Genomic DNA, 56823 nt, shown 5'->3' on the forward strand with positions numbered 1-56823 from the left:
CCGCCCAGCAGCAGCGCGCGGCCGTCGCCGAGCTGGCCGGCCCAGACGCCGAACTGGTGGCCGCTGTAGACGGTGGCGAGCGGTTTCATGCCGGCCAGGCGCGCGTTGCCGCTGAAGGCATCGAGCAGCCCGGGCCGGGTCCACCAGTCCCGCGGCCAGCCGAGCAGGGCGGCGCAGTCCGCACTGGTGGCGACCCAGTGCGGGTCGGGCAGTCCGGTGCCGGGGAGTTCGGTGAAGAAGTCGGGACCGAGGCTCGCGTAGCGATGGGTCCAGCGGGCCGGCTCGGCGCCCGCGAAGGGCTCCGGCGCGGAGAGGGGCGCATTCATCCGGCCAGTTTAGCGACCGTCCCATGGCCCTGCGGCGCCTGGGGTCCGGCCGCGCGCGCGTCCTCGGAGCTCAGGGCCGCAGGTCCAGGCTCATCAGGTCCTTGGCGTGGTAGCTGCCGTTGGCCAGGCGGATCGCGCGCGGCAGGTGGCCGTAGCGCGTGAAGCCGGCCCGCCGGTAGAGCGCGATCGCCGCGCGGTTGCCCGCGGTGACGCTCAGCGTCACGGTCTCCAGCAGCGGCTCGCGGCGCAGCAGCGCCAGCGCCTGTTGCAGCAGATGACGGCCGATGCCGCGGCCGCTGAACTCGTCGTCGACCATCATCCCGATGAGATGCGCGATGTGGCGCACCTTCTGGCGGTTCTCGTTCTCGCAGGTGAGCGCGCCCACGAGCCGCTGCTCCTGCCAGGCACCCAAGGTGAACAGCGACTTGCCGCCCGCCTGCGGATGCAGCCGGACGCGGTAGCTCGAGGCCTCGCGCGCGCGCTCGGTGGCGGCGTCGGAGGTGAAGGCCTGCTCGTGGCGCGACAGCATGGCGTCGCGCAGCGCCTTGTAGGCGTCGAGGTCGCGCTCGGTCAGCAGGCGCAGCGTGATCGCCGGCGTGGCCGCGGCGCTATCGGAGACGTTCGAGTCGCTCAAGCTCGCTCCTGTCGTTGATGTTGGCGAAGGCGCGGTCGTCCTCGGGACGGTCGAAGGCGACCCGCGCCAGCGGCAGCGTCCGCAGCCAGCCCTCGACGCGCCGCTCGCCCGATTGCAAGGCCGCTGCCAGCGCGTCGCGGTGCGAGGCATGGATCAGGCACGCGAGCGGCTGACTGCGCAGCGGCTCGCCGGGCCCCTCCCTGCCGAGCGCCATCGCCGCCGTCTGGCCGGGTGCCAGGCCAGCGGCGAGGCGGGCCAGCAGATCGGGCGGAAGCCAGGGGCTGTCGCCGCTCGCGACGAGCAGCCACGCGTCACCGTCGTCCGGGGCGGCGGGCCCGTCGGCGGGTCCGTCGGCGAGCGCGGCGAGCGCGGTGAGGCCCGCGAGCATGCCCGCCAGCGGGCCGGGGAAGTCCGGGAGCGTGTCCGGCAGGACGGGGAAGCCGAGGCGGCGGTAGTCGTCGAGGTGCCGGTTGGCACTGATCAGCACGCGGCCGCCGGTCTGCGGGGCGATCCGGTCGATGACGTGCGCGGCGAGCGGGCGGCCGAGGAAGGGCTGGAGCGGCTTGTCGACGCCGCCCATGCGGGTGGCGCGGCCGCCGCAGAGGATCAGCGCGGTGGCGCGCATCAGCCGCCGATGTAGTGCATCTCGACGCGGCGCGCCGGGCCGGATTCGGAGGCCGGCAGGCTGGCGCGCAGTTCGGAGTAGCGGTCGCCCCGCAGCGTCCAGAGCGCGCCGAGCGCGGCGGAGATCTCGCCGTCGGTGCGCGGACCGTGGCCGGCGTCGCCGCGCAGCAGCGCGCGCAGGTCGTGGCCGTCGCCGGCGAACAGGCAGGTGTAGAGCCGGCCCTCGGTGGACAGCCGCGCGCGGTTGCAATCGCCGCAGAAGGCCTGGGTGACGCTGGAGATCAGGCCGATCTCGCCGCTGCCGTCGGCATAGGCCCAGCGGGTGGCGGTCTCGCCGTCGGCGCCGGGGGCGAGCGGGATCAGATCGGCGTGCTCGCGCAGCCGCGCCAGCACCTGGGCCGAGGGCAGGACCTCGTCCATGCGCCAGCCGTTGCTCATGCCGACGTCCATGTACTCGATGAAGCGCAGCACGACGCCGGTGCCGCGGAAGTGGCGCGCCATCGGGACGATCTGGTCGTCGTTGGTGCCACGCTTGACGACCATGTTGACCTTGATCGGCGCCAGGCCCGCGGCCTGGGCGGCCTCGATGCCGCGCAGCACCTCGGCGACCGGGAAGTCGACGTCGTTCATGCGCCGGAAGATGGCGTCGTCGAGCGCGTCCAGGCTGACGGTGACGCGCCGCAGGCCGGCGTCCTTGAGCGCGCGGGCCTTGCGGGCGAGCAGCGAGCCGTTGGTGGTGAGCGTGAGGTCGAGCGGCTGGCCCCGCGGCGTGCGCAGTTCGGCGAGCTGGGCGATCAGCGACTCGAGGTTGCGCCGCAGCAGCGGTTCGCCGCCGGTAAGGCGGAGCTTCTGGACGCCGAGGCCGGCGAAGACGCGGGCGAGGCGGGCGATCTCCTCGAACGAGAGCAGGTCGCGGTGGGGGAGGAAGGGGTAGTCCTTGTCGAAGACGTCCTTGGGCATGCAGTAGCTGCAGCGGAAGTTGCAGCGGTCGGTGACCGAGATGCGCAGGTCGCGCAGGGGCCGGCCGCGCGCGTCCAGCCACGGGCCGGTGCGTGGCGGCGGCAGCGGATGCGGCACGGGGGGCGTCCGTCCGGGCTGGCGCAGGTCGAGCAGCGGAATCACACCATCGGTCATGGGGAGCGATTGTGCCGCTGGCCGCATCGCCTCACCCGAGGATGGTCAAGGGCGCCGCCGGGTCTCGTGAATCGGACACGGCCAGCCGGTCGTCACCCTGTAGGACTTGTCACTTGCGGCGCCGGGCGGGGGGCGTTCTCATCGCGGGATGAGCTTGATCCCCTCGACCGTGGTCCATGCGGACCTGGCCAGCTTCGTCTCCTTCGGCGAGGCCCTCACCGACATGATCCGTGTCGGCCCCGAGACCTGGCACAGCCGCAGCGGCGGCTCGCCGTGGAACGTGGCCATCGCGATGTCGCGCCTGGGTCAGCTCAGCGCCTTCGCCGGCGGCCTCAGCAAGGACCCGTTCGGTCAGGCGATCTGGCAGGCCAGCGTCGATGCCAGCCTCGACCTGCGCTTCATCCAGCAGGTCGCCAAGGCGCCGCTGATGGCCTACGTCCATCGCGCCGATCCCCCCGAATACGCCTTCGTCGGCGACGACAGCGCCGACCTGCACTTCCGCCCCCACGCGCTGCCGGCCGGCTGGCGCCGGGCGCTGCGCTGGGCCCATTTCGGCTCCATCAGCCTGACCCGCGAGCCGCTCGCCGCGCGGCTGATCGCGCTCGCCGAGTCGCTCAAGGACGAGGGCGTGCGCCTGAGCTACGACCCCAACTACCGCATCACGATGGACTCGCGCTACGACCGCACGCTCGAGCGCATGTGCCGCCTGGCCGACGTGATCAAGGTCTCCGACGAGGACCTGCGCGGCCTGTTCCGCAGCCGCGACCACCACGTCGGCCTGGCACAGATCTCGGCCTGGAACCCGCGCGCGATCGTGATGCTGACGCTGGGCGCGCGCGGCGCTCAGCTGTTCCATCCGAAGGCCGACCTCAGCGCCTCGCCGCCGGAGCTGGAGGGCGTCGCCGACACGATCGGGGCCGGCGACGCGGCCATGGCCGGCCTGCTCTACAGCCTGATGAACGGCCCGGCCCAGGACCCCGAGGAGCATCTGCGCTGGGCCGTCGCCGCCGGCGCGGCGGCCTGCTCGGGCGCGGGCGTGAACGGACTGTCGCCTGGACTGGTGACGTCGCTGATCGACCGCGTGCAGATCCGCAGGGCCGAACTGGCCTGAGCGACGCGCGGCGGTGCCGGCGAACGCTCAGGCCAGGCCGTCGCGCTTCGCCGCCACCAGCGTCCTGGGCCCGCCGACCGGCAGGCGAGGGCGGCCGGGCTCTTCCTCGCTCAAGGGCTGCACCTCGACCAGGCTCGCGTGGCAGCGCCTGGCCAGCGCCTGATAGGTGCCGGTGCCTTCGCGCTTCCAGCGGATCTCGTCCTCCGTCAGCGGCCGCATCACCTTGGCGGGCAGCCCGGCGATCAGCGAGCGCTCCGGCAGCTTCAGCCCCGCCCGCACGAACGCGCAGGCCGCGACGATGCTGTAGGCGCCGACCTCCGCTTCGTCCATGACGACCGCGTTCATGCCCACCAGCGCGTCGTGCCGCACCACGCAGCCGTGCAGCACCGCGCCGTGGCCGATGTGGCCGTTGGTCTCGACGACGGTCTCCGACTCCGGAAAGCCGTGGATCACGCACGTGTCCTGCACGTTTGCGCCGGCCATCAGCCGGATCCGGCCGAAGTCCCCGCGCAGCGAGGCGCACGGCCCCACATAGCAGTCCGGTCCGACGATCACGTCGCCGATCAGCACCGCCGTCGGATGCACATGGGCGCTCGGATGAACCACCGGCGACACGCCGTCAATCGCATAGCTGGGCATGGATTCCTCTCCGGATAGGTGGTAACCCCAGGTTTCTGGCCTTGTGTTGGGATCGGTTGGCTCTTAGTATCTACCGACCGGTCGGTAAATAGAAGCCGGTCAAAAAAAGCTGAAACAGCTGAATCCCCCTCAGGCCGAGGAGACAAACCGAATGAGCACCGCCCCCACGACCCCGTCCGCCGCCGCGGAAGAGGCCCCGCTGCTGATCGGCAGCGAAGGCGCCGTCCGTGTCCTGACGCTGAACCGGCCGCAGGCGCTGAACGCGTTCACGACCGGGCTGCTCGGCCAGTTGCGCATCGCGCTGGACGAGGCCGCGCACGACGCCAGCGTGCGGGCGGTGCTCATCACCGGTGCCGGCCGCGCCTTCTGCGCCGGCCAGGACCTGTCCGACCCGCACATCAAGCCCGAGTTCGACGAGCACGCGGGCGACGCCGATCCGCAGCGCAAGCCCAAGGCCAAGGACATCGGCAACCTGCTCGATCACTACTACATCCCGCTGGCGCTGCGCCTGCGCAGCATGCCGGTGCCGACCGTCTGCGCGGTCAATGGCGTCGCCGCGGGCGCCGGCGCGAACTTCGCGCTCGGCTGCGACCTCGTCCTGGCGGGCCAGTCGGCCTCGTTCATCCAGGCCTTCTCCAAGATCGGCCTGGTGCCCGACTGCGGCGGCACCTGGCTGCTGACGCGCCTGGTGGGCCGGGCCCGCGCGATGCAGCTGGCGCTGCTCGGTGACAAGCTCCCTGCGGCCGAGGCGCAGGCCTGGGGCCTGATCGGCCGCTGCGTGCCCGACGCCGAGCTGCAGAGCGAAGCCATGGCCACCGCGCAGAAGCTGGCCCGGATGCCGACCCGCGCGCTGGTGCAGACGCGCGAGGCGCTGGATGCGTCGATGGACCTGGAGTTCGAGGACGCGCTCAAGCTCGAGGCCAGGCTGCAGAGCCAGCTCGGCTACGCCCATGACTACCTGGAAGGCGCGGCCGCCTTCCTGTCCAAGCGCGCGCCGGTGTTCAAGGACCGCTGATGCGCGAGGCCCCCGATCCCCAGCGCGTCGCCGAGGCGGTGCGCGACACCCTGTTCGCCAACGACCGCGCGTCCCAGGGCCTGGGTCTGCGCATCGACGCGATCGGTCCCGGCACCGCGACGCTGTCGATGACGGTGCGCGAAGACATGCTCAACGGCTTCGACCTCTGCCACGGCGGCTTCGTGACGACGCTGGCCGATTCCTGTTTCGCCTTCGCCTGCAACTCGCACAACGAGATGACGGTGGCGTCGGGCTTCGCGATCGACATCGTCGCGCCGTCCCGGCTGGGGGACGTCCTGACCGCGCGCGCGAGCGAGACCTCGCTGGCCGGCCGCACCGGCGTCTACGACATCCGCATCACCAATCAGCGCGACGACCTGGTCGCGGTCTTCCGCGGGCGGTCCTACCGCATGAAGGGCCGGCCCGTGGTGGCGGACCTGCCGCTGCCGGGCTGAGCCGGCCCACGCCCGCGGCGACAAGGAGACGAGACCCATGACGGTCAAGACCTTCCGGCCCGAGGACCTCGAGCCCATCGAGCGCGCCAGCCAGGACGAGCTGCGCGCGCTGCAGCTGCAGCGCCTGAAGTGGACGCTCCGGCATGCCTACGAGAACGTCCCGCATTACCGGGCCGCCTTCGACGCCCGGGGCGTGCATCCGCAGGACCTGAAGGACCTGGCCGACCTGCGCCTGTTCCCGTTCACGACGAAGAAGGACCTGCGCGACAACTATCCGTTCGGGCTCTTCGCGGTGCCGCGCGAGCAGGTCGTGCGCGTGCATGCGTCGTCGGGCACGACCGGCAAGCCGACGGTGGTCGGCTACACGCGGCGCGACATCGACACCTGGGCCGACCTGGTCGCGCGCTCGCTGCGCGCCGCCGGCACGCGCGCGGGCGACATCGTCCACGTCGCCTACGGCTACGGCCTGTTCACCGGCGGCCTGGGCGCGCATTACGGCGCCGAGCGGCTGGGCTGCACCGTGATCCCGATGTCGGGCGGCCAGACCGAGAAGCAGGTCCAGCTGATCCAGGACTTCAAGCCCGACGTGATCATGGTCACGCCGAGCTACATGCAGGTGATCGTCGAGGAGTTCGCGCGCCAGGGCCTGGACCCGCGCGCGAGTTCGCTCAAGACCGGCGTCTTCGGCGCCGAGCCCTGGACCGAGGCGATGCGCCGCGAGATCGAGCTCAAGGCCGGCATCGACGCGGTCGACATCTACGGCCTGTCCGAGGTGATGGGGCCGGGCGTCGCGTCCGAGTGCATCGAGACCAAGGACGGTCCGGTGATCTGGGAGGACCACTTCTATCCCGAGATCATCGACCCCGAGACCGGCGAGGTGCTGCCCGAGGGCTCGGAGGGCGAGCTCGTCTTCACCTCGCTGAGCAAGGAGGCGCTGCCGGTGATCCGCTACCGCACGCGCGACCTCACGCGGCTGCTGCCGCCGACGGCGCGCAGCATGCGCCGCATGGGCAAGATCGTCGGCCGCAGCGACGACATGCTGATCATCCGCGGCGTCAACCTGTTCCCGACGCAGATCGAGGAACTGGTGCTCGCCGAGCCCGGCCTGTCGGGCCAGTACCAGATCGTCGTCAGCCGCGACGGCCACCTCGACGCGGTCGAGGTGCGCTGCGAGCTGTCGGCCGCGGGCGGCGACGCGCAGGCGGCAGCGAAGTCGCTGCAGCACCGCATCAAGACCTTGATCGGCGTGTCGACCCGCGTGACGGTCGGCGCGCCCGATTCGATCGAACGGACGCTGGTGGGCAAGGCCCGCCGCGTCGTGGACCAGCGTCCGAAGAACCCGTAAGGAGTCCCCATGTACACGCAAGCCATGAGCGTCGGTCCGCAGGACCAGGCCGCCACGCTGCAGACCGCCGAGGAGCAGCAGCGCAACGAGGCCTTCGAGGCCCGCATCGACGCCGGCGATTTCATCGAGGCCAAGGACTGGATGCCGGAGCACTACCGCAAGACGCTGGTGCGCCAGATCAGCCAGCACGCGCATTCCGAGATCGTCGGCATGCTGCCCGAGGGCAACTGGATCACGCGCGCGCCGACGCTCAAGCGCAAGGCCATCCTGCTGGCGAAGGTGCAGGACGAGGGCGGCCACGGGCTCTACCTGTACTCGGCCGCGGAGACGCTGGGCACCAGCCGCGACCAGATGCTGGACGCGCTGCACACCGGCAAGGCCAAGTACAGCTCGATCTTCAACTACCCGACGCTGACCTGGGCCGACATCGGCGTGATCGGCTGGCTGGTCGACGGCGCGGCCATCATGAACCAGGTGCCGCTGTGCCGCTGCTCCTACGGCCCGTACGCCCGCGCGATGATCCGCATCTGCCGCGAGGAGTCCTTCCACCAGCGCCAGGGCTACGAGAGCCTGCTGGTCATGATGCGCGAGGGCACGGACGCGCAGAAGGCGATGGTCCAGGACGCGGTGAACCGCTGGTGGTGGCCGTCGCTGATGATGTTCGGCCCGGCGGACAAGGACTCGCCCAACTCCGAGCAGTCGATGCGCTGGGGCATCAAGCGCCTGACCAACGACGAGCTGCGCCAGAAGTTCGTCGACGCGACCGTGCCGCAGGCCGAAATCCTGGGCGTCACGCTGCCCGATCCGGACCTGAAGTGGAACGCCGGGCGCGATCACCACGACTTCGGCGCGATCGACTGGACCGAGTTCTGGCGCGTGGTCGGCGGCAACGGCCCCTGCAACACCGAGCGCCTGGCCACCCGCGTCACGGCCTGGGAGGAGGGCGCCTGGGTGCGCGACGCCGCGCTGGCCCATGCGAAGAAGCGCGCCACCGCCGCCAAGGCGGCCTGATCCGCGCGGCCAGGCCCCTCCGCCACGACGTTCCGAGCACACGAATCATGAGCATCAATCAAACGACCGGCGCCAACGAATGGCCCCTGTGGGAAGTCTTCGTCCGCAACAAGGCGGGCCTGGACCACAAGCATTGCGGCAGCCTGCACGCGCCCGACGCCGCGATGGCGATCCAGATGGCGCGCGACGTCTACACGCGGCGTCAGGAAGGCGTGAGCCTCTGGGTGGTGCCGTCGTCGGCCATCGTCGCGTCCGATCCGGGCGAGAAGTCGATGTACTTCGACCCGATGGAGGACAAGGTCTACCGCCATCCCACGTTCTACGAGCTGCCCGAGCAGCTCGACCACATGTGAGGCCGCGGCGATGAGCACATCCGTTCAACCCGGCCCGCGCGCGGAGGTCCAGTACCTGCTGCGCATCGGCGACGCCTGCCTGGTGCTGTCGCACCGGATCTCGGAGTGGATCGGCCATTCGCCGGTCCTGGAGGAGGACCTGGCGCTGGGCAACATCGCGCTGGACCTGCTGGGCCAGGCGCGCGCGCTGCTGACTCGCGCCGGCCAGCTGAACGAGCAGCCGCTGGACGAGGACCAGCTCGCCTACCTGCGCGAGGAGCGTCACTACCTGAACCCGGTGCTGATGGAGCTGCCGCGCGGCGACTTCGCGTTCACGCAGGCCCGCAACCTGATCGCCGCCTGCTGGCTGCTGCCGCTGTGGACGCGGCTGCAGGATTCCAGCGACGCGGAGGTCGCCGCCATCGCCGCCAAGGCGGTGAAGGAGGTGCGCTATCACCAGCAGCACGCGGCCGAATGGGTCGTGCGCCTGGGCGACGGCAGCGAGGAGTCGACCCGCCGCATGACGGCCGCGCTGGCCGCGCTGTGGCCCTACGTGAACGAGCTGTTCGCGTCGGACGCGATCGACGCCGCCGCGGCGCAGGGCGGCCTCGGCCCGGCCTGGGCGTCGCTGAAGGGCGACTGGGACGCGGCGATGGATGAGGTCCTCGCCGAGGCTCGGCTGGCGCGGCCCAAGGACACGCCGCATGTCTACGCCGGCGTGCGCGGCGTGCACAGCGAGCACATGGGCCACATGCTGGCGACGATGCAGTCGCTGCAGCGCGCCTACCCCGGCGGGGTGTGGTGAGCGGAGCGGCGGCGATAGCGATGGCGATGGAAACGGCGATGGACACGGCGATGGACACGGCGATGAACGGCGCGGCGACCGATCTGGGCTGCGGACGGCTGTCCGCGGCGTGGGAAGTGCTGTCGCAGGTGCTGGATCCCGAGGTGCCGGCGGTGTCGCTGGTCGAGCTCGGCATCGTGCGCGACCTGCTGGAGACCGCCGGCGGCCTGGAGGTCGTGCTGACGCCGACCTACTCCGGCTGCCCCGCGACCGAGGCGATCGAGCAGAGCGTGCGCGAGGCGCTGGCCCGCTTCGGCGAGATCACCGTCACGATGCGCCGCGCGCCCGCCTGGACCACCGACTGGATCACCGCGGAAGGCCGCGAGAAGCTGCGCCGCTACGGCATCGCGCCGCCGGGGCCGGTGGCCGCGGAGCAGGGCGTGCCGGTGCGCATCGTGCGCCGCCGCGAGGCCATCGCCTGCCCGCGCTGCGGCAGCGCGCACACCGAGCAGCTCTCCGCCTTCGGATCGACCGCCTGCAAGTCGCTGTACCGCTGCCTCGCCTGCCGCGAGCCCTTCGAACACTTCAAGCCGATCTGAGCCACCGCCCGGTCGCGCCGTCCCCTCACGATTCACTAGCCATCGCCATGAGCCTGCACTTCCACCCGCTGCGCCTGCGCGCCAAGCACCAGGACACCGACGACGCCGTCGTGCTGTGCTTCGACGTGCCCGAGGCGCTGCGCGAGACCTTCCGCTTCACGCAGGGCCAGTACCTGACGCTGCGTGGCGATGTCGGCGGCCAGGACCTGCGCCGTTCGTACTCGATCTGCGCCGGCGTCGACGACGGCGAACTGCGCGTGGGCGTGCGCCATGTCGACGGCGGCGCCTTCTCGACCTGGGTCCACCAGCAGCTCAAGGCCGGCGACGAGGTCCAGGTCTTCCCGCCGCAGGGCCGCTTCCACGTGCCCATCGATCCGGCGTCGGCGCGGCATCACGTGGGCATCGCGGCCGGCTCGGGCATCACGCCCATCCTGTCGATCATGAAGACGGTGCTGGCGCGCGAGCCGATGAGCCGCTTCACGCTGATCTACGGCAACCGCCGGCCGGCCTCGGCGATGTTCAAGGAAGAGCTCGAGGACCTGAAGAACCGCTACATGACGCGGCTGACGCTGCATCACGTGTTCTCGCGCGAGCATGTCGATGCGCCGCTGATGGCGGGCCGGCTGGACCAGGCGAAGCTGGGCCGGTTCCTGGCCGGGCCGGTGCCGGCGGGCGGCATCGACCAGGTCTTCGTCTGCGGCCCGTTCGAGATGAACGAGCAGGCCGAGGCCGCGCTGCGCGCCGCCGGCGTGCCCGAGGACCGCATCCACATCGAGCGCTTCGGCACGCCCGAGATGCAGACCGGCCGCCCGGCGCCGCACGAGATCCACGACGAGGATGCCGAGGCGGCCCGGGTCGTGGTGATCCGCGACGGCGTGTCGCGCGAGATCGAGTTCCGCAAGAGCGATCCCAGCCTGCTGGACGCCGCCGCGCGGGCCGGCATGGACGTGCCGTTCTCCTGCAAGTCGGGGGTCTGCTCGACCTGCCGCTGCAAGCTGATCGAGGGCGAGGTCCGGATGGATAAGAATTTCGCCCTCGAGAAGCACGAGGTGGCGGCCGGATTCATCCTCAGCTGTCAGGCCCACGCCCTGACGCCGCGCGTCGTGATCTCGTTCGACGAACGCTGACGCACAAGGACAAGAACGACCCATGGCCCGAGGTAGAGCTCCCGGATTCGATGCCACCCGCGAGGAGATCCTCGCCCAGGCGGCGCGCCTGTTCGCCAACCAGGGCTACCCGGCGACCTCGATGAACCAGGTCGCCGAGGCCTGCTCGGTCAGCAAGCCCACGCTGTACCACTACGTGCGCGACAAGCATGAGCTGCTGGCGCAGATCTGCCAGAACCACCTGCAGCACCTGGTCGACCTGGTCGACGAGGTGACGGCGCAAGGCCTGGCGCCGCGGGAGCACCTGCGCGGGCTGATCCACCGCTTCGTGCGGGCCTATGGCGAGGCGCAGAACGAGCACCGCGTGCTGACCGAGGACCTGAAGTTCCTCGACGAGGCGCACCACGCGCGCATGGTCGAGGTGGAGCGCCAGGTGGTGGAGCGCTTCGCCGAGGCGGTGGCCGCGGTGCGGCCGGAGCTGCGCGGCGCGCAACTGCACAAGCCGCTGACCATGCTGCTGTTCGGCATGATCAACTGGACCTTCACCTGGCTGCGGCCGGACGGCGCGCTCACCTACGACGCGGTCGCGCCGATGGTGGCGGACCTGTTCTTCGGCGGGCTGGGCGCCGTCCGGACCGAAGCCGCCGATCCGGCGCCGCGCGCTCCCGCGCCGCAAGTCTCATGAAGGTTTCGCGCGGGAGCATCGACCCCTTGCAGTCGCAGTAGCAGTAGCAGTACCTCCATCCCCTTGCGTTCCTGAACAACGACATTCCGAGGAGACGACATGACACGCATCGAGAAGACCCTGCTGGCCGTGGCCGGCGCCGCGCTGATGGCCATGGGCGGCACGGCCCGCGCCGACATCAACGTCGGCGTGACGGTGTCGGCGACGGGGCCGGCGGCCTCGCTGGGCATTCCGGAGAAGAACACCTTCGCGCTGATGCCCAAGACCATCGCCGGGCAGAAGGTCAACTACATCGTCCTGGACGACGCCTCGGACACGACCACCGCGGTGGCCAACACCCGCAAGCTGATCACCGAGCACAAGGTCGACGTGGTGGTGGGATCGACGGTCACGCCGAACTCGCTGGCGATGATCGACGCGGTGTCGGAGGCGCAGGTGCCGATGATCTCGATGGCGGCGTCGGCGCGCATCGTCGAGCCGATGGACGCGAAGAAGAAGTGGGTCTTCAAGACGCCGCAGAACGACATCATGATGGCGCTGGCGATCGCCAGCCACATGCAGGCGCAGGGCGTGAAGACGGTGGCCTACATCGGTTTCGCCGATGCCTACGGCGAGGGCTGGTATGGCGAGTTCAACAAGGTCGCCGCCAGCAAGGGCCTGAGCATCGTCGCCAACGAGCGCTACAACCGCACCGACACCTCGGTGACCGGCCAGGTGCTGAAGATCATGGCCGCCAAGCCCGATGCGGTGCTGGTGGGCGGCAGCGGCACGCCGGCGGCGCTGCCGCAGAAGACGCTCAAGGAGCGCGGCTACGCGGGCAAGTACTACCAGACCCACGGCGTGGCCAACAACGACTTCCTGCGCGTCGGCGGCAAGGATGTCGAGGGCACCTTCCTGCCCTCGGGCCCGGTGCTGGTCGTGGACCAGCTGCCGGCCGAACATCCGGCCAAGAAGAGCGCCAAGGCCTACGTGACCGAGTACGAGAAGGCCTACGGCAAGGGCAGCGTGTCGACCTTCGGCGGCCATGCGTGGGACGCGGGCCTGCTGCTGCAGGCGGCGATCCCGAACGCGATCAAGAAGGGCCAGCCCGGCACGCCGCAGTTCCGCGCGGCGCTGCGCGACGCGCTCGAGAACGTCAAGGAGCTGCCGGCCGCGCACGGCGTGTTCACGATGTCGCCGAATGACCATCTGGGCCTGGACCAGCGCGCCCGCGTGATGGTCAAGATCGAAAACGGAACCTGGAAATATCAGCCATGAGTCTCAGCGCCACCCCCGTCCTCCAAAGCCTGATCGCCGGTCGCTGGATCGGCTCGACCGCCGCGCGCGGCCTGCACAGCGCCGTCAACGGACGGCTGGTGGCGCAGACCCATGCCGAGGAGATCGACTTCGGCGAGAGCCTGCATTTCGCGCGCCGCCAGGCGCTGCCTTCGCTGCTCGCGCTGGACTTCCAGCAGCGCGCGGCGATCCTGAAGGCGCTGGCGGCCTACCTGCAGGATCGCAAGGAGCAGCTCTACGCGATCTCCGCGCACACCGGCGCCACGCGGCCCGATTCGTGGATCGACATCGAGGGCGGCTTCGGCACGCTCTTCGCCTACGCGTCGATGGGGCGGCGCGAACTGCCGTCGAGCAACGTCGTCCATGAGGGGCCCGCGCAGCAACTCGGCAAGGCGGGCCAGTTCATGGGCACGCACGTGCTGGTGCCCAAGCGCGGCATCGCGGTCCACATCAACGCGTTCAACTTCCCGATGTGGGGGATGCTGGAGAAGTTCGCGCCCAGCTTCCTCGCCGGCATGCCCTGCATCGTCAAGCCGGCCACCGCGACCAGCTATGTCGCCGAGGCCTGCGTACGCCTGATCGAGGAGTCGGGCCTGCTGCCGGCCGGCGCGTTACAGCTGGTCATCGGGGGTTCCGGCGATCTGCTGGACCGGCTGGAGGAGACCGATGTCGTGACCTTCACCGGCTCGGCCGACACGGCGGCGCAGCTGCGCGTCAACGCGAACCTGATCCGCCGCTCGGTGCCGTTCAACGCCGAGGCCGACAGCCTGAACTGCTCGATCCTGGCGCCGGACGTGCAGCCGGGCGATCCGGAATTCGACCTCTTCGTGAAGGAGGTGATGCGCGAGATGAGCGCCAAGGCCGGCCAGAAGTGCACGGCGATCCGGCGCGCGATCGTGCCGGCGGCGCAGGCCGACGCGGTGGCCGCGGCGCTGCGCGAGCGGCTGGCGAAGATCAAGGTCGGCGACCCGGCCATCGAGGGCGTGCGCATGGGCGCGCTGGCGTCGAAGGCGCAGCAGGCCGACGTGGCCGAGCGCCTGGCGCAGCTCGCGCAGGGCAACGAGATCGTCTTCGGCGAGCGCGACGGCTTCGCGCCGGTGGGCGAGGGCGTCGGCGATGGCGCGTTCTTCGCGCCGACGCTGCTGCTGTGCCGCGACGCGATGCGCAACGAGGCGGTGCACAGCGTCGAGGCCTTCGGGCCGGTGTCGACGCTGATGACCTATGGCGACTTCGACGAGGCGCTGGCGCTGGCGGCCAAGGGGCGGGGCAGCCTGGTGGGCTCGGTGATCACGAAGACGCCGGCGCTGGCGGCGCAGGCCGTGTATCACGCGGCCGCCTTCCACGGCCGGCTGCTGGTGCTGGATCGCGACGCGGCCGGCGAGTCGACGGGCCATGGTTCTCCGCTGCCGATGCTCAAGCACGGCGGCCCGGGCCGCGCGGGCGGCGGCGAGGAGCTCGGCGGCATCCGTGCCGTCAAGCACTACCTGCAGCGCTGCGCGGTGCAGGCTTCGCCGACGATGCTCACGGCGATCACTGGCGAGTACGTGCGCGGCGGCAAGGTGACGGAGGACGCGATCCATCCGTTCCGCAAGCACTTCGAGGAGATCCAGGTCGGGGATTCGCTGCTGACGCATCGGCGCACGGTGTCGGAGGCGGACATCGTCAACTTCGGCGGCATCAGCGGCGATTTCTTCTACATGCACTTCGACGAGGTGGCGGCGAAGGACACGCAGTTCGGGCAACGCATCGCGCACGGCTACTTCGTGCTGTCGGCGGCGGCGGGGCTGTTCGTGTCGCCGGCGCCGGGGCCGGTGCTGGCCAATTACGGGCTGGACACGCTGCGTTTCGTGAATCCGGTGGCGATCGGCGACACCATCCAGGCGCGGCTGACCTGCAAGCGGCGCATCGACCGCGGCAACCGCCCGGACCAGCCGCCGCAGGGCGTGGTGGCGTGGGACGTGCAGGTGACCAACCAGCGCGGCGAGCTGGTGGCGAGCTACGACATCCTGACGCTGGTGGCGAAGAAGGCGGCGTGAGCGGGCGGCCTTGCCTGCGGGCAAGGCCTGGCCCCGTGAGGGCGTGGTGATGCCTGCAAGGGGCAGGGGAGATCCCCTGCGCGTCATCTCCGTCCGGCAGAATCGCGCCCGTTCAATCAGGGAGAGAGGCTGATCCGAGGCCGAGCGCGATAGACGCTCGCCCGGGGCGGACCAATGCGATGCGGCCGAGGTGGTCGCATGGCTCCCTGATGCCTTTCGGGAGTCCTCGCGTGATGTCCAGCCTTCCTCTCTCTTGTCGTTCCCATGACGGACCGCTTCGGCGCGTCCATTCCGGTCTAAGGCGCGCCGTGTGCATCGTGGGCGCGATGCTTTCGGTGCTCGCCGGTCTGCCCGCGCACGCCCAGGGCTACACGCCATGGATCACCACGAATCCGTGGCTTGACGCCTCTGGTCGGCTGACTCCCTCGCGTTGCGACGGCGCTGGCGTGGACTCTCAGTTCATTCGATTCCAACCAGGCACCGATCGCGGCTATGACTTTCCCGAGCGGATGCGCGATCAACTGCTCGCGCTGGCGAACGGGGCGTGTGTGGGCAAGGGCAACGGTATTGGCGCCTGTCAGGAGTTGAGCAACTGGCGATCTACCGGGGCCTGCGTGGTTACGGGAGGCGGCACGACGTCGGGAAGCGTTGCATGTCCCTACGCAGTCACGATGAAGACCTGGGAGTCCGTCGGAGACTCGTGTGGAGCTCTCCAGCAATCTGCCGACCTGACGGACTATCTCCTCTCAACTGGCAAGCACTGCCAGGCCATCGACTCTTACGGTCAGTTCGATGCCGTGGCCCGTCGGTGCAACTGCAGCGGCAATCGCTTGTTCGTCCCGGAGGAGGGGCGATGCGTGGAATCGCAGGACGTGCTCTGGACGCCGCATTGCGACACCTGCTACGGCAACCCCATCTACCCGTCCACGGGTGCCAAGCAGCAGCGCTTCACGCTGGGCTGGCAGCCTTGGTATGGCTTGCTGGCGACTTTCAACTCGATCCGCAAGATCCCTTATGACCCATCGCTTGAAAAGCGGGCAGTGCGGGACGTGCCGACAACCTTGAGCGGAGCCTGGGTCTTCAGCCTCGACAAGATGGTGATACCCAGTGATCCCGCGAACCTGCGCGAGCGCCTGTCCATCGCCCGAGGGGACGGATTCACGACGGCCTTTGCCTGGACTGGCAATGGTTTCACGCCGTTCCAGGCGCAATCGACCGAGTCGATCCAGGAGAACGCCTTCGGGGGCTGGCTCTATCGGGATGCGGCGGCTGGCGTGATGGAGGTCTATGGATCCGACGGCATCCTGAATGCACAGGTGCACATGAGCGGCAAGAGCCTGACCATTGTCCGAAGCGATGCCAACACGGCGCCGGCGATCGCACCTCAGCCCGGTCTGCCGATTCAGTTGACGGACCAGGACGGCCGGGCGGTGAATCTGCAGTTCATGCGTCCCACCCCGGACGCCGGTCCGGTCCTGTCGCAAGTCATCGATCCGGCAGGGCGTATCACGAGCCTCAAGTACACCGATGGGCTGCCGTCGGAGATCGTCAACAGCGATTCCACGTCGGTCAAGCTTCTCTCTCAGAGCGGAAGCGACCCCGCGACCAGCGGCCTGCTGATCGGCTATGAGAACGAGAACGGCGTTCGCGCGGGTATCTATGCCTATGACAGCAAGGGACGTGCGATCTCGACAGCGAGAGCGAACGGACTCGATGCCTACAGTGTTGAGTGGACCGGGACGGCACCAATCTGGACCTGGAAGGATGAGTATGACAAGAGGACGGACCGGGTGCTTCACGTCCATCGCCTGCAGCCGGGCGGCGGTGCGCGGGTGACGTATCCCAATGGAACGACCGAACTGATCGACGCCACATCCACGCTGGACGCGGTTCAATGGTCCCGCAAGACGCGTCCGGCGACCCCGGGGTCTCCGGCTGCCACGACCAGCCGCCAATTCGATGAGCGGGGCAACGTCAGGCAGCTCGACGACTACAACGGCAATCGCAGCTGCATGAGCTACGAGGCGGATCGCAATCTGGAATCGACGCGCGTCGAAGGGCTCTCCGCCGCGACGGATTGCGCCAGCACGGTATCTGGCGCTTTGCCGGCGGGCGCTCGCAAGGTGAGCACGCAGTGGCATCCCGCTTGGCGTCTGGCGACCAGGATTGCCGAGCCGGGCCGGATCACGACCTTGGTCTACAACGGCCAGCCCGATCCATTCAATGGCAACGCGCAGGCGAGGTGCGAAGCCTCGGGCGCGACGCTGCCGGATGGCAGCGCGCTCGTCTTGCTGTGCAAGCGAGTCGAGCAGGCCACGGCCGATGCGACGGGCGAGCAGGGCTTCAGCGCCGTGCCGCTGTCCACGGTTGCTGCCCGGGCGTGGAGCTGGACCTATACCGCGACCGGCCAGGTGCTCACCGAGACGAATCCGCGCGGCAAGACCACGGTGACCAACGAGTACTACGCGACGACGACGGCGGACTACACCAAGGGCGACCTGAAGACGACGGTGAACGCCTTGGGTCAGACGACGAGCTTCCCGCGCTACAACGCGTATGGGCAGCCGCTGGAGATGATCGATGCGAACGCGGTCAGCACGGCCTATGCCTACGACGAGCGTCAACGCCTCAAGTCGGTGACGACGCTGGGCGGGGTCACCACCTATGCGTACTGGCCGACGGGGGACCTGAAGCAGACGGTGATGCCGGACACCAGTGCGGTGAACTACGAGTACGACGATGCGCGGCGGTTGACCGCGGTGATGGATTCGCTGGGCAATCGCATCGAGTACACGCTGGATCAGAGCGGCAATCGGACGCAGGAAGTCGCCAAGGATCCGCAAGGAACGCTGCAACGGGCCATGAGTCGCGCGTATGACGCGCTGGGCCGCGCACAACAGACGACGGGCAGGGAGTAAGTCATGAAGCGAGAAGACAGGCACTCGAAGTGCCGGAGCGCGATCGCGTCTGCGATCGCCGCAGGCCTCACTGCGATTGCATCGATCGCATCGATCGCTCACGCAGCGACGCTGCCGCCACCGCCGGTCTCGCCGGCACCGGTGACGGACTACGAGTACGACGCCAAGGGCAATCCAACCAAGGTCATCAAGGCCAAGGGCGTCTCGGGTTTTGGCTTCGCCACGTCGAACGCATATGACGCGCTCGATCGCGTGAAGACCAATACCGACGCTCGCAACGGCGTGACGACGCTGGGCTACGACGGACTCGATCAGCTCAAGCAGGTCACGGACCCGAGGCAACTGATCACCTCATACCAGCGCAATGGCTTAGGCGATCTGAACCAGCTCTCCAGCCCCGACACCGGCACCGCCAACAGCACCTTCGACGCGAACGGCAACCTGCTCACGCGGACCGACAGCCGCGGCGTGCTCGGCACCTACGTCTATGACGACCTGGACCGGATGACATCGGCGGTCTACACGAAGAGCGGCCAGCCGACGCTGAGCTACTCGTGGACTTATGACCAAAAGGACGGCGTCTTCGGTTTCGGGGTCGGCCGTCTCACGACGGCCACCAGCCCGGCCGGGAACACCAAGTACGGCTACGACGGTTTCGGCCGAGTGGTCAGCGTGATCCAGACCGTCGGGTCGGTCGTGCTCACCACCCGCTACGGCTACGACTTGGCCGGACACATCACCAGCATCACCTATCCCTCGGGACGCGTGCTGTCCATCGCCTATGCCAACGGCCAGCCGGTCAGCATGAGCCTGGCCAAGGACGCCAGCAGCACAGCCAGCCCGCTGATCAGCCAGATCCAGCTGACGGCTTTTGGCGCTCTGCAGAGCTGGCAGATGCAGCTGAACTCCGGCGCCAAGCTGCAGGAGCGGGTCTACGACCAATACGGACGCCTCGTCCGTTACCCGCTGGGCTCGGTGGTGCGCGACATCACCTACGACGCGGCCGACCGCATCGTCAGCTACACGCATCTGGACGCAAACACGGGTCAAGTGACCGCCGAAGCCCAGGCAATGAACCAGAGCTTCAGCTACGACGAGATGGGCCGGCTCACCGGCATCGTCACGCCGGCCAACTTCTGGACCATCGGCTACGACGCCAACGGCAACCGGACCAGCGTCAAGCTCAACGCCACGACGCGGACCTACACGACGGCCAGCAACAGCAACCGGCTCACGAGCATCGCCAATCCCACGCGCAGCTTCGGCTACGACGCGGCGGGCAACACGCTGAGCGACACGGGTCTGGCGTACACGACGACGATCCGGCTGGACAACCGGCTGGGCACGCTCACCAAGAACGGCCTGACGACGACCTACCAGTACGACGCCAGTGGGCAGCGCGTGCACAAGGAACACAGCGCAGGGCTGAGGGACTTCGCGTATGACCAGCAAGGGCATCTGCTGGGCGAGTACAACACCGCAGGTGTCGTGCAGGAATTCGTCTGGCTGGGCGACACACCGGTGGCGGCGATCGCTGGATCAGTCGCGTCTCCGCTGCCTCTGCTCGCGTACGCGGATCACTTGGACGCACCGCGGGTGCTCATCGACAAGACCGGTGCCGCGCGCTGGCGCTGGATCAGCGAGCCCTTCGGCACGACCCAGCCGGAGCAAGCGCCGGCGGGGCTCTCACCGATCACGTTCAACCTGCGCTTCCCGGGGCAGTATTACGACAGCGAGTCCGGGCTGAACTACAACTACTTCCGGGACTATGACGGGACGACGGGAAGATATGTCCAAAGTGATCCGATGGGTCTGGGTGGTGGGGTCAATTCCTTCACCTACGTCGACGGTGCACCGTTGATGATGGTCGATCCGTATGGCCTCTTTGGCATGGATGATGTTTGGGGCGGAGTTTATTGGGCGACGGATGGTTGGAGTCCTTCCCAAGTGGCGATTGATGCTTGGGCCGGATTTGGTGACGGCGCCTCACTCGGACTGTCTCGGCATTGGCGAAATTCGCAAGACATCGACGGTGGGGTAAATCGATGCGCGGCAATCTATCGAGGCGCGGACTTTGCCGGTTCGATCATGGCCCCGTTGGGGCGCTTCGCCTATATCGGACGTGTAGGGCGAATCGGCAGTAATGGCGCTCGCAATGCAGCAGAGGCGATTGCGCTGACTGCGGAGCGGAATGCGGTGAAAAGATATTTTCGTGGGCGACCGATGGCGTCGCTGATTAACGACTACAAGACCGAAGCATGGGCGGTGGAAACCTTTATGCGTCGGGGCGGAGAACAGTTCGCTGCGAGTGCAGGAAAGTCTAATTTTGGCTTTAATGCTTTAGCAGCCTTTGGATTTCTGAAGGCCGCAAAGAATCATTTCCCCGATGGGCAGGATTGCACCTGTGAGAAGTGATATGAAACAACAGTCGCGCCTCTTGTTGGCGGATTATTACGATGATCGGCGTCGGTGGTGGATTGGGGAAAATGTGACCGCTAGCTGCGTCGAAGCGGCGACGCTGAGTGATTTGGCGCGGGTGCCCGATGGTTTTGCCCAATGGATCGAAGATGGCAGCAAGCGAACGCTTGTTGGCTATTTCTCGTTTTACAAGAATGCAGCAGGAGACGCGCCAGATTACTCAAAGTCGTTGGTCGTCGTTGTCGATGGAGTTTTGTTTGGCTCTGGATCAGATGTGCCTGATTTGATTTGGCACAGAGGCATTCTTCGGAGAACCTTCAAGATCGCCGCCGGTGGGAGTGAGGTTGCGATCCGCTATCGCTGGCCTGCAACCCGCCAGCTTCTGACGCGCGTATTTTCGGATCCGTCCAGCTTTGTGTCGAAGGACTTTCTCGAGGAACTCGTTGGCATTGTGATGTTCTATCGTCCCGAATGGCTGCGACGTGGTTGATCACGTCAGGAGGGCTGGTGCAGTCAATAGGGGACGTTCTCGATGTGCCAAAGTAGCGTCTTGAGACTGGTCGCCTGAAGCAGTATTGAAGTTGACTCTGTCTGGATTCCAGGCGCTATTTTTGAGGCATGGGTGCAGGCACTTCTAATGAATCCCCCGCTGACAGGCGCCCGTGCGGCGAGGGACTTCGCTCAGGGCTGTGGATGTCCATGATGACTCCATGAACTTCAAAGCAGTTTTCATCTTGGTTGGAGCGGTACTGGCCTTTCTTTACCGCTTCGCGTTCCCATGGACTCCGTTCTGGGTAGACATGTCAGTCATCGCTGCTGCGGGGTTAGTCGCGCTGTGGCAATGGGACTCTTAGAACGGAAAGAAGCCCGAGCAAGACAAAGAGAACTCACCAAGTGTAGACACCAAGGAAGAATCAAATCACTGATCTAGTCTTCGTCGCGCAGCCGCATTCAGGGTTGGGCCTTGATGCGGTGGTGCGGAACTAAAGAGCCACCCACCCTGCGGCTTTCCATCCACTGCGCGTTTCAAGGAAATAATGGGTGATCCGTCCCTTCTGTACACTTTCGGCGGCGTGCTTGCCGTCTTGGCTGGTGCTGTAATTGTCATCATCCGATCGCATACCCGACTCGCGATAAAAGTGCTAGCTATCCTTCCTGAGGTTGTCGCTATCGTCGGAATCATGGTAATGATGCGACTGCCTTATATCGAGCACCAAATTTTTATTAATGGCGGTTTGCTTATATTGGCTGCGCTCGCAGTGGTTGTAAGTTTCTTGATAATTAAGAGGTTCCGCGACCAGGTCAATCCTTGAAGTCCTGGAATGCATCGATATGCTTTTGAAGCGTGCCAGTCTTGAAGGCCCATGCAAGAAATAATGACCTCTTGTCGCCGGCCGCTAGGCGCACTTCTCATCGCGGCAGCCATTGCGATATGGTTTTTCTCCGCGTTGGAGTTGCCGTTCCTGCAGCCGCAGACACTGCCGGCAGATCAATTTCAATTGCTGGCATTTCCGAAGCGGCCATGTGGCGAAACTAGATGCCTTTCTAGAGCTGCAAACTTCTCTCTTGCCGAATGGAATAGCCGAAACTTGACGGTCGTCCAGTCCGATGCGGATTTGAATTTCTCTACCGGATCATTCACGCTCTTTCCTCCGGCCAATGCAGACGAAATGATTGCTGCGTGGCGCGCAACGCTTAAGAACCAAGGGTTCGATGGAGGCGAGTACCGAGCAAGAACGCGAGGACCAGATCTTTGGGAGATTGAGTTGGTAATGCGAGGTGACCTGCATTCTCGGAGTAGCCGGTTTTCGTATGTGCTGAAGGCCAATGGGGATGTGCTTCCGGAGAAGTTCATTGAATATTCATGGGTTGATCAACTCAGTAGAGGTGCGGCCGCCGCTGTACTTGTCTTCGCTGGCGTATTCCTTCTGTGGCGGCGATCAAAACTTGCGAGATAGACGCTTGGCGTTATGGGATTGATGTTTCTCCCCTGGGAGTACTTGCCTGTCAGGCGGCATCAAGCAGAACCACCCGAAGCAGGAGCCAAGCGCCGCCAAGCCGCGGCCCTCGTCAAAGCCGAAGTTGCCCGATGAAAACTCGATCTTGAGCGGATGCGGCGGGCCGCCCACACTGCCGCCTCCCGTCCACTCCCGCATCGAGTCGCCTTGAACGAGCTCAGCTCCCCCGTGATCGCCGGCCTTCTGTTCACCCTCACGCTGGCCCTCGTCGCCCTGATGGCCTGGAAGGGCGGCAGCGAGCGGCGCGACGTGACCTTCCTCGCCTCGGCCGCCAGCCTGGGCGGCCTGTGCACCGCGATCGCCGCCGCCTTCTGACGCGCTGACGCCCGCTCGCGGCGGATCCCGCAGCCGCAGCGGATACGCCCGGTTGCGATCTCGACGCCCCTGACGCCATCGGGTCCTTCGGCGCCGCGCCAGAATGCGCCGAACGATCAGCGTCATTCATGAAAGGGAGGGCATGCGAGTTCTGCTCGTCGAGGATTCCGAGTTCGTCCGCATGCAGTTCCTGCGGCTCTTCGAAGGCCTGTCCTTCGTCGACGTCGTCGGCTACGCGGACAGCGAGGAGGACGCCGTGCAGGCGATCAGCGCGCTCAAGCCCGATGTCGTCCTGGTCGACCTGAACCTGCCCGTGGGCTCCGGCATGCACGTGCTGCGGCGCGCCCGCCAGGGCGGCTACACCGGCAAGCTCTGGGTCCTCAGCAGCCGCGACCCCGACTTCTACCGCACGCTGTGCGAAAAGCATGGCGCCGACGGCTTCTACGACAAGGCGCATGAGCAGCTGAAGCTGCTCGACGACCTGCGCGTGCTGGCCGGGGAACGGCCGGTCTTCTAGTCCGCTGCTCCGGCCCCGCCCGGCAGGGAAAGGCGGCGGCGGGCGCCGCCGGTTCGCCGCTCGTAGAATCCCCGGCTTCCTGGCGATGACGCCCCGATGACCGGGCGATGACGATGACAGCAGCTGTTCGGACCGATGCCGCGCTGGCGCCCGTGGTGATCGTGGGGGCCGGCCTGGCCGGATTGACGGTGGCCTTGCACCTCGCCGACCGCGTGCCGGTCATCGTGCTGGCCAAGCGCGAACTCACCGAGGCCGCCACCGCCTGGGCACAGGGCGGCATCGTCGGCGTGCTGGGCTCCGACGACAGCATCGACAGCCATGTGCGCGATACGCAGGAGGCCGGCGCCGGCCTCGTCGACGAGGCCACCGCCCGCTACATCGCCGAGCGCAGCGCCGACGCGGTCGGCTGGCTGGTCGAGCAGGGCGTGCCCTTCACGCCGGACGAGCGCGGCCCGCTGGGCCTGCACTTGACCCGCGAGGGCGGCCATGCGGTGCGCCGCATCGCCCATGCCGCCGACGCCACCGGCAAGGCCATCCACGACGCGCTGCTGGCCAAGGCCCATGCCCATCCCAACATCGAACTGCGCCAGCGCTGGATGGCGCTGGACCTGATCACCTCGCGGCATGTGCAACGCGAAGAGCCCTCGCGCTGCTACGGCATCTACGCGCTCGACATGGACGCGCAGCGCGTGGAGGCGATCGCCGCGCGCGCCGTCGTGATGGCCACCGGCGGCGCCGGCAAGGTCTATCGCTACACGACCAACCCGGACACCTCCACCGGCGACGGCATCGCGATGGCCTGGCGCGCGGGCTGCCGCGTCGCCAACATGGAATTCATCCAGTTCCACCCGACCTGCCTGTACCACCCGCAGGAACGCAGCTTCCTGATCACGGAAGCGCTGCGCGGGGAGGGCGGCCATCTGAAGCTGCCGGACGGTACCCGCTTCATGGCCGCGCATGACGACCGCCTGGAGCTGGCGCCGCGCGACGTGGTGGCCCGGGCGATCGACTTCGAGATGAAGAAGCACGGCCTGGACCATGTGTGGCTGGACGCCACGCACCTGGGCGAGGACTTCCTGAAGGAACACTTCCCGACCATCCATGCGCGCTGCCTGGCGCTGGGCATCGACATCGCGCGCCAGCCCATCCCGGTGGTGCCGGCGGTGCACTTCACCTGCGGCGGGGTGGTGTCCGACCTGCATGGCCGCGCGGACCTCCCCGGGCTCTATGCCGTCGGCGAGACCGCGTACACCGGCCTGCATGGCGCCAACCGGCTGGCGAGCAACTCGCTGCTGGAATGCGTGGTGCTGGGCCGCGGCTGCGCCACGGACATCCTGGGCCAGCCCGAACCCGAGCCCGCGCCGCTGCCCGCCTGGGACGAGAGCCAGGTGGAGAACGCCGACGAGCAGGTCGTCATCGCCCACAACTGGGACGAGCTGCGGTTGCTGATGTGGAACTACGTCGGCATCGTGCGCACGACCAAGCGGCTGGAACGCGCGCTGCACCGCATCGACCTGCTGCGCGCGGAGATCGACGACTACTACGCCAACTTCCGCGTCAGCCGCGATCTGCTGGAGCTGCGCAACCTGGTCGACTGCGCGGAGCTGATCGTGCGCTCGGCGCTGCTGCGGCATGAAAGCCGCGGGCTGCACTACAGCCGCGACTACCCGCGCACGCTGCCCGCCAGCCTGCCGACGGTGCTGGTGCGCAACGGCAACACGCGCTGATCGAAGGCCCTATCGCTGCTTGGACCGCAGGTCGGTGCGGGCCTGCACGAAGGTGAAGGCGTAGCCGACGGCTTCCTTGATCGCGGCGTCGACGTCCAGCCGCTCCTGCTCGGTCAGGTAGAACGAGTAGTCGACCTCATGCCGGATGTAGCGCGGCGGGAGCCGGTTCAGCGCGACGCAGGCGACGTCGGCGAGCAGCTCGGCGTTGCCGTCGATGGTGGGGTAGTCCTTGGCGGTCGTCAGCACGGCGGCGAAGACTTCGCGTTCGTGGTGGTTGTAGAGCGAGCTGAAGTCCATGGGCAGGTCCTGCGGATTGACCGGGATGCATCGCAGCATCGCGCGGCCTCGCGCAAATGAAAAGCCCCCTGGCGACCCTCGTTCGCGTGGGGGGCTTTCGAAGGCAGTCTCCGCGGTCCTGCGGCGAGCCCCCTCTCCCTCGCCCTCTCCCCCTCACGGGGGCGAGGGAATGAATGGCGCCGTACCACTCCCTCGCGGGGCGAGGGAATGATTGGCGCGGCGTCAGTGGGCCGTATTACTCCCTCGCCCCGCGTGCGGGGAGAGGGTGGGGGAGAGGGGTCTTCCGCAGCCGTCAGGCGGCGCCGATGCCCGGCACCATCGCGCCCGCGGCCGCCTTGCGCGCCTTGAGCCGCGCCGTGAAGTCCAGCATCCGCTCGATGCACGACAGCGCCTGGGCCCGCGTCGGTTCCTCGACGAAGATCTCGCCGGTGCCGCGCTCCAGGCAGTCGACGAGGCCCTGCAGCCCATTCATCGCCATCCACGGGCAATGCGCGCAGCTCTTGCACGACGCGCTGTTCCCCGCCGTCGGCGCCTCGATCAGCACCTTGCCCGGCGCCATCTGGCGCATCGCATGCAGGATGCCCTTGTCGGTCGCGACCACGTATTCCCGCGCCTTCCCCTCGACCACCGCCTTGATCAGCGCCGAGGTCGATCCCACCACGTCCGCCTGCGCCACCACCGCGGCCGGGGATTCCGGATGGACCAGGATCATCGCGTCCGGATGCTGCTCGCGCAGCAGCTCGAGCTCCAGCCCCTTGAACTCGTCATGCACGATGCAGGCGCCGTTCCACATCAGCATGTCGGCGCCGGTCTGCTCCTGGATGTAGCGGCCCAGGTGCCGGTCCGGCGCCCACAGGATCTTCTCGCCGCGGGCCTTGAGCTCGGCGACGATCTCCAGCGCGCAGGAGCTGGTGACCATCCAGTCGGCGCGCGCCTTCACGGCGGCGCTGGTGTTGGCGTACACGACGACGGTCCGGTCCGGGTGCGCGTCGCAGAAGGCTGCGAAGTCCTCGGCCGGGCAACCCAAATCGAGCGAGCAGGTGGCGTCCAGGTCGGGCATCAGCACGCGCTTCTCGGGGCTGAGGATCTTGGCGCTCTCGCCCATGAACTTCACGCCGGCCACGACCAGCGTCCGCGCGGCGTGATCGCGGCCGAAGCGGGCCATCTCGAGCGAATCGGAGACGATGCCGCCGGTTTCCTGCGCCAGGTCCTGCAGGTCGCCATCGACGTAGTAGTGGGCGACGAGCACCGCCCCCTTGGCCTTGAGCAGTTCGGCCGCGCGGGCCTTGAGTTGGTGGCGCTGGCTGGGCGTCAGCGGCGCCGGCACCTTGGCCCAGGCGTGGGCGGTGCAGGTGGCGCCATCCGCGTCCTGGCGGTCGAAGTCGTACAGAACCTGGTCCATGGGCGCGGATTCTAGGTCTGGCCGAAAAACCGGCTTGGCGGCATGCCGACCGTCCGCGTGACCATCGCGGTGAAGGCGCTGGCGCTGGCATAGCCCAGTTCCGCCGCGATCAGCTGCATCGGCTTCTTCTGGGCCGCCAGGCGCAGTGCCTCGGCCAGCAGCGCCTGCTGGCGCCACTGCGCGTAGCTGCTGCCCAGCTCCTGGCGGAACAGCCGCGAGACGGTGCGGGCGCTGGCGCCGACCTCGGCCGCCCAGTCGTCCAGGCTGGCATGGCGCATCGGCGCGGCCAGCACGGCCTCGCAGAGCTTGCGCAGCCGCTTGTCGGACGGCAGCGCGACGCCCAGCTGCAGGCTGCGGGCGCGACCGATCTCGTCCAGGATCAGCCGGCCGATCCAGACCTCGCGATCGGCGACCGCGTCCTCGTTCTGCAGCTCCTCGCGCGCGAGCTGCAAGACCAGCTCGCGCAGCAGCGGCGAGACCTCGAGCACGCGGTTCTGCGCCCACACCGCCTCGTCGCCGGGCGCGGTCCACAGGTAGAGCGTGCGCAGCTCGCAGCGCTCGACGGCGGTGACCGCGTGGACGACGCCGGCAGGGATCCACACCGCGCGCGAGGGCGGCACCAGGAAGGTCGCGCGGTCGGTGCTGACCCGCACCACGCCCGAGACCGAGAAGACCAGTTGGCCCCAGGTGTGGAAATGCGCCTGGATGTCCATGTTCCCGTCCATCGAGCGCGACTTGGCGCGCACCGGGCGCTGGCGGCTCGGCGCGTAGCGGTGCGGGTCCAGCGGCGGGACGCTGGCGCGGCCGGGCGGGTGGATCGGGCTGGATCGCGGACGGAGGGAGGCGGGAACGGAGCTCATGGCGGAAATTCGACAGAACTTGTCCGGCTATCGTAATTCCGTCGCGGCGGCCCTGTCACCATCTCGCCCATGAACACCGCCACCACCACCGCGGACGGCCTGGCGCCGGCTGCCGCGCAGAGCGCCAAGCGAGACATCCAGACCATCAGCCTGATCGGCCTGGCCCACGGCACCTCCCACTTCTTCCACATGCTGCTGCCGCCGCTGTTCCCCGTGTTCATGCGGGAATTCGGCCTGAGCTACTCGGAGCTGGGGCTGCTGGTGACGATCTTCTTCGTGATCTCGGGGGTGGGGCAGGCGCTGTCGGGTTTCCTGGTCGACCGGACCGGCGCGCGGCCGGTGCTGTTCGTGGCGCTGAGCTGCTTCGTGCTGGCGTCGCTGGCGGCGGGCACGGCGCAGGGCTTCGGCGGGCTGGCGCTGGCGGCGGCGCTGGCGGGGCTGGGCAATTCGCCCTTCCATCCGGTGGACTTCACCATCCTCAACAAGCGGGTGTCGCAGCAGCGGCTCGGACATGCGTTCTCGGTGCACGGCATCACCGGCAACCTGGGCTGGGCGGTGGCGCCGGTGCTGCTGATCTCGATGCACGAGGCGACCGGCCAATGGCGGCTGGGCTACGTGGCGACGGCGTGCTGGGCGCTGTTCGTGATCGCGCTGCTGGCGTTCAAGCGCGACGCGATCGACGACAGCCAGGGCTCGTGGGGCCATGAGAAGGCGGGCGCGGCGAAGGCGCCGGCCGGCGAGCATCCGATGGCCTTCCTGAAGCTGCCGTCGGTATGGCTGTGCTTCTCGTTCTTCTTCTTCACGACGTCGGCGCTGAGCGCGATCCAGAGCTTCGCGTCGCCGGCCTTGTCGGCGATGTATGGCGTGAGCCTGGCGAGCACCGCCTTCGTCGTGACCGGCTACATGCTGGCGGGCGCGGCGGGGATGATCGTCGGCGGCTTCCTGGTGGCCAGGTCGCAGAACCTGGAGCGCAACATCGCCGGCGCGATGTTCGTGGCCGCGGCGCTGCTGGCGCTGACGGCGACCGGCTGGCTGCCCGCGACGGCGGCGCTGATCGCGGCGGCGACGGCGGGCTTCGGGACCGGGCTGGCGGGGCCCTCGCGGGACATGCTGATCAAGCGCGCGGCGCCACCCGGCGCGACGGGGCGCGTGTATGGCACGGTGTACTCGGGGCTGGACACCGGCTTCGCGGTGGCCGCGCCGGTGTTCGGCGCGCTGATGGACCGGCACTGGAGCAACGCGGTGTTCTTCGGCGCGTCGATGGCGCTGTTGATGGGCATCGCGGCGGCGAGTCTGGTGAGGCAGGGGAAGCGCTGACGCTCAACCGACGGCATGGCAAATCCTGACCCCGATGACTTGAATTCGGGAGTCGACAGCGCATTCCCATCGATTGAAGTCGGTCGTGCAGGCAGCGACGCATCCGCGCCGCAACAAGGGACATCGCGCTCACTTGCAATGGGCGGCCTGCTCGCTACAGTCGGCGGCCATGGACCAGCAACGCACCGTCTCCCGTCCCGCCGGTCACGCGCTTGTCGAGGCGCTGATCGAACAAGGCATCACCGACGTCTTCGGAGTCCCCGGCGAAAGCTATCTGGCCGTCCTCGACGGCTTCCATCAGCACCGCGAGCACATCCGCTTCGTGGCCTGCCGGCAGGAGGGCGGCGCCTCGTTCATGGCCGAGGCCCAGGGCAAGCTGACCGGCCGGCCCGGCATCTGCTTCGTCACCCGCGGCCCCGGCGCCACCAACGCCAGCATCGGCCTGCACACCGCCTTCCAGGACTCGACCCCGATGATCCTGTTCATCGGCCAGGTCGCCTCCGACCAGCGCGACCGCGAGGCCTTCCAGGAAGTCGACTACCGCCAGATGTTCGGCCCCGGCACGCTGGGCATGGCGAAATGGGTCGGCGAGATCCACGACCCCCACCGCCTGCCCGAATACGTGGCGCGCGCCTTCCACACCGCGACGCAAGGCCGCCCCGGCCCCGTGGTGCTGGTGCTGCCCGAGGACATGCTCACCCAGCTCACCGACGCGCCGGTGCTGCCGCGCGCGAAGCCGGCCGTGGCCTGGCCCGCGCCGTCCGACCTGGTCGAGCTGCAGGCCCGGCTCGAAGGCGCGCAGCGGCCCTTCGTCATCGCCGGCGGCGGCGGCTGGACCGCCGAAGCCTGCGCCGCGCTCCAGGACTTCGCCCATGCCTGGCAACTGCCGGTCGGCTGCGCCTTCCGCTTCCAGGACCTCTACGACAACCGCGACCCGTTCTACGCCGGCGATGTCGGCATCGGCATCAATCCGGCGCTCGCCAGGCGGATCGGCGAGTCGGACCTGATCCTCGCCATCGGCCCGCGCCTGGGCGAGATGACCACCGGCGGCTACACGCTGCTGAAGGCGCCGCGGCCGGCCCAGCAGCTCGTGCACATCCATGCCGGTCCCGAGGAACTGGGCCGCGTCTATGCGGCCGACCAGATGATCCAGGCCAGCATGAGCGCCGCCGCGCTGGCGCTGCAGCAACTGCACCCGCCCGGCGGCGGCGAGGACATGCCCTGGCTCGAATGGGCCCGCGGGGCCCATGCCGACTACCAGCGCAACCAGCAGGCGCTGCCGGTCGGGCCGATGGACCTCGCCGAGGTGATGCACCTGCTGGACCGCCTGCTGCCGGCCGAGACGATCTTCACCAACGGCGCCGGCAACTACAGCGGCTGGCTGCACCGCTTCCATCGCTACACCGCGCTGCATCAGGGCGGCCGCACCCAGCTCGCGCCGACGAGCGGTGCGATGGGCTATGGCTTCCCGGCGGCGGTCGCGGCCTCGCTGCTGCAGCGCGAGCGCTGGGTCGTCAACATCGCCGGCGATGGCGATTTCCTGATGACCGGCCAGGAGATGGCCACGGCGATGGCGCACGGGGCGCGGCGGCTGATCTGCCTGGTCGTCGACAACGGCAGCTACGGCACGATCCGCATGCACCAGGAACGCGAATACCCCGGCCGCGTCAGCGGCAGCGACCTGCACAACCCGGACTTCGCCGCGATGGCGCGCGCCTTCGGCTGGCAGGCGTTCAGCGCGTCCCGCACCGAGGAGGTCGAGCCCGCGCTGCGGCAGGCCATCGTGTTGCAGTCGCCGGCGCTCATCCATCTGAAGCTGCCGGTCGAGATCTCCACCAGCCGCGCCACGCTCAGCAGCATCCGGGAGGCGGCGCTCAAGAGACAAGGCGCCTGACGGAGAATCGGCGGCTATGTCCGCATCCGCCATCCCCTTCGCCCTGCGCGGCGACTTCATCGAACTCGACAAGCTGCTCAAGGCCACCGCGCTGACCGGCAGCGGCGGCGAGGCCCGGCACTTCATCTCGGAAGGCCAGGTGCGCGTCGACGGCCAGGTCGAGCTGCGCAAGACCGCCAAGATCCGCGCCGGTCAGGTGGTCGAGTTCAACGGCGAACGCATCGAGGTGCAGGCGCCCGTCTGAGCGCCTCCCCCTGAGCGCCCCCTGAGCGCCCGCATCCCACCGTCCGCGATCCTCCAGGAGTTCCCGATGACCAGCCCCGTTCCCTCGATCCGCTTCTCCACCTGCGATCTCTGCGATTCCCTGAAAGCCGACACCAGCGGCGACACGCGCTGGCTGCCGGGCAGCCTCTACCGCAGCTATGGCGCGCATCCGCGCTTCGCCGGACCGGTGTCGACGGTGCGTTGCCTGGACGACAACACGCAGGTGAAGGCGGCGGTCGAGAGCTTCGGCGCCGGCCGCGTGCTGGTGGTGGACGGCGGCGGCTCGCTGCGCCGCTCGCTGGTGGGCGGCAACCTGGCCGCCAGCGCCGCGAAGAACGGCTGGGCCGGCGTGCTGGTCCACGGCGCCGTCCGCGACCTCGAGGAGCTGCGCGCCACCGCGATCGGCCTGTTCGCGCTCGGTCATGTGCCGATGCCGACCGAACGCCGCGGTCAGGGGCTGACGGAGCTGCCGGTGCTGATCGAGGGCGTCTGGGTGCGCCCCGGCGACTGGCTCTACGCGGACGAGGACGGCATCGTCATCGCGCCGAAGCCGGTGCATCCCGCGGGGTGAGGTCGACGGACGTCCACGGTCACTCGATGGACGCCGCCGCACGCTCGCGCATCCAGCCGGCCAGCGCCTCCGCCGGCATCGGCTTGCCGAACAGCCATCCCTGCGCGCCGTCGCAGCCCATGCCGACCAGGATCTCGCGCTGGCCTTCGGTCTCGACGCCCTCCGCGACCACCGTCAGCCCGAGCGAACGCCCGATGCCGATCACGGCGCTCGAGAGCGCGCGGTCGTCGGCGTCCTGCTCCAGGTCGCGCACGAAACTCTTGTCCAGCTTGAGCTCGGTCACCGGCAGTCGCTTCAGATAGCTCAGGCTCGAGTAACCGGTGCCGAAGTCGTCCACCGACACGCCCACCCCCATCTCATGCAACTGCTGCAACTGCTCGCGTGGGCGGCTGGTGTCGTCGAGCATGAGGCGTTCGGTGACCTCCAGCGTCAGGTCGGACGCGGCCAGCCCGTGACGCGCCAGCAGCGCCCGCGCATGCGCCGCGACGTCGTCCTGATGGAAACGCTGCGGCGACACGTTGACCGACAGGCCCGGCACCGCCACGCCAGCGGCGCGCCACCGCGCGAGTTGGGCGCAGGCCTGCTCCAGCACCCACGCGTCCAGGGCGTTGATCAGGCCGCTTTCCTCGGCCACCGGGATGAAGCGGTCCGGCGGCACCCAGCCGCGCTGGGCGTCGTGCCAGCGCAGCAGCGCCTCGACGCCCACCAGCCGCCGGTCCGACAGGCGGACCTTCGGCTGGAAGTGCAGCTGGAGCTGCTGTTGCGACAGCGCCTGGCGCAGCGCCGCCTCGATGTCGAGCCGCTCGTCCAGCGCCTGGTTCATCGCGTGCAGGAAGAAGCGCGCGCAGTCGCGGCCGGCGCGCTTGGCCTCGTACATCGCGATGTCGGCGTTCTTGAGCAGCTGGTCCAGGTCCTGGCCGTCCTTGGGAAAGGCGCACACGCCGATGCTGGCGGTCATCTGCACGCGGGCATGGCTGCCGTCGAGCGGGATCGGCGCCTCGAGCGCGGCGCGCAGTTTGCCGGCCACATGCATCGCGTCCTCGGCGCTGCAGCCCGGCAGCAGCGCGACGAACTCGTCGCCGCCCAGTCGCGCCAGCGAGTCGCTGTCGCGCAGCGCGCCCAGCAGCCGCCGCGAGATGTGCCGCAGCACCTGGTCGCCGACCGCGTGCCCCAGCGAGTCGTTGACGGTCTTGAAGCGGTCGATGTCCAGCAGCAACAGCGCGGCCGGCGTGTCGGCGCGCGAGGCCAGCAGCAGCGTCTGCCGCGCGCGGTCGGCCAGCAGCGTGCGATTGGGCAGGCCGGTGACGCCGTCGAAGTAGGCCAAGCGCTCGATCTCGCGCTGGTGGCGGTCGTGCATGAAGGCGATCTGGCAGAGCTGGGCGCAGGCCTGCACCATGCGGCGGTGGAAGGGGGCGGCGCCGCGCGGCTCGCGGTAATAGAGCGCGAAGGTCGCCACCACCTGGTCGGCGCCCAGCAGGATCGGCGTCGACCAGCAGGCGGCCAGGCCGTGCGGCAGCGCGAGCGCGCGGAAATCGGTCCAGAGCGGATCGTTCGCGATGTCGGTGACCTCGACCGGCTCGCGGCGCCAGGCGGCGGTGCCGCAGGAGCCCGTCTGCGGACCGATCGCGAAGCCGTCCAGCGCGGCGCTGAACACGGCGGGCAGGCTGGGGGAGGCCAGCGGATGCACGCGGCCCTCGTCGTCGACCGACAGCACCGAACAGATCACCTCCGGCGCCAGCCGCTCCACCGCGCGGCAGAGCAGGTCCATCACGGCGGCCAGGGGACGTCCCAAGGCGACGGCCTCGAGCACGTCGCGCTGCAGATGATCGATGGACGCCTGCTCGTCGGTCCTGGTCGCGTGCTGTTCCCGCATCGCTGCTCCCTGTGATCCCGCGGAGCATGGCAGGGTTGGCGCGCCGCTTCAAGAGTGGCGGCGATGGGCGGCGGCGCCAGATCCCGCGGCTCCCGTGAGGATTCCGCGCGCCGGCGGGCTCAGCGCAGGACGTCCAGCAGCCGGTCCAGGCCGCCGTCGTTGATCGCGACCATGGCCTGCTCGCGCACCTTGGGCTTGGCGTGATACGCCACCGAGAGGCCGGCGGCGCCCATCATCGGCAGGTCGTTCGCGCCGTCGCCGACGGCGATGCACTGCGCCGGCGTGGCGCCGATGCGTTCGGCGCAGGCCAGCATCATGCGGCGCTTCTCCTCGCCGTCGCAGATGTCGCCCCAGTCCTGCATCACCAGGCCACCGGTCAGGCGGCCGTCGACGATCTCCAGCTCGTTGCTGCGGACGAAGTCCATGCCGAGTTCGGCCGCGACGAAGCGCGTGAAGTAGGTGAAACCGCCGGACACCAGCACCAGCTGGAGGCCCGCCGCCTTCAGCGCGGCGCAGAGCTCGCGCGCGCCCGGGTTGAATCTCAATCGGTCGTGCAGCACCTGCGCCAGCGCGTCCTCGCCGACGCCCTTGAGCAGCGCCAGCCGGCGGCGCAGGCTGTCCTTGAAGTCGGTGATCTCGCCGCGCATCGCGGCCTCGGTGATCGCGGCGACCTCGGCCTTGCGGCCCGCGGCGGCGGCGATCTCGTCGATGCACTCGATCGTGATCAGCGTCGAGTCCATGTCGAAGGCGGCGAGCTTGAAATCGCGCAGCGCGAGCGGCGCGGTGAAGCCCTGCAGGACGAGCGGGGACGGCGGGGCGGAGGGGGGCGTCGAGGAGGTCATGCGGGCAGAAGGCAGGCAGAAGGCGGGGCGAGGGCCGGCAGGGCTTGAATGCGGAAGGTCCCCGGCGGCGATCAGGACGACCGGCCGGCGGGGACGGGCGGGAGCTTAGCGCACTCGCCGAGCTGGACCTCAGCGTGCATGGGCCGCGGCGTAAGGGGCGGCGCGGGTGGCGGTCCCCAGGAACCCCGTCGGCAACATGTCGCGTTGCGGCCAGAGACCGCGCCGGCTCGCGTACACAGCTGCGGGCTCCGCGACGCCGGGAAGGCCGCGATCGATCATGGATTCGGGCCACAACCAGTTTTCGAGCTTGAGCCGCTCGACACGCGCCAATGCCCGGTCGTTGCTGACGAGCGTGGCATCCAGGGCAATCGCATGGCAGGCGATGAGCGTGTCCAGTCGCGACAGCGGCGCGCCGGAGCGCAGCAAGGCGGCGCGCTCGAGAGCGTAGACCTCCGCGAAGCACAGGTCCCTGCCGATGTACTCGACGCGTACGCGCCGCTTCAGTTCAAGGAATCGGGCCTCCTTGTGGATCGAACGCGATTTGGCAAAACCAGCCCGGGTCTCCGCGTCGACGATGACGCTGATCGCGAGATGGCCGTCGAGCTGCCTCAGGCGCTGCTCGCAGAGTTCGCGCCGTGCGGTGCCGGGACGATCGATCAAGGCGCTGACGATGTTGGAGTCCAACATGTAGAGCGATTCAGCACTTCGCATGATGGGCCTCCCATTCCTGGAACCTGGCGCGGCGGATCCGGTCCGCTTGCGCGTGGTCGCCCCAGTCGTCGACTCCCAGGACGCGCCACCTGACCGGCTTGCCATAGTTCTCCGGGAGATAAGGGCAGGTGTCGCAATCCTCCTGCGCGTGCAGGGCCACTCGATCGCGTCGGCGGTCCTCGCGCAGTTGCCGGCAGAACCAGTCCGGACCGACGTCCAGATAGTCCGGTGGCAGGTGCTCGCACGCCAGGCATCGGGATGCGTTGGCCAAGCCGCGGTACTTGGCCGCCATTTCCGCGTCCCTCGCGGCATAGACGGCCTCGATGTCTTCCTCGTCCTCGTCCTCGTCGATCATCAGACTCATTGCTTGCATCGGCGTCTCCAGTAGTGGGGAGGCACAGAGTCTAGGAACGGGTTCGATCCGGGTCACTGACCCGGACTCGTGGATCTGCGAGGCGTCTTCCAGCAGTTCAAGTGATGGCTGATCAAGGCTGCGCGACCGGCGCGCCCAGCAGCCGCAGCACCTCGCGCACCGCATGGGCGCGGTCCTTGGGATCGGTCAGCGCCTTGTCGATGCGCAGCTTCTCGTTGCCCACCAGCTTGATGTTGCGGTTCTTCTGCACCAGCTCGATCACGCGCATCGGATCGATCGGCGGGTTGGGCCGGAAGTTGATGTTGATGACGCTGGGCGCCGCGTCGATCTTCATCACGCCGTAGGGCTTGGCCAGGACCCGCAGCCGGTGCGTGTCGAACAGCGTCTGCCCCTGCGCCGGCAGCTTGCCGAAGCGGTCGGTGATCTCCTCCAGCATCGCGTCGATCTGCTCGGCGCGATCCGCCGTCGCCAGCCGCTTGTACAGCGACAGCCGCTGGTGCACGTCGCCGCAGTAGGCGTCGGGCAGCAGCGCGGGCGCGTGCAGGTTGATCTCGGTCGTCGCCGACAGCGGGCTGAGCAGGTCCGGCTCGCGGCCGGCCTTGAGCGAGCGCACCGCCTCGGACAGCATCTCGTTGTAGAGCTGGAAGCCGACCTCCATCATGTTGCCGCTCTGGTGCTCGCCCAGCACCTCGCCGGCGCCGCGGATCTCCAGGTCGTGCATCGCCAGGTAGAAGCCCGAGCCCAGCTCCTCCATCGCCTGGATCGCCTCCAGGCGCTGCGCCGCCTGCTTGGTCAGGCCCTCGATGTCCGGGACCATCAGGTAGGCGTAGGCCTGGTGGTGCGAACGCCCGACGCGGCCGCGCAGCTGGTGCAGCTGCGCCAGGCCGAACTTGTCGGCGCGGCTGATGACGATGGTGTTGGCCGAGGGCACGTCGATGCCGGTCTCGATGATGGTCGAGCACAGCAGCACGTTGTGCTTGCCGCCGACGAACTCGCGCATCACGCGCTCCAGCTCGCGCTCGGGCATCTGGCCGTGGGCGACGACGATGCGCGCCTCGGGCAGCAGCTCCTGCAGCTTCATGCGGCGGTTCTCGATCGTCTCGACCTCGTTGTGCAGGAAGTAGACCTGGCCGCCGCGCTTGAGCTCGCGCAGGATGGCCTCGCGGATGGTGCCGCTGGTCTCGCTGCGCACGAAGGTCTTGATCGCCAGGCGGCGCTGCGGCGCGGTCGCGATCACGCTCAGGTCGCGCAGGCCCTCCAGCGCCATGCCCAGCGTGCGCGGGATCGGCGTGGCGGTCAGCGTCAGCACGTCGACCTCGGCGCGCATGGCCTTCATCGCCTCCTTGTGGCGCACGCCGAAGCGGTGCTCCTCGTCGATGACGAGCAGGCCCAGGCGCTTGAACTTGACCTCCGCGGAAAGCAGCTTGTGCGTGCCGATGACGATGTCGATGGAGCCGTCGGCCAGGCCTTCCATCGCCGCCTTGATCTCCTTGGCGGAGCGGAAGCGGCTCATCTCGGCGACCTTGACCGGCCATTTGCCGAAGCGGTCGGCGATGTTCTGGTAGTGCTGCTCGGCCAGCAGCGTGGTCGGCGCGAGTAGCGCCACCTGCTTGCCGCCCATCACCGCGACGAAGGCCGCGCGCAGCGCGACCTCGGTCTTGCCGAAGCCGACGTCGCCGCACACCAGCCGGTCCATCGGCTTGGGGCTGATCATGTCCTGGATGACGGCGTGGATCGCGGCGCGCTGGTCGGGCGTCTCCTCGAAGCCGAAGCTCGCGGCGAAGGCCTCGTAGTCGTGCGGCGAGTAGCGGAACGCATGGCCCTCGCGCGCGGCGCGGCGGGCGTAGAGGTTGAGCAGTTCGGCGGCGGTGTCGCGGACCTGCTCGGCGGCCTTGCGCCTGGCCTTGTCCCACTGGCCGGAACCGAGCTTGTGCAGCGGGGCCTCTTCCGCGCTGACGCCGGTGTAGCGGCTGATCAGGTGCAGCTGCGCGACCGGCACGTAGAGCGTGGCCTTGTCGGCGTATTCCAGGTGCAGGAACTCGCTGGGACCATCGCCAAGATCGATGTTGATCAGTCCCAGATAGCGGCCGATGCCGTGGTTGGTGTGCACCACCGGATCGCCGACCTTCAGCTCCGACAGGTCCTTGATCAGCGCGTTGACGTCGCTGACCTGCTCCTGCTTGCGGCGCCGGCGCGTGGTCGGCGTGGTCGCAAACAGCTCCGTCTCGGTGAAGAGCTGGATCTGACGGCCGTCCTCCGGCTCGTTCCAGAAGAACCCCGCCGCCAGGGGCGCGGCGGTGATGGCGAAGCGCTCGTCGAGCTGGGCTTCGAATTCGGCGAGGTCCTTCACCGAGGGCGGATCGATCCGGTTGTCGCGCAGCAGCTCCAGCAGGCTTTCGCGGCGGCCCTCGCTCTCGGCCAGCAGCAGCACGCGGAACTTCGTGTCCTTCAGGTGGGCCGCCAGGCGCGCCAGCGGCTCCTGCGCGCCGCGCTCGACGCTGACGTCGGGCAGCGGGCGGGCGTAGTCGACCGGCTCCTGGCCGCGCACCGACAGCACCGCGTGGCGGTGCGTCGCGGTGAAGAACTCCTCGGGCCGCAGGAAGATCTCCTCGGGCGGCAGGATGGGGCGGTCCGGGTCGTGCTGCAGGAAGCGGTGGCGCTCGCGGGTGTCGGTCCAGAAGCGCTGCAGCGCCTCGTCGACCTCGCCGTGCAGCGCCAGGCCGGTCTCGGCGGGCAGGTAGTCGAAGACGCTGGCGACCTGGTCGAAGAACAGCGGCAGGTAGTACTCGATGCCGGCGGTGGCCAGGCCGGTGTCGATGTCCTTGTACAGGCGCGACCGGGTCGGATCGCCGTCCATCTTCTCGCGCCAGCGGGCGCGGAAGGCCTTGCGCGAGGACTCGTCCATCGGGAACTCGCGGCCGGGCAGCAGGCGCACTTCCGGCACCGGATAGAGCGAGCGCTGCGAGTCCGGATCGAACACGCGGATGGAGTCGACCTCGTCGCCGAACAGGTCGACGCGGTAGGGCACCGGCGAGCCCATCGGATACAGGTCGATGAGGCCGCCGCGCACGGCGTACTCGCCGGGCGAGACGACCTGGCTGACGTGCTGGTAGCCGCCCAGCGTCAGCTGCTGCTTGAGGCCGGCCTCGTCCAGGCGCTGCTTCTGGCGGAAGTTGAAGGTGGTGGCGGCCAGGAAGGCCGGCGGCGCCAGCCGCGTGAGCGCGGTGGAGGCGGGCAGCAGCACCACGTCCAGGTCGCGTTCGGCCACCGGCTTGCCGCCGGCCTGCAGCAGCCGCCACAGCGTGGCCAGGCGTTCGGAGATCAGGTCCTGGTGCGGGCTGAAGCTGTCATAGGGCAGGGTCTCCCAGTCGGGGAAGACGGCCACGCGCAGCTCGGGCGCGAAGAACTTCAGCTCGTCCTCCAGGCGCTGCGTGTCGCCGGGCTCGGCGGTGACGATCAGCGTGAGGCGGCCGGCGTCCAGCTGCTGCCGCGCGAAGCGGGCGAGCAGCAGCGCGTCGGCGGAGCCGAGGGGACGGGGGACGGTGAAGCGTTTGCCGGGGGAGATCGTGGACAGCTGCATGGCGCACAAATGAGGACAGCCCCGGGAAGGGGCCTCGCGGAATTGTAGGGAGATGGCAAGGCCAGGTCCTGGCAGCAGCGCGAGGACGGTGCCGGCCCTCCGGTTCACGCCGGAAGACGCGGGGCGATCCGCGGGCAAGACCTGTCCCCGAACGGTGCCCGCGGTTCCTGACGGGAAGCGGGAGCGTCGCCACTCGGATCAGCGATCCGGCGGCGGAAACGCCCTGGTCGCGGTGATTGGCGGCCGCGGTGCCGCTCCGAAGAATGCCGGGCTTCCGTGACCTCACGCTTGTCGAGCCTGAAAACGATGATTCGAGTATTCCCGCGTCCGATGTCTCCTCCCGCGCTGGCCGGCTTCGTGCTGTGTGTCGCGGGCACATGGGCCTGGGCCGCGCCGGCCGCACCGGCTGCGGACGCCGAGGCCGGCGGCCGACCGGCCGCGCAGGCCGCCCGCGTCGTGAAGCGCCCCGCGCCGCGGCTTCGCATCGAGGGCGTGACCGTGGCCGATGCCGGGGCGCTGACCCGCGCGGGCCAGGCGGCGCTCGATCAGGACGCCGGTCCCGGCGCGATCGAGGCGGTCGCGCGCGCGATCGAGGCCCAGGTGCGCCAGGCGGGGCGCCCGTTCGCGCGGGCCTACCTGCCCGCGGGCGGCGCGATGGACGGCATCGTGCGCGTGGTCGTCGTCGAGGGCCGCTATGGGCGGGTGGACCTGCGCGGCGGCGCGGCCGGCGACGCGGCGGAGTGGTTCGACGCCCTCCAGCCCGGGCGCCCGATCGGCGACGAGCTGGCGCGGCAGGTCGACGCCGTGTCGCGGCTGCCCGGGGTGTCGGTGACGGCGGGCCTGGGGCCGGGCGGCGAGGCGGGCGAGGGCGATGTCGATGTCACGGTGGAGCAGGCGCGGCGCTGGGCGCTGGACCTGCGTGCGGACAACCACGGCAATCCGTACGCGGGACGCTGGCGCGGCAGCGTGGCCGGGCATGTGAACGGGCTGCTGCGCTTTGGCGACCGGCTGAGCGCGAGCGCCGGCGGCAACGACGGCAAGGGCTGGGAGGGCGCGGCCTCGTACCAGATGCCGCTGGGCCGCCGCGGCGCGCGGGCCGCGCTGTCCGCGAGCCGGCATCACTACCAGCTGGGCGGCGAGTTCGAGCGGCTCGGCGCGCAGGGCCAGGTGGAGGCGGGCGGCGTCACCGTCACGGTGCCGCTGGCGGCGCGCGCGCCGGCGCGGCTGACCTGGCAGATCGGCGCGGAGGCGCGGCGCATCACCAACCGGCAGACGGCAGTGGCGCTGTCGGACCGCCGCCGCGCGCTGGCGGTCACGACGGGCCTGCAGACGGTGCTCTTCCCGTCGGCGGGCATGGTGGCCTGGGGCGGCGTGTGGATGGAGATGGGCCATGTGCGGTTGAGGGAGGCCTCGGCCGCGGACTTCGACGCCAGGACGGTGCGCGCCGCCGGCGAGTACCTGGTGCTGTCGGCGGACGCGGCGCTGCTGCGCCAGTGGGACGCCTGGGGACTGCTGCTGCGCGGCAGCGGGCAGGTCTCGGACAAGAACCTCGACGCGTCGAGGAAGTTCTCGATCGGCGGCGCGCGCAGCGTGCGGGCCTGGCCGCTGGGCGAGGCCTCCGGCGACGGCGGCGCGCTGGCGCAGACGGAATTGCGCTACCGGTGGCGGGGGATCGAGCCGTTCGCGTTCGCGGACATCGGCCGGGTGCGCTTCAACCACACGCCGTGGGACACGGGCCCGCGGGCGCAGGCGGCGAGCACGGGCCGGACGCTGGCCGGCGCGGGCCTGGGCCTGCGCTGGCAGCGCGGCCACTGGAGCGCCGAAGGCACGGCGGGATGGCGTCTGGGCTCCGCGGCGCAGCGCGTGTCGACGTCGGATCCAAAGGGCCGGCTGCCGCAGCTGTGGCTCAGCGTGGCCTATTCACTGTGAGGAGCGTGTCATGAGGGCATCGATGAATGCGCTGCGGCGCAGGGCCGCGGCGGGCATGGCCGCGGCGGGATGGCTGACGGTCACCGGACCGGCCATGGCGCAGACCGCGCCGCCGCTGCCCCAGGAGTTCGTGCGCAGGAGCGGCCAGGTGGAACTGAAGGTCGGCGGCACGACGATGACGATCGAGCAGCGCTCGATGGCTGCCAAGCTGGACTGGAAGAGCTTCGACATCGCCCGCGGCCACACGGTGCGGATCAACCAGCCCGGGCCGGACGCGTTCATCGTCAACCGGGTGACCGGCGACGCGGCGAGCACGATCCACGGGTCCTTGATCGCCAATGGCGGGGTGTACGTCGTCAACCCGCACGGGGTCATGTTCGGCAGCACCGCGCGCGTGGATGTCGGCAGCCTGCACGCGTGGGGAGCGCGGCTTTCCGATGCGGAGATGGACGCCGCGGGGGCGCCGCGGCTGCCGGAGCATCCACGATCGCAGGTCGTCCACTCGGGGAGGATCATCGTGAGGGACGGCGGTGTGGCGGCGTTCGTTGCCAAGGACCTGCGGCTCGAATCAGGCAGCCGCATCCACGCCTCGGGCGCCCGGGTGGCACTGCTCGCCTTCGATGCCGCCGGTGACGAGCCCGGCTCCAGCCAGGGCTCGCTGCTCATGGACGAGAACGCGCCCATCCACGCCTTTGGCGGGATGGTGGAGGTGTACGTGCCCGCGGGAAAGGTCAGGCTGGGGCAAGTGCGGACGCATGAGCTCGCGGGCAACCTGCGAGACGTTCCTCTGCCCTCGCGTGTGACGAAGGACTACGACGGCAAGCGCCTGGTGGGCGGTCTGGGGCGCGTGGATGACCTGTCCTTCACCAGCGACAGCACGCTCCGGCTGTCCCTGGCCGCCGGCGATTCCCAACCCGGACGGCAGCAAGGCGAGCCTCGATTGGAATTTCGGGACTGGCTCGGCGAGGTGAGCGCGACTCTCGTGCCCAAGCCCGCGCTCAGCGAGGTGACCATCGAGCCGCCCGGCGACGCCGAGCGCGCGCGGATCGACCTTCCCGTGTTCGACAGGAAGCTGGCCGGCGAGGCCACCTTTGAAGGCGTGGCCGACGGCACGATGACGATCAAGCAGCAGAGCGACCACGCGGTGCTCGACTGGAAGTCGTTCAACATCGCCGAGGACTTCGGGGTGAAGTTCGTGCAGAAGGACGCCGCCTCGACGGTCGTCAATCGCGTCTTCGACACGGAGGGCAGCCAGATCCACGGCAGGCTCGAGGCGAACGGCAAGGTCTTCGTGTTCAACCCGAATGGCGTGCTGCTCGGCCGGACCGCGCGGGTGCAGCTCGGTGGCGGCGGCTTCCTCGGGTTCTCGCTGAGCGACGAACAGGCGACGGATCCGGCGAAAGGGTGGGATCGCCGCCGGCGGCCAGGCGGCCCAGGTGTCGGGCAGGACGATGACCATCCGCCAGACCAGCGACCTCATGCTGCTGGACTGGAAGTCCTTCGAGGTGGGTGAGGGGCACACCGTGCGCTTCGTCCAGCCCGAGCCCCATTGGTGGGCGATCAACCGCGTCGCCGATGCGCGGCCGTTGAAGCTCTGGGGCGGCGTCCAGGCCGATGCGGGCGTGATGTTCCTGTCGCCGGGCGGGGCCGAGATCCATCGCGGTGCGACGGTGACGGCCGGCCGCTTCGTGATGACGACGATGAATGCCAGCGATCAGGACCCGCGCGAGCGCGGCCCCGCGCTCCAGTTGAGCGGCCACAGGTCCATGCTGCTCAATCACCGGGGAACGATCCGGGTCGGGGACAAGGGGGTGGTGACCCTGGCATCCTCCGGTGTCCTGCATGTGGAGGGATCGATCGAAGCCCCTTCCGGGGATATCCATCTCGCCAACGCCACGCAGGTGGGCATCGACCGCGAGGGCCGGATCACGACGATCGCAGGCGAGAGCAGTCTGCTCTTTCACGATGCAGGCGCGAGGTCTGCCGCCGTCGATGGCAGGGTCTCGTTCTGGAGCGGCGCTCTCGGCCATCTGGACGGAACGATCGAAGCGGGCGGGACGGGCGAGATCCACCTGAAGGGGATCAGGCCGAAATGGCACTTGCCGGGCGAGATCAAGGCGGGAGCGAAGTTGCGGTTGTCCCGCGTGGTCGACGCGCTGGGCGCGGCCAACAATGACGGCGTGCTCGCGGCATCAACGCTCTCCGGATGGCTGAACGCCGGCGTTGACGTCGAGATCGAGGCACCCGGCGGCATCGACGCGTCCATGTCCGTGCACGCCGATGCCGAGGCGGCAGGAACGCTGACCTTCAGCAGCGCCTCGCTCAAGCTCGGCGAGCTTCGGGTGCCGAAGCTCGTCATCAACACGCCGCTGGCGCTGGGCTTCGACGCGCAGGACAAGCCCTTCGATGGCGGGACGGCGGCCACCGTGAGGAACAGGACGTTCGGGAACATCGAGCTGCTGCCCGGCAGCGGCCTCGAGTTCCTCGACAGCTACGCCTTCGACAGCCCGGAGGCCGGGGAGCGGCAGGTCTCGCCGGTCGTGTTCCTCAAGGGACACCATGGCGACGACAGGCTGGAGCTGCTCACCGAGGCGCCGGACCCGCTTGAGCAGCAGCGGCGCTGGGCGCGGATCCTGCCCGTCGAGTCCGTGCCTGAGCCTGAGCCTGAGCCTCAACCTCAACCTCAACCTCAACCTGAGCTCGTGCCGATGCCCGAATCCGGATCGGCGCCCGCGCCTGAGCTGGTCCCCGAAGCGACGCCTGCGCCAGAGCCGATGAAGCCGGAGCGCCCGGTCGAGCCGGCGCGCCGGCCCGGGATCGAGCCTCAGATGCGGCCGAACATCCGGCCGGCCATCGAGCCGGCCATCGAGCCGGCCCGGCGCCCGGTCACGGTCATCGCCGAACCGGTGAAGCCGCGCGTGCGCCCCTCCGGGACTGCTGCCGGCGAGCTGCTTGCCTGCGAGGGCAAGCGCGGGACGGCGCCGCATGACAGCTGCGACCGCTCGCCGATGCCGGCGCCCGCGGTCGAGCGCCCCGCGCTGTCCGATCGGGGCCTGCGTCTGCCGGCGGATCCGCCGCGTCCGCCGCGCTGATCGTCAGTCCGCCGGCGCGATCGGGATCGCCCGGCGGGCCTCCCGCCTCGGCGCGGGCGTCGACAGGCTGCGCGCCCGCAGCTGACCGCAGCCGCCGTCAACGTCCTGGCCGGCGGAGTCGCGCAGCTTGGTCAGCACGCCGCGCTCATGCAGCCGGCGCGCGATGTCGCGGGCCTTGTCCCAGGCCGGGCGCACGAACGGCAGCTCCGGCACGCTGTTGTAGGGAATCATGTTCAGCACGCCGTACTTGCCCTTGAGCAGCGCGACGATGCCGTCCATCTCGTCCTCGCCGTCGTTGACGCCCTCGATCAGCGTCCACTGGTACTGGATCGGATAACCGGTCGAGCGCGCGTAGCGTTCACCGAAGTCGACGAGTTCGCGCGGCGTCAGGCGCGGCGCGCGCGGCAGCAGCTCGCGCCGCAGTTCAGGCTTGGTGGTGTGCAGCGACAGCGCCAGCGCCGGCTTGACCGGACCCTCGCCCAGGCGCTCGAACGCGCGGGGATCGCCGACCGTGGAGAACACCAGGTTCTTGTGACCGATGTTGCCCTCGGTGCCCAGCAGCGCGATCGCCTCCAGCACCGCGTCCAGGTTGTGCGACGGCTCGCCCATGCCCATGAACACCACCTTCTTGACCGCGCGCTCGCGCCGCGCCAGCGCCACCTGCGCGACGATCTCGGCGCTGGTGACCTGGCGCAGCAGGCCGTCCTTGCCGGTCATGCAGAAGCGGCAGCCCACCGCGCAGCCGACCTGGCTGGACACGCACAGCCCGTCGCGGGGCAGCAGCACGCTCTCGACGGTCTGGCCGTCGGTCAGCCGCACCAGCAGCCGCGCGGAGCCGTCCTCGCCCGGATGGCGCTCGGCCAGCGTCGCCAGGCCGTGCAGCTCGTCCATCAGCGCCGGCAGCGCGTCGCGCACCGCCAGCGGCAGGTAATGCTCCAGCTTGCGCTTGCCCTCGGTCAGCGGCCGGGCCTGGATCCAGTGCCGCAGCACGCGTCCCACGTGGGCGTCGTTGGCGCCGAGCGCGCGCAGGCGGCGCTGGAGGTCGGAGAGGGCGATCACGGCGGTGGCGGCGGGCACGGATGGGGAAGGGCGGATTTTCGCCGAACGCGCTCCCTACAATCGCGCCCCATGACTTCCTTTCCGATCGGCCCCGCGGGGATGCGGCCGCGCTGCTTCGCGCTGGTGCCCGCCGCGGGCGTCGGCAGCCGCTCCGGCGCCGGCCAGCCCAAGCAGTACGTGCCGCTCGCCGGCCAGGCGCTGATCGCGCACACGCTCGCGGCGCTGGCCGCCGTCCCTCGCATCGAGGCCACGCTGGTGGTGCTCTCGCCGGGTGACGGCCAGTTCGAATCCGCCGTCCCCGGCTTCGCCGGCGAGCGCGGCTGGATCGCGCGCTCCGGCGGCGCGACGCGCGCCGACTCGGTCGCCGCCGGCCTGCGGGCGCTGCGCGAGCAAGGCGTGCAGCCGCACGACTGGGTGCTCGTGCATGACGCCGCGCGCTGCCTGGTGCGGCCCGAATGGATCGAGGCGCTGATCGACGCCTGCATGGATGACGAGGTGGGCGGCCTGCTCGCGCTGCCGGTGGCCGACACGCTCAAGGACGCCGCCGGCGGCGAGGACGGCGCGGCGCGCGTCGCCGCCACCGTCGACCGCCGCGGCAAGTGGGCCGCGCAGACGCCGCAGATGTTCCGGCTGGGCCTGCTCGCGCCGGCGCTGGCCGGTCCGCTGGAGGGCATCACCGACGAGGCCAGCGCCGTCGAGGCGCTTGGCCATGCGCCGCGGCTGGTCGAGGCTTCCATGGAAAACTTCAAGGTCACCTATCCCGCCGACTTCGCGTTGGCTGAACGCCTGCTGAGGAGCCGCGCATGACCATCGAATCCGACGACGACATCCAGGGCCTGAAGGCGGTCGGCGAGGCCGTCGCCACCGTGCTGCGCCGCATGCTGGACGCGATCCGGCCCGGCATGACCACGCGCGAGCTCGACGACATGGGGGCGCGCTGGCTCGAGGAATTCGGCGCGCGCTCCGCGCCGCGCGTGATGTACGACTTCCCCGGCGCCACCTGCATCAGCATCAACGAGCAGGCCGCCCACGGCATCCCCGGCGACCGCGTGATCAAGAAGGGCGACATCGTCAACGTCGATGTGTCGGCCGAGATGAACGGCTACTTCGGCGACACCGGCGGCACGCGCATCGTGCCGCCGACCACGCCGACGAAGACGCAGCTGGTCTTCGCCGCGCAGTACGCGCTGGAACAGGCGATGAAGGAAGTGAAGACCGGCGCGCGGCTGAACCGGATCGGCCACGCGATCGAGCGCGTGGCCAAGGCGCACAAGTTCAAGATCATCGAGAACCTGTGCAGCCATGGGGTGGGGCGCTCGCTGCACGAGGAGCCCAAGACCATCCCCGGCTACTACGACCCCAGCGACACGCGGATCCTGGAGGAGGGCATGGTGATCACCATCGAGCCTTTCCTGTCGACCAAGAGCCGCTGGGTCGACGAGGAGGCCGACGGCTGGACCCTGTCCGGCGTGAAGGGCAATCTCTCGGCGCAGTTCGAGCACACGATGATCGTCACCCGCAACGGACCGATCGTCGTGACGAACGCGCTGCCGCACTGACCGTTCCCCCCTTCGTTTTCAGATCGACGATTCCATGGCATTGAACTTCCGCATCGGCGAGGGCTGGGACACCCACCAGCTCGTCACCGGCCGCCCGCTGATCCTGGGCGGCATCACGATCCCGCACACGCATGGCCTGCTGGGGCATTCGGACGCGGATGCGCTCGCGCATGCGATCACGGACGCGCTGCTGGGCGCCGCGGCGCTGGGCGACATCGGCAAGCTGTTCCCCGACACGGCGGCCGAGTTCAAGGGCGCCGATTCGATGGTGCTGCTGGCCGAGGCCTATCGGCGCGTGAAGGCGCTGGGATGGGTGATCGGCAACGTGGACAGCACGATCGTGGCGCAGCAGCCGAAGATGGCGCCGCACATTCCGGCGATGCGGGAGCGCCTGGCGGAGGTGCTCGGCGTCGACGCCGGGCAGATCAACGTGAAGGCCAAGACGGCCGAGAAGATGGGGCCGGTGGGCGAGCTCAAGGCCATCGAGGCGCGCGCGGTCTGCCTGCTGGTTCGGGGCGGCTGATGGGGTTCATCGGCGTCCGCTGCGCAGCATGAACGCCTGCTAAACGCCTTCATCCACCGCCAGGCTTCGCGCAAGAACTCCCTCGCCCCCCGCGAGGGGGGCGAGGGCAGGGGAGAGGGGGTGCTTCGAAGGGCAGCAGCGCTGTGGCACGAGCCCCCTCTCCCCTCCCTCTCCCCGTTGGGGCGAGGGGGTAATACCGACCCTCGCCCGCTTGCGGGAGAGGGCAGGGGTGAGGGCCGGCGGCGGGTGTGGCCTCGGCGTCCTGACATGACTCGATCGGAATGGCGCTCTCGCGCCGCTGAGACCGCAGGGCCACCGCCCCGTCTCAGACGCTTGCGCGCTTGAGTCTGAGCTGCGCGACGAAGCCGCTGTCGTCCGCATTGGCCAGCCGCAACTGCGCGCCCAGCCGCTGCACCGACTTCTCCACGATCGCCAGACCCAGCCCCGCGCCCGTGGCCGCGGTCCGCGCCGTGTCGCCGCGATAGAACGGCGTCGTCAGCTTCGCGAGCTTGTCCGGCGGCACGCCCGGACCATGGTCCCGCACCGTCAGCAGCACCCAGGCGCTGTCGGCCTCCGCCGTGACGTCGACGCGCGTGGGCTCGTCGTCGTGATGCCCGTAGCGGCGCGCGTTCTCGAACAGGTTCAGCAGGATCCGCCCCAGCTCGGTCGGATCGGTCCAGATGCGCAGCGCCGCCGACAGCCGCACGCTGATCTGGATCTGCTGCGGATCGCGGAAGCCCTGCGCCTCGCGCTCCACCAGCTCGCGCAGGTTCAGCGCCTGCAGCTGCAGCTCGCTGGGCCGCGCGTAGTCCATGAACTTGTTGATGATCGCGTCGAGCTGGTCGATGTCCTGCGCGATGTAGGTCCGCGCCTGCTCGTCGTTGACGCTCATCTCGGCCTCCAGCCGCAGCCGCGCCAGCGGCGTGCGCAGGTCGTGCGAGATGCCCGCCAGCATCACGCTGCGGTCCTCTTCCATCTTGGCCAGTTCGCGCGCCATCCGGTTGAAGCCCATGTTGACCTCGCGGATCTCGCTGGTCAGCGTGCTTTCGTCCAGGCGCGAGTCGTACTCGCCCTCGCGGATGCGGCTGGCGGCGATCGACAGCTCGCGCAGCGGCTGGTTGATCAGCCGCGCGATCGCGGCCGCGCCCAGCAGCGACGCGCCCAGCGCGATCGCGATCCACCACCAGTTGCTCGTGAAGTTGGCCTGCAGCGGCGCCGGATTGGTCTGCAGCCAGAACTGGTCCGGCCCGACGTCGAAGCGCACCCACAGCCCCGGCACGCCGTTCAGGCCGCTGGCCAGCACCGTCTGCGGCCCCAGCCGCGACACCAGCTCCTTGCGCAGCCGCTGCGCGAAGGGCGAGTTCTCGTAGGGCAGCCAGCGATCGGTGGCCTCGGCCACCTCGACCGACACCGCCTCGCTGCGCGCCAGCGACTTGACGACGGCGACGCGGTTGATCGCGTCGGTGCTGGACAGCGCCACGCGCGACAGGTTCACCAGGCCGGCCAGCTGCTGCGCCGCCTCGAGCGCCTTGGGCTCGGCCTCCAGGGCCTTGAAGGTCTGCTGCCAGGCCAGCACGCCCGCGGCCAGCAGCAGCGCCAGCAGCGCGAAGGTGCGCCAGAACAGGTTCAGCGCCAGACGCGGCGGAGTCACGGGATCAGGCCGCCTCGTCCGGGACGAAGACATAGCCCACGCCCCACACCGTCTGGATGAAGCGCGGCTGGGCCGGATCCTCTTCCAGCAGCTTGCGCAGGCGCGAGACCTGCACGTCCAGGCTGCGGTCGAAGGGCTCGAACTCGCGGCCGCGGGCCAGCATCGCCAGCTTGTCGCGCGACAGCGGCTGGCGCGGGTGCCGCACCAGGGCCTTCAGCATCGAGAACTCGCCGGTGGTCAGCGGCACCGGCTCGCCGTTCTTGGCCAGGCGGCGCAGCGCCAGGTCGAACTCGAACGGGCCGAACTGGACCGTCATCGGTTCCTTGGACGGCGCGCCCGGCGCTTCCGGCGGCGGGCGGCGGCGCAGCACCGCGTTGATGCGGGCCAGCAGCTCGCGGGGATTGAACGGCTTGGCCAGGTAGTCGTCGGCGCCCACCTCCAGGCCGACGATCCGGTCCACTTCCTCGACCTTGGCGGTCAGCATGATGATCGGCGTGTTGTCGCCCGCGGCGCGCAGCCGCCGGCAGATCGACAGGCCGTCCTCGCCCGGCAGCATCAGGTCCAGCACGATCAGGTCGACCGTCTCGCGCGTCAGCTGCTTGTTCAGCGCCTTGCTGTCCTCGGCGAGCAGGACCTCGAAGCCTTCCTGGGCCAGGTAGCGGCGCAGCAGGTCGCGGATGCGGGCGTCGTCGTCCACGACCAGGATGCGGTTGGGGCGGGTTGGGCTTTGCATGGCGGCCACTCCTGAATTTGTAACAGCGGCACTGTAAGCGCAGTTTTTCGGCCTGTTTGCGGGATGCAGCAGTCCTTACGGGATGGTTACATCTTTTGTAACAGGACCACGGAACGACAACAAGTGATTAACGAATGGCAAACAAAAGCCTCACGGCGGCTGTCTGCCGGGGGCCGGATCCCAGCCGTTATGCTGGCGCCCTCTCAGGACTTTCCCTTAGGAGCCTCCATGATCCGAACCTCCAAGAAGCTCGCCCGAACCCTGATCGCCGCCGGCGCGGTGGCCATGGTGCCCGCGCTGTCGTACGCCGATCCGGCGCGCACGGACCTGCTGTCGCTGAGCGCCTCGGCCACCACCGAGGTGGCGCGCGACCTGCTGCAGCTGCGCTTCTCGACCACCCGCGAGGGCAAAGACGCGGGCGCGGTCCAGAACGAGCTCAAGCAGGCGCTGGAGGCCGCGCTGGCCGAGGCGCGCAAGGTGGCCAAGCCGGGGCAGGTGGAGCTGCAGGCGGGCAACCTGTCGATGTATCCGCGCTACGGCCAGCCGAAATCGAGTTCGCCCGCCGCGCCGCAGATCACCGGCTGGCAGGGCAGCGTCGAGTTGCTGGTGCAGGGCCGCGACATGGAGGCGATCTCCAAGCTGAGCGGCCGCATCCAGACGCTCTCCATCGCCAACGTCAGCTACGGCCTGTCGCGCGAGGCGCGCGAGAAGGCCGAGGGCGACGTGGTGGCCCAGGCGATCGCGGGCTACAAGGCCAAGGCGGCCGTGTACGCGCAGCAGTTCGGCTATGCCGGCTACCGGATCGGCGAGGTCAGCGTGAACGCCGACCAGCCAATGCCGATGATGGCCGCGGCGCCGCGCTTCAAGGCGATGTCCGCGAGCGCCGACGAGGCCTTGCCGGTGGAGTCCGGCAAGGCGACCGTGACGGTCAACGTCAGCGGCAACGTCGTGATGACGCGCTGATCACTGCGCGGTCCAGCCGCCGTCCATCGCCCAGGCCTGGCCGCGGACGTTGACGGCGGCGTCCGAGCACAGGAACACCGCCAGCGCGCCGAGCTCCTCGGGCGTCGTGAACTGCAGCGAGGGCTGCTTCTCGGCGAGCAGCTGGCGTTTGGCCTCGGCGGGGTCGAGCTTCTCGTTGGCGGCCCGGGTGTCGATCTGCTTCTGCACCAGCGGCGTCAGCACCCAGCCGGGGCAGATCGCGTTGACGGTCACCGGGACGGTGGCCGTCTCCAGCGCCGCCGCCTTGGTCAGGCCGACCAGGCCGTGCTTGGCCGCCACGTAGGCCGACTTGCCGGCCGAGGCCACCAGCCCATGCGTCGAGGCGATGTTGATGACGCGGCCCCAGTTCTTCTTCTTCATGCCGGGCAGGGCCAGGCGCATGGTGTGGAAGGCGGAGCTGAGGTTGATGGCGATGATGGCGTCCCAGCGGTCCGCGGGGAACTCGTCGACATTGGCCACGAACTGGATGCCGGCGTTGTTCACGAGAATGTCGCAGCCGCCGAAGTCCTGGTCGATGTAGGCCATCATGGCCTCGATCTCGGCGGGCTTGCTCATGTCGGCGCCGTGGTAGCCGACCTTCACGCCCTTGGCCTGGACCTCGGCCTGGGGCCCCTCGTGGTCGCCGAAGCCGTTGAGCACGATGTTCGCGCCCTGCTCGGCGAGGGTCAGGGCGATGCCCAAACCGATGCCGCTGGTCGAGCCGGTGACCAGGGCCGTCTTTCCTTTCAACATGCCGCGTCCTCTTCAGGGTTGTTAGGATGGGTGCAAAGGATACGAGCGATGTCTGAACCCTTGTTGAAAAAAGTCCAGGCGCTGAGCCCATGCGGCTTGCACCGGGTCGCGTATTGGGAGTGGGGGCAGTCCGACAACCCGCGGGTGCTGGTGTGCGTGCACGGGCTGTCGCGGCAGGGCCGCGACTTCGACGTGCTGGCGCGCCGGCTGAGCGGCCGCTACCGGGTGATCTGCCCGGACGTGGTCGGCCGCGGCGAATCGGACTGGCTGGGCGATCCGCGCAACTACCAGCTGCCGCAGTACGTCTCGGACATGGTCACGCTGCTGGCGCGCACCGGCGCGGCGCAGGTGGACTGGCTCGGGACCTCGATGGGCGGGCTGATCGGCCTGGCGCTGGCGGCGATGCCGTTCAGTCCGATCCAGCGGCTGATCCTCAACGACGTGGGACCGACGATCGAGTTCGTCGCGCTGCAGCGCATCGCGGGCTACCTGGGCCGCGCGCCGCAGTTCGAGAACTGCCAGCAGGGGGCGGACTACCTGCGCGGCATCTCGGAGGGCTTCGGCCCGCACACGGACGAGCAGTGGCTGGCGCTGTCGCGGGCGATGTTCAAGCCGGACGGCGACCGCTGCCGGCTGCATTACGACCCGCGCATCGGCCAGGGCCTGGCCGGTCTGACGCCCGAGCTGGCCAAGGCCGGCGAGGCGCAGCTCTGGGCGGCCTACGACGCGGTGCGCTGCCCGACGCTGCTGCTGCGCGGCGGCGAGTCGGACCTGCTCACGCGGGCCACCGCCGAGCAGATGACGCAGCGCGGCCCGCGCGCCGAGCTGCATGAGTTCCCAGGAGTCGGCCACGCGCCGACGCTGGTGCAGGAGAACCAGATCCAGGTGGTGGAGCAATTCCTCGACCGCGGATGAGGTCCCGGCGGCCGCTCGCGCCGCGTGGACACGGATGAACGACGAATGAAGACGGAATTGGGGCTGCGGCAGGACCAGGCGGCGCCCATCGTGGCCCTGCTGGACGGGGACCTGCCCAGCCGGCTGCCGATGGCGCAGCCACGTGCCGCCCAGGCGGCGGACCCGGTGCATCGCGCGCGTGCCTTCGCGGAGCCGCTGCTGGCCGGGCACTTGCTTGGCACGGGCGAGCCCGCGCTCGATCACGCGGATGGCGTGGCGGCGATCCTGGCCGGTGTCGGCGCGGCGCCGTCGATGCAGGCGGCGTCCTACCTGGTGTATGCCGGGGACTACCTGAACAAGCCCGAGGAGATCGTCGCCAAGGCCTTCGGCGAGAGCGACGCGAGCCTGGTCGCGCACACGCGGCGCCTGGTGCAGATCCAGCGCGCGGCGCGCGAGGCGCGGGTCGAGGAGCAGCGCCGGCAGGAGCAGACCGAGCTGGTGCGCAAGATGCTGCTGGCGTTCTCGCGCGACCTGCGCGTGGTGCTGCTGCGGCTGGCGTCGCGGCTGCAGTCGCTGCGCTGGTTCGCGGCGACCAAGACGCCCTGTCCGCGCGAGCTGGCGGCGGAATCGCTGCAGGTGTTCGCGCCGCTGGCCAACCGGCTCGGCATCTGGCAGATCAAGTGGGAGCTCGAGGACCTGGCCTTCCGCTTCCTGGAGCCGGAGCAGTACCACCAGCTCGCCAAGGGCCTGCATGAGAAGCGCGTCGAGCGCGAGCAGTCGGTCGAGGCGGTGCGGGTGGCGCTGGAACGCGAGCTCCAGTCGCTGGGCATCGAGGCGCAGGTGCAGGGACGGCCGAAGCACCTGTACAGCATCTGGAAGAAGATGCGCGGCAAGGGCCTGGCGCTGGAGCGCGTCTTCGACCTGCGCGCGATGCGCGTGATCGTGCCCGAGGTGGCCGACTGCTACGCGGTGCTGGCGCGGCTGCACGAGCTCTACAAGCCGGTGGATGGCGAGTTCGACGACTACATCGCGCGGCCCAAGGCCAACGGCTATCAATCGCTGCACACGGTGGTGATCGCGGCGGACGGCCGGCCGATGGAGGTGCAGATCCGCACGCGCTCGATGCACGAGCACGCCGAGCATGGCGTGGCGGCGCACTGGGCCTACAAGGAGGCGGGCACCAAGGGCTACGCCGGCGTGACAGCGGCGGGCGAGTTCGAGGAGCAGGTCGCGCAGGCGCGCAAGGCGGTGCTGCGGCAACTGCTGGCGTGGGAGCGGGACTATGTCGCCGAGACCGGCCCGGCCTTCGACGACCGCATCTATGTCTTCACGCCGCAGGCCAACGTGGTCGAGCTGTGCGCGGGGGCGACGGCGGTGGATTTCGCCTATGCGGTGCATACCGATCTGGGGCATCGCTGCCGCGGGGCGAAGGTCGACGGCCAGATGGTGCCGCTGAACACGCCGCTGCAGAGCGGGCAGACGGTGGAGATCGTCGCGCTGAAGGAGGGCGGTCCGTCGCTGGACTGGCTCAACGCGGAGCTGGGCTACCTGCAGAGCCCGCGCAGCAAGGCGAAGGTGCGGGCCTGGTTCAACGCGCAGGTGCAGTCGCACACGATCGCCAAGGGACGCGAGCTCGTCGAGAAGCTGCTGCAGCGCGAGGGCAGGACGGCGATCAAGCTGGAGGATCTGGCGGCGCGGCTGGGCTTCAAGAACGCGGACGCGCTGTTCGAGGTGGTGGGCAAGGACGAGTACTCGCTGCGCAACATCGAGACGCTGCTGCGACCGCCGGTGCCGGAAGCCAACGAGGAAGAACTGCTCGTCCAGAAGCACACGAAGGGCGAGGTCGGGGAAGGGCGCACGCCCAAGGGCGGGGTGCTGGTGGTGGGCGTGGACTCGCTGCTGACCAGCCTGGCGCGCTGCTGCCGGCCGGCGCCGCCCGATGCGATCACGGGTTACGTGACGCGGGGCAAGGGCGTGGCGATCCATCGCAGCGACTGCGCGAACCTGCGGCAGATGGCGCAGTCGGCGCCGGAGCGGGTGATCGCGGTGGCGTGGGGCGAGCCGGCGCCCGACCGGGCCGGCAAGGGCGCGATGTACCCGGTGGACCTGGTGGTCGAGGCGACGGACCGGCCGGGGCTGTTGCGGGACGTGCTGGAGCTGTTCGCGAAGGACAAGCTCAACGTGGTGTCAGTGAACCAGCAGAGCGGCAAGGGCAAGCCGGCGCGCAGCGACCTGTCGCGGATGAGCTTCACGGTGGAGGTGAGCGACGCGCAGCGGCTGCAGCAGACGCTAGTGGCGGTGTCGCAGGTGTCGGGCGTGAGGAGCGCGCGGCGGCGGTGATGCGGGAGCGGTCGCCGGTTCGGTGGCATGACGCGGGATCGCATGGAGGAGTGGATGCTGGTGCGTTTATCGCTCTTTTTCTTGCGGATTCATCGACTGGACGCGGAATCCGGCATATACTGCGAGGCTCTTCAGGCGCGTAGCTCAGTTGGTTAGAGCACCACCTTGACATGGTGGGGGTCGTTGGTTCGAATCCAATCGCGCCTACCAGAATTGGTAGGCAGGTCCTTCGGGACACACCTCAGAAGATCGCCCGGTGACGGGCGATTTGTTTTCCGGACCAGTGGATTGACCACCATTGGCCGCGTATTTCAGGCGCGTAGCTCAGTTGGTTAGAGCACCACCTTGACATGGTGGGGGTCGTTGGTTCGAATCCAATCGCGCCTACCAAAAGCACACCCCGATAAGCTGAAAGGCTTATCGGGGTTTTTGTTTTGGCGTTGGACACTCTTCTCTACTCAGGGTTCAGTGGACCAAAGGCTCTCAACAAGACTTTGATCAATCACTAAAAATTTTTCCGACGCGCGGTCACCCACGGGGTTCGAACCAATGGTAAAACTTGACAGTTGAACTCTGCAAGTTGTCGTCTCGGACAACTTCAATCATCCTGAGAAATCACGGGAGTGAACTTTGGACATTGAGACCACCAGCGCAATTCGTCTGTTCTTTCCCAACCCGTCAATCGTCTTGGTCTATTTCGAGGCGATTGCCAATGCGTTGGATGCAGGGGCGACCGAAATAGAGATTGAGATCTCAATTGATTCTTTCAGCGCTCCTGAGACACTGAATATTGCGATCAGCGATAACGGCGCTGGATTCAATGAAGAGAATTTCGGGCGCTTTCGAACCCTGTTGAAACCCAAGGATCGGTTCCACAAGGGCGTTGGACGCTTGGTCTATCTCAATTACTTCGAAAATGTCGAGGTGATCAGCGAATGGGGGGATTCTCGCAGGGACTTCGTGTTCAAGGATGGATTCTCTGGAACATCAAATCTTCGTAGGATCGATGCGCCAAGGGATACCGGGCTGACAACGCTCCGATTCTTGAAGTTCTCAAAGGATAAAGTGAAGTCCTATGACGACCTTCGCCCTTCGAGTCTCAAGGACCGGATAATATTCCACTTCCTGCCTTCACTGAATGAACTGCGCTCTCGTCAGGTTCCGTTCAAGATTACTCTGGATCTCAAGACGAGGGAGAGCAATGCGCAGCGGGAGTTCATTTCGAGTCAGGTGCTGATCACCGCTGACGACTTGCCGGAATTTCAGCATATTGAACTCAGGGACGTCAGCCTTGATGCATATGCATCCATCGACATGCATTACATCATCCGAAAGACTTCGGTGGCGGGTGACCTGATGACAGCAGTGAGCATCGATGGCCGCGCGATTCCGGTCAATCTGCTGGCGTCGTCCGCCGTGCCATTCGGTCACTCGGCAATATTCCTGTTTTCCTCATCGCTTGTCGGCGTCAGTACCGATACATCGCGACAGAAACTGGTGCTGCCGGAGAGTGTTTCGGAATCTGCATTCTATGGTCTGTTGCGTCGGGGTATTGGGAGCGTGCTCGCCAACGAGATCCCCAAGATTGCCGAGACCAATCAGCGGACAAAGAAGGAGTTTGAAGATCGGTTTCCCCATTTGTTTGGATTCTTCGACGAGTCCGTGGTGGGTCTTATCGACAAGGAAGATGCGCTGAATACCGCCCAGCAAAGGTTCTTCGGCGTGCAGAAGGAGATTCTTCAGTGCAGTCATCTCAGTGACGCCGCCTATGCGCGATCACTGGATATCTCCTCCAGGACTTTGACAGAATACATTCTATACCGCGAGAAGATCATCGAAAAGATGAGGAGCATGACCCCTCACAATTCGGAAGAGGAGATACATGGCCTGATCGTTCCGCGATATCGGGAGTTTGACGGCGAGAATATGTCCGACGAGGTCTACAGGAACAACGCGTGGCTGCTTGATGACAGGTTCATGACCTTCCGGACAATTTTGAGCGAGGCGCGCATGGACGCGGTCATCGACGCGATCCTGCTGGAAGGCGAGGCGCCGACCGAGAGCGGCCGGCCCGATATTGCCATGATCTTCTCCGCGGATCCGAAGGACGCCGGACCGGTCGATGTGGTCGTTGTCGAACTGAAGAAGAAGACCGACGATGAAAAAGAAAATCAATATGCGGTGAATCAGCTCCTCGATCGAGCGGACAAGCTGGCTCGCTATTGTCCTAATATTCAGCGCATTTGGTACTATGCGGTGGTCGACGTGAGCCCGTCTTTTGCGAGGAGCCTGCGTCAACAA

50 protein-coding genes and 2 tRNA genes (2 of these 52 only partly in view) are annotated in these 56823 nt (G+C 68.7%); 35 read left to right on the forward strand and 17 right to left on the reverse strand.

All coding sequences use genetic code 11. The annotated features are described in order from the left end of the window. The 4 genes from ACEN96_RS09400 to moaA all read right to left on the reverse strand — a co-directional run. Positions 1 to 326, reverse strand: the beginning of a protein-coding gene (locus ACEN96_RS09400; protein WP_495587756.1) for a protein adenylyltransferase SelO. Its footprint begins 1216 nt before the window's first position; only the first 326 of its 1542 coding nucleotides appear in the window; its start codon is at positions 324 to 326; its stop codon lies off the left edge, out of view. Positions 327 to 396: 70 nt separating this feature from the next. Then, positions 397 to 960, reverse strand: coding sequence for a GNAT family N-acetyltransferase (locus tag ACEN96_RS09405; RefSeq protein WP_495587757.1), 564 nt, complete (start codon positions 958 to 960; stop codon positions 397 to 399). Beyond that, positions 935 to 1585 carry a molybdenum cofactor guanylyltransferase MobA gene (gene mobA, locus ACEN96_RS09410; RefSeq protein ID WP_495587758.1) on the reverse strand — a complete coding sequence of 217 codons (651 nt, stop codon included), beginning with the start codon at positions 1583 to 1585 and terminating at the stop codon, positions 935 to 937. The genes ACEN96_RS09405 and mobA overlap by 26 nt, the downstream gene beginning before the upstream one ends. Further along, the gene (moaA, locus tag ACEN96_RS09415) at positions 1585 to 2718 is read right to left on the reverse strand and encodes a GTP 3',8-cyclase MoaA (RefSeq protein ID WP_495587759.1); all 1134 of its coding nucleotides are present in this window, start codon (positions 2716 to 2718) and stop codon (positions 1585 to 1587) included. Before moaA ends, mobA begins: the two co-directional genes overlap by 1 nt. 148 nt (positions 2719 to 2866) lie before the next feature. Here moaA and ACEN96_RS09420 point away from each other — a divergent pair, with 148 nt between their 5' ends. Beyond that, positions 2867 to 3829: a carbohydrate kinase family protein gene (locus tag ACEN96_RS09420; RefSeq protein ID WP_495587760.1), complete on the forward strand. Its 963-nt coding sequence runs from the start codon at positions 2867 to 2869 to the stop codon at positions 3827 to 3829. 27 nt (positions 3830 to 3856) lie between these two features. On the opposite strand, the gene ACEN96_RS09425 is transcribed toward ACEN96_RS09420, so the two are convergent. Further along, positions 3857 to 4468 carry a phenylacetic acid degradation protein PaaY gene (locus ACEN96_RS09425; RefSeq protein ID WP_495587761.1) on the reverse strand — a complete coding sequence of 204 codons (612 nt, stop codon included), beginning with the start codon at positions 4466 to 4468 and terminating at the stop codon, positions 3857 to 3859. A 151-nt stretch (positions 4469 to 4619) separates the two neighbouring features. On the opposite strand from ACEN96_RS09425, the gene ACEN96_RS09430 reads away from it, so the two are divergent. From ACEN96_RS09430 to nadB, 18 genes are all read left to right on the forward strand, one after another. Continuing rightward, a complete protein-coding gene (locus ACEN96_RS09430; RefSeq protein ID WP_495587762.1) occupies positions 4620 to 5483 on the forward strand; it encodes an enoyl-CoA hydratase-related protein in 864 nt (287 codons plus the stop codon). After that, on the forward strand, positions 5483 to 5938 hold the full coding sequence (paaI, locus tag ACEN96_RS09435) for a hydroxyphenylacetyl-CoA thioesterase PaaI (RefSeq protein WP_495587763.1): 456 nt from the start codon (positions 5483 to 5485) through the stop codon (positions 5936 to 5938). The genes ACEN96_RS09430 and paaI overlap by 1 nt, the downstream gene beginning before the upstream one ends. A gap of 37 nt (positions 5939 to 5975) precedes the next feature. Continuing rightward, entirely contained in the window at positions 5976 to 7283 is a 1308-nt protein-coding gene (paaK, locus tag ACEN96_RS09440) for a phenylacetate--CoA ligase PaaK (RefSeq protein ID WP_495587764.1), read from the forward strand. Between the two features lie 9 nt (positions 7284 to 7292). After that, positions 7293 to 8294 (forward strand): 1,2-phenylacetyl-CoA epoxidase subunit PaaA, encoded by a 1002-nt coding sequence (gene paaA, locus ACEN96_RS09445; protein ID WP_495587765.1) that lies wholly within the window; start codon positions 7293 to 7295, stop codon positions 8292 to 8294. 47 nt (positions 8295 to 8341) lie between these two features. After that, entirely contained in the window at positions 8342 to 8647 is a 306-nt protein-coding gene (gene paaB, locus ACEN96_RS09450; RefSeq protein WP_495587766.1) for a 1,2-phenylacetyl-CoA epoxidase subunit PaaB, read from the forward strand. A 10-nt stretch (positions 8648 to 8657) separates the two neighbouring features. Further along, positions 8658 to 9431: a 1,2-phenylacetyl-CoA epoxidase subunit PaaC gene (gene paaC, locus ACEN96_RS09455; protein WP_495587767.1), complete on the forward strand. Its 774-nt coding sequence runs from the start codon at positions 8658 to 8660 to the stop codon at positions 9429 to 9431. A gap of 38 nt (positions 9432 to 9469) precedes the next feature. After that, positions 9470 to 10009 (forward strand): 1,2-phenylacetyl-CoA epoxidase subunit PaaD, encoded by a 540-nt coding sequence (paaD, locus tag ACEN96_RS09460; RefSeq protein WP_495587768.1) that lies wholly within the window; start codon positions 9470 to 9472, stop codon positions 10007 to 10009. Positions 10010 to 10056: 47 nt separating this feature from the next. Beyond that, positions 10057 to 11136 carry a 1,2-phenylacetyl-CoA epoxidase subunit PaaE gene (gene paaE / locus ACEN96_RS09465; protein ID WP_495587769.1) on the forward strand — a complete coding sequence of 360 codons (1080 nt, stop codon included), beginning with the start codon at positions 10057 to 10059 and terminating at the stop codon, positions 11134 to 11136. Between the two features lie 22 nt (positions 11137 to 11158). Further along, positions 11159 to 11800, forward strand: a complete 642-nt coding sequence (locus tag ACEN96_RS09470) for a TetR/AcrR family transcriptional regulator (RefSeq protein ID WP_495587770.1) — start codon at positions 11159 to 11161, stop codon at positions 11798 to 11800. 99 nt (positions 11801 to 11899) lie between these two features. Next, entirely contained in the window at positions 11900 to 13057 is a 1158-nt protein-coding gene (locus ACEN96_RS09475) for an ABC transporter substrate-binding protein (protein WP_495587771.1), read from the forward strand. Then, a complete protein-coding gene (gene paaZ / locus ACEN96_RS09480; protein WP_495587772.1) occupies positions 13054 to 15111 on the forward strand; it encodes a phenylacetic acid degradation bifunctional protein PaaZ in 2058 nt (685 codons plus the stop codon). The genes ACEN96_RS09475 and paaZ overlap by 4 nt, the downstream gene beginning before the upstream one ends. A 326-nt stretch (positions 15112 to 15437) precedes the next feature. Further along, positions 15438 to 18029 carry an RHS repeat domain-containing protein gene (locus tag ACEN96_RS09485; protein WP_495587773.1) on the forward strand — a complete coding sequence of 864 codons (2592 nt, stop codon included), beginning with the start codon at positions 15438 to 15440 and terminating at the stop codon, positions 18027 to 18029. Positions 18030 to 18032: 3 nt separating this feature from the next. Next, positions 18033 to 20444, forward strand: coding sequence for an RHS repeat domain-containing protein (locus ACEN96_RS09490; protein WP_495587774.1), 2412 nt, complete (start codon positions 18033 to 18035; stop codon positions 20442 to 20444). 1 nt (position 20445) lies between these two features. After that, positions 20446 to 20937 carry a hypothetical protein gene (locus tag ACEN96_RS09495; protein WP_495587775.1) on the forward strand — a complete coding sequence of 164 codons (492 nt, stop codon included), beginning with the start codon at positions 20446 to 20448 and terminating at the stop codon, positions 20935 to 20937. A 547-nt stretch (positions 20938 to 21484) separates the two neighbouring features. Continuing rightward, complete coding sequence (locus tag ACEN96_RS09500; RefSeq protein ID WP_495587776.1) at positions 21485 to 21760, forward strand: hypothetical protein; 276 nt, start codon at positions 21485 to 21487, stop codon at positions 21758 to 21760. A gap of 852 nt (positions 21761 to 22612) precedes the next feature. Continuing rightward, positions 22613 to 22780, forward strand: a complete 168-nt coding sequence (locus ACEN96_RS09505; RefSeq protein WP_495587777.1) for a hypothetical protein — start codon at positions 22613 to 22615, stop codon at positions 22778 to 22780. A 142-nt stretch (positions 22781 to 22922) separates the two neighbouring features. After that, positions 22923 to 23297: a response regulator gene (locus ACEN96_RS09510; RefSeq protein ID WP_495587778.1), complete on the forward strand. Its 375-nt coding sequence runs from the start codon at positions 22923 to 22925 to the stop codon at positions 23295 to 23297. A 113-nt stretch (positions 23298 to 23410) separates the two neighbouring features. Beyond that, complete coding sequence (gene nadB, locus ACEN96_RS09515) at positions 23411 to 25024, forward strand: L-aspartate oxidase (protein ID WP_495587779.1); 1614 nt, start codon at positions 23411 to 23413, stop codon at positions 25022 to 25024. Between the two features lie 9 nt (positions 25025 to 25033). Here nadB and ACEN96_RS09520 read toward each other — a convergent pair whose 3' ends face one another. The 3 genes from ACEN96_RS09520 to ACEN96_RS09530 form a co-directional block, all read right to left on the reverse strand. Beyond that, positions 25034 to 25360, reverse strand: coding sequence for a late competence development ComFB family protein (locus ACEN96_RS09520; protein WP_495587780.1), 327 nt, complete (start codon positions 25358 to 25360; stop codon positions 25034 to 25036). 253 nt (positions 25361 to 25613) lie between these two features. Further along, positions 25614 to 26723 (reverse strand): quinolinate synthase NadA, encoded by a 1110-nt coding sequence (gene nadA / locus ACEN96_RS09525; protein ID WP_495587781.1) that lies wholly within the window; start codon positions 26721 to 26723, stop codon positions 25614 to 25616. An 11-nt stretch (positions 26724 to 26734) separates the two neighbouring features. Then, positions 26735 to 27583: an AraC family transcriptional regulator gene (locus ACEN96_RS09530; RefSeq protein WP_495587782.1), complete on the reverse strand. Its 849-nt coding sequence runs from the start codon at positions 27581 to 27583 to the stop codon at positions 26735 to 26737. 69 nt (positions 27584 to 27652) lie between these two features. Between ACEN96_RS09530 and ACEN96_RS09535 the strand changes: the two genes are divergently transcribed. The 4 genes from ACEN96_RS09535 to rraA all read left to right on the forward strand — a co-directional run bounded on the left by ACEN96_RS09535 (position 27653) and on the right by rraA (position 31629). After that, positions 27653 to 28900: an MFS transporter gene (locus ACEN96_RS09535; protein WP_495587783.1), complete on the forward strand. Its 1248-nt coding sequence runs from the start codon at positions 27653 to 27655 to the stop codon at positions 28898 to 28900. Between the two features lie 169 nt (positions 28901 to 29069). Beyond that, the gene (locus tag ACEN96_RS09540; protein ID WP_495587784.1) at positions 29070 to 30794 is read left to right on the forward strand and encodes a thiamine pyrophosphate-binding protein; all 1725 of its coding nucleotides are present in this window, start codon (positions 29070 to 29072) and stop codon (positions 30792 to 30794) included. A gap of 16 nt (positions 30795 to 30810) precedes the next feature. Then, complete coding sequence (locus ACEN96_RS09545; RefSeq protein ID WP_495587785.1) at positions 30811 to 31038, forward strand: RNA-binding S4 domain-containing protein; 228 nt, start codon at positions 30811 to 30813, stop codon at positions 31036 to 31038. Positions 31039 to 31104: 66 nt separating this feature from the next. Next, positions 31105 to 31629 carry a ribonuclease E activity regulator RraA gene (gene rraA / locus ACEN96_RS09550; protein ID WP_495587786.1) on the forward strand — a complete coding sequence of 175 codons (525 nt, stop codon included), beginning with the start codon at positions 31105 to 31107 and terminating at the stop codon, positions 31627 to 31629. A 19-nt stretch (positions 31630 to 31648) separates the two neighbouring features. On the opposite strand, the gene ACEN96_RS09555 is transcribed toward rraA, so the two are convergent. The 5 genes from ACEN96_RS09555 to mfd form a co-directional block, all read right to left on the reverse strand. Continuing rightward, positions 31649 to 33502: a putative bifunctional diguanylate cyclase/phosphodiesterase gene (locus tag ACEN96_RS09555; protein ID WP_495587787.1), complete on the reverse strand. Its 1854-nt coding sequence runs from the start codon at positions 33500 to 33502 to the stop codon at positions 31649 to 31651. 119 nt (positions 33503 to 33621) lie between these two features. Continuing rightward, complete coding sequence (serB, locus tag ACEN96_RS09560; RefSeq protein WP_495587788.1) at positions 33622 to 34344, reverse strand: phosphoserine phosphatase SerB; 723 nt, start codon at positions 34342 to 34344, stop codon at positions 33622 to 33624. Between the two features lie 129 nt (positions 34345 to 34473). Beyond that, the gene (locus ACEN96_RS09565; RefSeq protein WP_495587789.1) at positions 34474 to 35031 is read right to left on the reverse strand and encodes a PIN domain-containing protein; all 558 of its coding nucleotides are present in this window, start codon (positions 35029 to 35031) and stop codon (positions 34474 to 34476) included. A gap of 10 nt (positions 35032 to 35041) precedes the next feature. Beyond that, on the reverse strand, positions 35042 to 35428 hold the full coding sequence (locus tag ACEN96_RS09570; protein WP_495587790.1) for a hypothetical protein: 387 nt from the start codon (positions 35426 to 35428) through the stop codon (positions 35042 to 35044). A 112-nt stretch (positions 35429 to 35540) separates the two neighbouring features. Continuing rightward, positions 35541 to 39008 (reverse strand): transcription-repair coupling factor, encoded by a 3468-nt coding sequence (mfd, locus tag ACEN96_RS09575; protein ID WP_495587791.1) that lies wholly within the window; start codon positions 39006 to 39008, stop codon positions 35541 to 35543. 330 nt (positions 39009 to 39338) lie between these two features. Between mfd and ACEN96_RS09580 the strand changes: the two genes are divergently transcribed. From ACEN96_RS09580 to ACEN96_RS09590, 3 genes are read left to right on the forward strand one after another with little or no spacing between them, the layout of a single operon-like run. Then, a complete protein-coding gene (locus ACEN96_RS09580; protein WP_495587792.1) occupies positions 39339 to 40937 on the forward strand; it encodes a ShlB/FhaC/HecB family hemolysin secretion/activation protein in 1599 nt (532 codons plus the stop codon). Positions 40938 to 40959: 22 nt separating this feature from the next. Further along, positions 40960 to 42450 (forward strand): two-partner secretion domain-containing protein, encoded by a 1491-nt coding sequence (locus ACEN96_RS09585; protein WP_495587793.1) that lies wholly within the window; start codon positions 40960 to 40962, stop codon positions 42448 to 42450. Then, complete coding sequence (locus ACEN96_RS09590; protein ID WP_495587794.1) at positions 42389 to 44029, forward strand: two-partner secretion domain-containing protein; 1641 nt, start codon at positions 42389 to 42391, stop codon at positions 44027 to 44029. Before ACEN96_RS09585 ends, ACEN96_RS09590 begins: the two co-directional genes overlap by 62 nt. Positions 44030 to 44032: 3 nt before the next feature. On the opposite strand, the gene ACEN96_RS09595 is transcribed toward ACEN96_RS09590, so the two are convergent. Then, entirely contained in the window at positions 44033 to 45085 is a 1053-nt protein-coding gene (locus tag ACEN96_RS09595) for an RNA methyltransferase (protein WP_495588586.1), read from the reverse strand. 72 nt (positions 45086 to 45157) lie between these two features. Here ACEN96_RS09595 and ispD point away from each other — a divergent pair, with 72 nt between their 5' ends. Genes ispD through ispF form a run of 3 tightly spaced genes read left to right on the forward strand, consistent with a single transcriptional unit; the run spans position 45158 to position 47170 of the window. Continuing rightward, entirely contained in the window at positions 45158 to 45895 is a 738-nt protein-coding gene (ispD, locus tag ACEN96_RS09600; RefSeq protein WP_495587795.1) for a 2-C-methyl-D-erythritol 4-phosphate cytidylyltransferase, read from the forward strand. Continuing rightward, on the forward strand, positions 45892 to 46647 hold the full coding sequence (gene map / locus ACEN96_RS09605) for a type I methionyl aminopeptidase (RefSeq protein ID WP_495587796.1): 756 nt from the start codon (positions 45892 to 45894) through the stop codon (positions 46645 to 46647). Before ispD ends, map begins: the two co-directional genes overlap by 4 nt. 34 nt (positions 46648 to 46681) lie before the next feature. After that, positions 46682 to 47170, forward strand: a complete 489-nt coding sequence (gene ispF / locus ACEN96_RS09610; protein WP_495587797.1) for a 2-C-methyl-D-erythritol 2,4-cyclodiphosphate synthase — start codon at positions 46682 to 46684, stop codon at positions 47168 to 47170. Between the two features lie 325 nt (positions 47171 to 47495). On the opposite strand, the gene ACEN96_RS09615 is transcribed toward ispF, so the two are convergent. Together ACEN96_RS09615 and ompR are read right to left on the reverse strand one after the other, a co-directional pair. Next, positions 47496 to 48821: an ATP-binding protein gene (locus ACEN96_RS09615; protein WP_495587798.1), complete on the reverse strand. Its 1326-nt coding sequence runs from the start codon at positions 48819 to 48821 to the stop codon at positions 47496 to 47498. 4 nt (positions 48822 to 48825) lie between these two features. After that, on the reverse strand, positions 48826 to 49554 hold the full coding sequence (gene ompR / locus ACEN96_RS09620) for an osmolarity response regulator transcription factor OmpR (protein WP_279759072.1): 729 nt from the start codon (positions 49552 to 49554) through the stop codon (positions 48826 to 48828). Between the two features lie 228 nt (positions 49555 to 49782). On the opposite strand from ompR, the gene ACEN96_RS09625 reads away from it, so the two are divergent. Then, positions 49783 to 50517: an SIMPL domain-containing protein gene (locus ACEN96_RS09625; protein ID WP_495587799.1), complete on the forward strand. Its 735-nt coding sequence runs from the start codon at positions 49783 to 49785 to the stop codon at positions 50515 to 50517. Here the strand turns inward: ACEN96_RS09625 and ACEN96_RS09630 are convergent, their stop codons facing one another. After that, positions 50518 to 51288: a 3-hydroxybutyrate dehydrogenase gene (locus tag ACEN96_RS09630; RefSeq protein WP_495587800.1), complete on the reverse strand. Its 771-nt coding sequence runs from the start codon at positions 51286 to 51288 to the stop codon at positions 50518 to 50520. 48 nt (positions 51289 to 51336) lie between these two features. Here ACEN96_RS09630 and ACEN96_RS09635 point away from each other — a divergent pair, with 48 nt between their 5' ends. The 5 genes from ACEN96_RS09635 to ACEN96_RS09655 form a co-directional block, all read left to right on the forward strand. Beyond that, entirely contained in the window at positions 51337 to 52203 is an 867-nt protein-coding gene (locus tag ACEN96_RS09635; protein ID WP_495587801.1) for an alpha/beta fold hydrolase, read from the forward strand. 45 nt (positions 52204 to 52248) lie between these two features. After that, complete coding sequence (locus tag ACEN96_RS09640) at positions 52249 to 54522, forward strand: RelA/SpoT family protein (protein ID WP_495587802.1); 2274 nt, start codon at positions 52249 to 52251, stop codon at positions 54520 to 54522. 133 nt (positions 54523 to 54655) lie between these two features. Then, positions 54656 to 54732, forward strand: a tRNA-Val gene (locus tag ACEN96_RS09645). A 103-nt stretch (positions 54733 to 54835) separates the two neighbouring features. After that, a tRNA-Val gene (locus ACEN96_RS09650) sits at positions 54836 to 54912 on the forward strand. Between the two features lie 240 nt (positions 54913 to 55152). After that, positions 55153 to 56823 carry the 5' portion of an ATP-binding protein gene (locus tag ACEN96_RS09655; protein WP_495587803.1) on the forward strand. It continues 222 nt past the right edge of the window, so only the first 1671 of its 1893 coding nucleotides appear in the window; it begins with the start codon at positions 55153 to 55155; its stop codon lies off the right edge, out of view.

The organism is Roseateles sp. Mitsp63, from assembly GCF_059491535.1.

Bases quoted from the DNA above. Each gene is read 5' to 3' on its own strand.
- mobA (WP_495587758.1), bottom strand. From the start codon at position 1,585: ATGCGCGCCACCGCGCTGATCCTCTGCGGCGGCCGCGCCACCCGCATG.
- moaA (WP_495587759.1), bottom strand. From the start codon at position 2,718: ATGACCGATGGTGTGATTCCGCTGCTCGACCTGCGCCAGCCCGGACGG.
- ACEN96_RS09420 (WP_495587760.1), top strand. From the start codon at position 2,867: ATGAGCTTGATCCCCTCGACCGTGGTCCATGCGGACCTGGCCAGCTTC.
- ACEN96_RS09425 (WP_495587761.1), bottom strand. From the start codon at position 4,468: ATGCCCAGCTATGCGATTGACGGCGTGTCGCCGGTGGTTCATCCGAGC.
- ACEN96_RS09430 (WP_495587762.1), top strand. From the start codon at position 4,620: ATGAGCACCGCCCCCACGACCCCGTCCGCCGCCGCGGAAGAGGCCCCG.
- paaI (WP_495587763.1), top strand. From the start codon at position 5,483: ATGCGCGAGGCCCCCGATCCCCAGCGCGTCGCCGAGGCGGTGCGCGAC.
- paaK (WP_495587764.1), top strand. From the start codon at position 5,976: ATGACGGTCAAGACCTTCCGGCCCGAGGACCTCGAGCCCATCGAGCGC.
- paaA (WP_495587765.1), top strand. From the start codon at position 7,293: ATGTACACGCAAGCCATGAGCGTCGGTCCGCAGGACCAGGCCGCCACG.
- paaB (WP_495587766.1), top strand. From the start codon at position 8,342: ATGAGCATCAATCAAACGACCGGCGCCAACGAATGGCCCCTGTGGGAA.
- paaC (WP_495587767.1), top strand. From the start codon at position 8,658: ATGAGCACATCCGTTCAACCCGGCCCGCGCGCGGAGGTCCAGTACCTG.
- paaD (WP_495587768.1), top strand. From the start codon at position 9,470: ATGGACACGGCGATGGACACGGCGATGAACGGCGCGGCGACCGATCTG.
- paaE (WP_495587769.1), top strand. From the start codon at position 10,057: ATGAGCCTGCACTTCCACCCGCTGCGCCTGCGCGCCAAGCACCAGGAC.
- ACEN96_RS09470 (WP_495587770.1), top strand. From the start codon at position 11,159: ATGGCCCGAGGTAGAGCTCCCGGATTCGATGCCACCCGCGAGGAGATC.
- ACEN96_RS09475 (WP_495587771.1), top strand. From the start codon at position 11,900: ATGACACGCATCGAGAAGACCCTGCTGGCCGTGGCCGGCGCCGCGCTG.
- paaZ (WP_495587772.1), top strand. From the start codon at position 13,054: ATGAGTCTCAGCGCCACCCCCGTCCTCCAAAGCCTGATCGCCGGTCGC.
- ACEN96_RS09485 (WP_495587773.1), top strand. From the start codon at position 15,438: ATGCTTTCGGTGCTCGCCGGTCTGCCCGCGCACGCCCAGGGCTACACG.
- ACEN96_RS09490 (WP_495587774.1), top strand. From the start codon at position 18,033: ATGAAGCGAGAAGACAGGCACTCGAAGTGCCGGAGCGCGATCGCGTCT.
- ACEN96_RS09495 (WP_495587775.1), top strand. From the start codon at position 20,446: ATGAAACAACAGTCGCGCCTCTTGTTGGCGGATTATTACGATGATCGG.
- ACEN96_RS09500 (WP_495587776.1), top strand. From the start codon at position 21,485: ATGGGTGATCCGTCCCTTCTGTACACTTTCGGCGGCGTGCTTGCCGTC.
- ACEN96_RS09510 (WP_495587778.1), top strand. From the start codon at position 22,923: ATGCGAGTTCTGCTCGTCGAGGATTCCGAGTTCGTCCGCATGCAGTTC.
- nadB (WP_495587779.1), top strand. From the start codon at position 23,411: ATGACAGCAGCTGTTCGGACCGATGCCGCGCTGGCGCCCGTGGTGATC.
- ACEN96_RS09520 (WP_495587780.1), bottom strand. From the start codon at position 25,360: ATGCTGCGATGCATCCCGGTCAATCCGCAGGACCTGCCCATGGACTTC.
- nadA (WP_495587781.1), bottom strand. From the start codon at position 26,723: ATGGACCAGGTTCTGTACGACTTCGACCGCCAGGACGCGGATGGCGCC.
- ACEN96_RS09530 (WP_495587782.1), bottom strand. From the start codon at position 27,583: ATGAGCTCCGTTCCCGCCTCCCTCCGTCCGCGATCCAGCCCGATCCAC.
- ACEN96_RS09535 (WP_495587783.1), top strand. From the start codon at position 27,653: ATGAACACCGCCACCACCACCGCGGACGGCCTGGCGCCGGCTGCCGCG.
- ACEN96_RS09540 (WP_495587784.1), top strand. From the start codon at position 29,070: ATGGACCAGCAACGCACCGTCTCCCGTCCCGCCGGTCACGCGCTTGTC.
- ACEN96_RS09545 (WP_495587785.1), top strand. From the start codon at position 30,811: ATGTCCGCATCCGCCATCCCCTTCGCCCTGCGCGGCGACTTCATCGAA.
- rraA (WP_495587786.1), top strand. From the start codon at position 31,105: ATGACCAGCCCCGTTCCCTCGATCCGCTTCTCCACCTGCGATCTCTGC.
- ACEN96_RS09555 (WP_495587787.1), bottom strand. From the start codon at position 33,502: ATGCGGGAACAGCACGCGACCAGGACCGACGAGCAGGCGTCCATCGAT.
- serB (WP_495587788.1), bottom strand. From the start codon at position 34,344: ATGACCTCCTCGACGCCCCCCTCCGCCCCGCCGTCCCCGCTCGTCCTG.
- ACEN96_RS09565 (WP_495587789.1), bottom strand. From the start codon at position 35,031: ATGTTGGACTCCAACATCGTCAGCGCCTTGATCGATCGTCCCGGCACC.
- ACEN96_RS09570 (WP_495587790.1), bottom strand. From the start codon at position 35,428: ATGCAAGCAATGAGTCTGATGATCGACGAGGACGAGGACGAGGAAGAC.
- mfd (WP_495587791.1), bottom strand. From the start codon at position 39,008: ATGCAGCTGTCCACGATCTCCCCCGGCAAACGCTTCACCGTCCCCCGT.
- ACEN96_RS09580 (WP_495587792.1), top strand. From the start codon at position 39,339: ATGTCTCCTCCCGCGCTGGCCGGCTTCGTGCTGTGTGTCGCGGGCACA.
- ACEN96_RS09585 (WP_495587793.1), top strand. From the start codon at position 40,960: ATGAATGCGCTGCGGCGCAGGGCCGCGGCGGGCATGGCCGCGGCGGGA.
- ACEN96_RS09590 (WP_495587794.1), top strand. From the start codon at position 42,389: ATGACCATCCGCCAGACCAGCGACCTCATGCTGCTGGACTGGAAGTCC.
- ispD (WP_495587795.1), top strand. From the start codon at position 45,158: ATGACTTCCTTTCCGATCGGCCCCGCGGGGATGCGGCCGCGCTGCTTC.
- map (WP_495587796.1), top strand. From the start codon at position 45,892: ATGACCATCGAATCCGACGACGACATCCAGGGCCTGAAGGCGGTCGGC.
- ispF (WP_495587797.1), top strand. From the start codon at position 46,682: ATGGCATTGAACTTCCGCATCGGCGAGGGCTGGGACACCCACCAGCTC.
- ompR (WP_279759072.1), bottom strand. From the start codon at position 49,554: ATGCAAAGCCCAACCCGCCCCAACCGCATCCTGGTCGTGGACGACGAC.
- ACEN96_RS09625 (WP_495587799.1), top strand. From the start codon at position 49,783: ATGATCCGAACCTCCAAGAAGCTCGCCCGAACCCTGATCGCCGCCGGC.
- ACEN96_RS09630 (WP_495587800.1), bottom strand. From the start codon at position 51,288: ATGTTGAAAGGAAAGACGGCCCTGGTCACCGGCTCGACCAGCGGCATC.
- ACEN96_RS09635 (WP_495587801.1), top strand. From the start codon at position 51,337: ATGTCTGAACCCTTGTTGAAAAAAGTCCAGGCGCTGAGCCCATGCGGC.
- ACEN96_RS09640 (WP_495587802.1), top strand. From the start codon at position 52,249: ATGAAGACGGAATTGGGGCTGCGGCAGGACCAGGCGGCGCCCATCGTG.